Annotated in this window: 45 protein-coding genes and 1 pseudogene; 12 read left to right on the top strand and 34 right to left on the bottom strand. The window is 41.6% G+C overall.

The genetic code is table 11. The features are described from left to right. The 17 genes from B4C48_RS12110 to B4C48_RS12030 form a co-directional block, all read right to left on the bottom strand. Positions 1-486 (bottom strand): PulJ/GspJ family protein (locus tag B4C48_RS12110; protein ID WP_291356842.1); only part of this gene is annotated, 486 nt, incomplete at its 3' end. After that, the gene (gene gspI, locus B4C48_RS12105) at positions 483-914 is read right to left on the bottom strand and encodes a type II secretion system minor pseudopilin GspI (protein WP_414631511.1); all 432 of its coding nucleotides are present in this window, start codon (positions 912-914) and stop codon (positions 483-485) included. The genes gspI and B4C48_RS12110, both read right to left, overlap by 4 nt. A gap of 91 nt (positions 915-1005) precedes the next feature. Continuing rightward, positions 1006-1566, bottom strand: coding sequence for a prepilin-type N-terminal cleavage/methylation domain-containing protein (locus B4C48_RS12100; protein ID WP_291356838.1), 561 nt, complete (start codon positions 1564-1566; stop codon positions 1006-1008). 9 nt (positions 1567-1575) lie between these two features. After that, on the bottom strand, positions 1576-2190 hold the full coding sequence (locus tag B4C48_RS12095; RefSeq protein WP_291356945.1) for a TetR/AcrR family transcriptional regulator: 615 nt from the start codon (positions 2188-2190) through the stop codon (positions 1576-1578). A gap of 45 nt (positions 2191-2235) precedes the next feature. Beyond that, positions 2236-3009 (bottom strand): TatD family hydrolase, encoded by a 774-nt coding sequence (locus B4C48_RS12090; protein WP_291356836.1) that lies wholly within the window; start codon positions 3007-3009, stop codon positions 2236-2238. A 26-nt stretch (positions 3010-3035) separates the two neighbouring features. Continuing rightward, the gene (locus B4C48_RS12085; RefSeq protein ID WP_291356834.1) at positions 3036-3377 is read right to left on the bottom strand and encodes a PilZ domain-containing protein; all 342 of its coding nucleotides are present in this window, start codon (positions 3375-3377) and stop codon (positions 3036-3038) included. A gap of 22 nt (positions 3378-3399) precedes the next feature. Next, positions 3400-4383: a DNA polymerase III subunit delta' gene (locus B4C48_RS12080; RefSeq protein ID WP_291356832.1), complete on the bottom strand. Its 984-nt coding sequence runs from the start codon at positions 4381-4383 to the stop codon at positions 3400-3402. Positions 4384-4396: 13 nt separating this feature from the next. Beyond that, positions 4397-5158, bottom strand: coding sequence for a 3-deoxy-manno-octulosonate cytidylyltransferase (gene kdsB / locus B4C48_RS12075; protein ID WP_291356830.1), 762 nt, complete (start codon positions 5156-5158; stop codon positions 4397-4399). A 12-nt stretch (positions 5159-5170) separates the two neighbouring features. Continuing rightward, positions 5171-6175: a tetraacyldisaccharide 4'-kinase gene (gene lpxK / locus B4C48_RS12070; RefSeq protein ID WP_291356828.1), complete on the bottom strand. Its 1005-nt coding sequence runs from the start codon at positions 6173-6175 to the stop codon at positions 5171-5173. A 3-nt stretch (positions 6176-6178) separates the two neighbouring features. Then, a complete protein-coding gene (gene msbA / locus B4C48_RS12065; protein WP_291356826.1) occupies positions 6179-7906 on the bottom strand; it encodes a lipid A export permease/ATP-binding protein MsbA in 1728 nt (575 codons plus the stop codon). After that, positions 7903-8328: an ExbD/TolR family protein gene (locus B4C48_RS12060; RefSeq protein ID WP_291356824.1), complete on the bottom strand. Its 426-nt coding sequence runs from the start codon at positions 8326-8328 to the stop codon at positions 7903-7905. Before B4C48_RS12060 ends, msbA begins: the two co-directional genes overlap by 4 nt. An 11-nt stretch (positions 8329-8339) precedes the next feature. Further along, positions 8340-8978, bottom strand: a complete 639-nt coding sequence (locus B4C48_RS12055) for a MotA/TolQ/ExbB proton channel family protein (protein ID WP_291356822.1) — start codon at positions 8976-8978, stop codon at positions 8340-8342. A 26-nt stretch (positions 8979-9004) separates the two neighbouring features. Then, positions 9005-9892 carry a ParB/RepB/Spo0J family partition protein gene (locus tag B4C48_RS12050; protein WP_291356819.1) on the bottom strand — a complete coding sequence of 296 codons (888 nt, stop codon included), beginning with the start codon at positions 9890-9892 and terminating at the stop codon, positions 9005-9007. After that, entirely contained in the window at positions 9889-10671 is a 783-nt protein-coding gene (locus B4C48_RS12045; RefSeq protein ID WP_291356817.1) for a ParA family protein, read from the bottom strand. Before B4C48_RS12045 ends, B4C48_RS12050 begins: the two co-directional genes overlap by 4 nt. Positions 10672-10694: 23 nt before the next feature. Then, positions 10695-11327: a 16S rRNA (guanine(527)-N(7))-methyltransferase RsmG gene (rsmG, locus tag B4C48_RS12040; protein WP_291356816.1), complete on the bottom strand. Its 633-nt coding sequence runs from the start codon at positions 11325-11327 to the stop codon at positions 10695-10697. Positions 11328-11410: 83 nt separating this feature from the next. Next, on the bottom strand, positions 11411-12100 hold the full coding sequence (gene murU / locus B4C48_RS12035; RefSeq protein WP_291356814.1) for an N-acetylmuramate alpha-1-phosphate uridylyltransferase MurU: 690 nt from the start codon (positions 12098-12100) through the stop codon (positions 11411-11413). After that, the gene (locus B4C48_RS12030; protein WP_291356812.1) at positions 12101-13114 is read right to left on the bottom strand and encodes an aminoglycoside phosphotransferase family protein; all 1014 of its coding nucleotides are present in this window, start codon (positions 13112-13114) and stop codon (positions 12101-12103) included. Between the two features lie 120 nt (positions 13115-13234). Here B4C48_RS12030 and B4C48_RS12025 point away from each other — a divergent pair, with 120 nt between their 5' ends. Both B4C48_RS12025 and B4C48_RS12020 read left to right on the top strand, forming a co-directional pair. Next, positions 13235-15703: an LPS-assembly protein LptD gene (locus B4C48_RS12025; protein ID WP_291356810.1), complete on the top strand. Its 2469-nt coding sequence runs from the start codon at positions 13235-13237 to the stop codon at positions 15701-15703. Next, the gene (locus B4C48_RS12020; RefSeq protein ID WP_291356808.1) at positions 15703-17013 is read left to right on the top strand and encodes a peptidylprolyl isomerase; all 1311 of its coding nucleotides are present in this window, start codon (positions 15703-15705) and stop codon (positions 17011-17013) included. Before B4C48_RS12025 ends, B4C48_RS12020 begins: the two co-directional genes overlap by 1 nt. 141 nt (positions 17014-17154) lie before the next feature. Here the strand turns inward: B4C48_RS12020 and hfq are convergent, their stop codons facing one another. From hfq to tsaE, 4 genes are all read right to left on the bottom strand, one after another. Beyond that, positions 17155-17670 (bottom strand): RNA chaperone Hfq, encoded by a 516-nt coding sequence (gene hfq, locus B4C48_RS12015; protein WP_291356806.1) that lies wholly within the window; start codon positions 17668-17670, stop codon positions 17155-17157. A 91-nt stretch (positions 17671-17761) separates the two neighbouring features. Next, positions 17762-18706, bottom strand: coding sequence for a tRNA (adenosine(37)-N6)-dimethylallyltransferase MiaA (gene miaA / locus B4C48_RS12010; RefSeq protein WP_291356804.1), 945 nt, complete (start codon positions 18704-18706; stop codon positions 17762-17764). A gap of 6 nt (positions 18707-18712) precedes the next feature. Further along, entirely contained in the window at positions 18713-20674 is a 1962-nt protein-coding gene (gene mutL / locus B4C48_RS12005; protein WP_291356802.1) for a DNA mismatch repair endonuclease MutL, read from the bottom strand. Then, on the bottom strand, positions 20667-21143 hold the full coding sequence (tsaE, locus tag B4C48_RS12000) for a tRNA (adenosine(37)-N6)-threonylcarbamoyltransferase complex ATPase subunit type 1 TsaE (RefSeq protein ID WP_291356942.1): 477 nt from the start codon (positions 21141-21143) through the stop codon (positions 20667-20669). The genes mutL and tsaE overlap by 8 nt, the downstream gene beginning before the upstream one ends. Before the next feature lie 151 nt (positions 21144-21294). Here tsaE and B4C48_RS11995 point away from each other — a divergent pair, with 151 nt between their 5' ends. The 3 genes from B4C48_RS11995 to B4C48_RS11985 all read left to right on the top strand — a co-directional run bounded on the left by B4C48_RS11995 (position 21295) and on the right by B4C48_RS11985 (position 23187). Beyond that, complete coding sequence (locus B4C48_RS11995; RefSeq protein ID WP_291356800.1) at positions 21295-22200, top strand: pseudouridine synthase; 906 nt, start codon at positions 21295-21297, stop codon at positions 22198-22200. 115 nt (positions 22201-22315) lie between these two features. Continuing rightward, positions 22316-22651 carry a type II toxin-antitoxin system RelB/DinJ family antitoxin gene (locus B4C48_RS11990; protein WP_291356798.1) on the top strand — a complete coding sequence of 112 codons (336 nt, stop codon included), beginning with the start codon at positions 22316-22318 and terminating at the stop codon, positions 22649-22651. 92 nt (positions 22652-22743) lie between these two features. Next, on the top strand, positions 22744-23187 hold the full coding sequence (locus B4C48_RS11985; protein ID WP_291356797.1) for a GNAT family N-acetyltransferase: 444 nt from the start codon (positions 22744-22746) through the stop codon (positions 23185-23187). A 3-nt stretch (positions 23188-23190) separates the two neighbouring features. Here the strand turns inward: B4C48_RS11985 and B4C48_RS11980 are convergent, their stop codons facing one another. Beyond that, positions 23191-23901: a pseudouridine synthase gene (locus B4C48_RS11980; RefSeq protein ID WP_291356795.1), complete on the bottom strand. Its 711-nt coding sequence runs from the start codon at positions 23899-23901 to the stop codon at positions 23191-23193. 140 nt (positions 23902-24041) lie between these two features. Between B4C48_RS11980 and B4C48_RS11975 the strand changes: the two genes are divergently transcribed. After that, positions 24042-24494, top strand: coding sequence for a DUF441 domain-containing protein (locus tag B4C48_RS11975; protein WP_414631510.1), 453 nt, complete (start codon positions 24042-24044; stop codon positions 24492-24494). A 53-nt stretch (positions 24495-24547) separates the two neighbouring features. Here B4C48_RS11975 and B4C48_RS11970 read toward each other — a convergent pair whose 3' ends face one another. The 8 genes from B4C48_RS11970 to hrpA form a co-directional block, all read right to left on the bottom strand. Then, on the bottom strand, positions 24548-25723 hold the full coding sequence (locus B4C48_RS11970) for a CynX/NimT family MFS transporter (RefSeq protein ID WP_291356793.1): 1176 nt from the start codon (positions 25721-25723) through the stop codon (positions 24548-24550). Between the two features lie 168 nt (positions 25724-25891). Beyond that, on the bottom strand, positions 25892-26812 hold the full coding sequence (locus tag B4C48_RS11965) for a LysR family transcriptional regulator (protein WP_291356791.1): 921 nt from the start codon (positions 26810-26812) through the stop codon (positions 25892-25894). A gap of 620 nt (positions 26813-27432) precedes the next feature. Further along, entirely contained in the window at positions 27433-27795 is a 363-nt protein-coding gene (locus B4C48_RS11960) for a hypothetical protein (RefSeq protein WP_291356789.1), read from the bottom strand. A gap of 398 nt (positions 27796-28193) precedes the next feature. After that, entirely contained in the window at positions 28194-29909 is a 1716-nt protein-coding gene (locus tag B4C48_RS11955; protein WP_291356787.1) for an AAA family ATPase, read from the bottom strand. An 88-nt stretch (positions 29910-29997) separates the two neighbouring features. Then, positions 29998-32004: a hypothetical protein gene (locus B4C48_RS11950; RefSeq protein WP_291356785.1), complete on the bottom strand. Its 2007-nt coding sequence runs from the start codon at positions 32002-32004 to the stop codon at positions 29998-30000. A gap of 164 nt (positions 32005-32168) precedes the next feature. Further along, positions 32169-32927 carry a lysophospholipid acyltransferase family protein gene (locus tag B4C48_RS11945; protein WP_291356783.1) on the bottom strand — a complete coding sequence of 253 codons (759 nt, stop codon included), beginning with the start codon at positions 32925-32927 and terminating at the stop codon, positions 32169-32171. A gap of 11 nt (positions 32928-32938) precedes the next feature. Further along, the gene (locus B4C48_RS11940; protein ID WP_291356781.1) at positions 32939-34048 is read right to left on the bottom strand and encodes a beta-ketoacyl-ACP synthase III; all 1110 of its coding nucleotides are present in this window, start codon (positions 34046-34048) and stop codon (positions 32939-32941) included. Between the two features lie 28 nt (positions 34049-34076). Continuing rightward, positions 34077-37964, bottom strand: coding sequence for an ATP-dependent RNA helicase HrpA (gene hrpA / locus B4C48_RS11935; RefSeq protein ID WP_414631513.1), 3888 nt, complete (start codon positions 37962-37964; stop codon positions 34077-34079). A 554-nt stretch (positions 37965-38518) separates the two neighbouring features. On the opposite strand from hrpA, the gene ahpC reads away from it, so the two are divergent. Then, complete coding sequence (ahpC, locus tag B4C48_RS11930; RefSeq protein WP_291356777.1) at positions 38519-39082, top strand: alkyl hydroperoxide reductase subunit C; 564 nt, start codon at positions 38519-38521, stop codon at positions 39080-39082. Positions 39083-39168: 86 nt separating this feature from the next. Here the strand turns inward: ahpC and B4C48_RS11925 are convergent, their stop codons facing one another. Beyond that, complete coding sequence (locus B4C48_RS11925; RefSeq protein WP_291356775.1) at positions 39169-40371, bottom strand: low temperature requirement protein A; 1203 nt, start codon at positions 40369-40371, stop codon at positions 39169-39171. Between the two features lie 228 nt (positions 40372-40599). Here B4C48_RS11925 and B4C48_RS11920 point away from each other — a divergent pair, with 228 nt between their 5' ends. After that, positions 40600-40806: a KTSC domain-containing protein gene (locus B4C48_RS11920; RefSeq protein ID WP_291356774.1), complete on the top strand. Its 207-nt coding sequence runs from the start codon at positions 40600-40602 to the stop codon at positions 40804-40806. Positions 40807-40882: 76 nt separating this feature from the next. Here the strand turns inward: B4C48_RS11920 and B4C48_RS11915 are convergent, their stop codons facing one another. Together B4C48_RS11915 and B4C48_RS11910 are read right to left on the bottom strand one after the other, a co-directional pair. Then, on the bottom strand, positions 40883-41473 hold the full coding sequence (locus B4C48_RS11915) for an O-methyltransferase (protein ID WP_291356772.1): 591 nt from the start codon (positions 41471-41473) through the stop codon (positions 40883-40885). Between the two features lie 63 nt (positions 41474-41536). Continuing rightward, a complete protein-coding gene (locus B4C48_RS11910; RefSeq protein ID WP_291356770.1) occupies positions 41537-41758 on the bottom strand; it encodes a DUF1653 domain-containing protein in 222 nt (73 codons plus the stop codon). Positions 41759-42036: 278 nt separating this feature from the next. Here B4C48_RS11910 and ahpF point away from each other — a divergent pair, with 278 nt between their 5' ends. From ahpF to B4C48_RS11890, 4 genes and pseudogenes are all read left to right on the top strand, one after another. Further along, on the top strand, positions 42037-43599 hold the full coding sequence (gene ahpF / locus B4C48_RS11905; RefSeq protein ID WP_291356768.1) for an alkyl hydroperoxide reductase subunit F: 1563 nt from the start codon (positions 42037-42039) through the stop codon (positions 43597-43599). Positions 43600-43795: 196 nt separating this feature from the next. Continuing rightward, on the top strand, positions 43796-44140 hold the full coding sequence (locus B4C48_RS11900) for a hypothetical protein (RefSeq protein WP_291356766.1): 345 nt from the start codon (positions 43796-43798) through the stop codon (positions 44138-44140). Positions 44141-44337: 197 nt separating this feature from the next. Continuing rightward, positions 44338-44798 (top strand): annotated as a pseudogene (locus B4C48_RS11895) (VIT1/CCC1 transporter family protein). Between the two features lie 195 nt (positions 44799-44993). Beyond that, on the top strand, positions 44994-46205 hold the full coding sequence (locus B4C48_RS11890; protein WP_291356764.1) for a YeeE/YedE family protein: 1212 nt from the start codon (positions 44994-44996) through the stop codon (positions 46203-46205). 385 nt (positions 46206-46590) lie between these two features. Here B4C48_RS11890 and B4C48_RS11885 read toward each other — a convergent pair. Next, a partial coding sequence (locus B4C48_RS11885; RefSeq protein ID WP_291356763.1) for a hypothetical protein occupies positions 46591-46935 on the bottom strand: 345 nt, incomplete at its 5' end.

The raw sequence follows: 46935 nt of genomic DNA, 5'->3' as shown, positions 1-46935 counted from the left end.
GTTGATTTCATTCGGATTTAATCCCACAATTTCAAACTGGTCAACATCATTTAACAGTACACTGGATTCAGGCTGATCTCGCCCTGTACTATTTAAATTGCGATACTTTAATCGGTAGAGTTTCTTTTCATCGGCACGATATTGGTATTCCACTCTCTCATCTGGAGAAATGCCCTGATTCAAGGGATCAGTCACACCGGTTTTACTAAAATTAAAACGACCATTTTGTAGCACCAAAGCGGGCTGAATATCCCCATTGATATTCGCATTGAGCGGCACAGCCTGTACGGTATCACGCAGAATTTGCTGATAGGCTTCTTGTAATTGTCCTAAATTCACTTCATGTTGAGTATTACGATCTTTCACTTTGATTAAGTAATCAAATACTTTCCAGCCCAATGCAGACAGTACCGCAAATATGGCAATCGCGACCAAAAGTTCAACCAAAGTGAAACCTTTTTTATTTTTCTTAGTCTGCTTTTTCATGCTTTGGCCTTCGGGTTGAAGAAAACCAAATGCGTCACTCCTGATTCAACCTTACCAGTTTCCACATTAAACAAACTGATTTGCACTTCAACACGCTGTACATTCGGGCTAATGGTGGATTGTGCAGATTTATCAATTTGCCAGGTTTCACCCTGCTGTGTGACCTGTTTGGATTGAGTCCCTTGCAACCACTCCTGATTAATTTCCATTACAGCAACTTCATTCAATGCCACAAATTGTGCTTTGGTTCTTAAAATTGCGTTCGAGGTGGCTTGGGTATATTGCATTGCCACTTTGGTGAATGCGATAGCTGCGGTCGCAAAAATAGCTAAAGCCACCATGACTTCCAATAGCGTAAAACCTGAGCGAGGATAAACGAAACACCGTTTCGTCCGAGCGCAAGATGACGAATTATGTTTGGCGTGCACATAATTAAGTCGAGTAATTCTCGACCTGAGCGGCATTGTCGCGTAAGAAAACCCGAAGGTTGTATCTGAATTGCAGTGATGCTTTGAGTATTTAGCTTGCATTGATTTTACCCAAATGATCAATCTCGATTTCTTCACCAATTGGGCGCTGCTCGAAATAAAATTGAATACGTACAGGTTTGGCTTCACCATTACCCAGCCATACCAATTTAGGGGCATTCGAATTCAGCAAATCGTCATTATTGGCATTTTCCTGGCGATGATCGAGCGCAGTAATACTGAATGAAACCTGCTCAGGTAAAGCACGCTCAGAAAACTCTGAATACTCCTGCCATTTTTTATTTTCAGTCAGAGTGGAATTTTGTTTATTTTGCAGGGATGGCACTAAATACTCCATCACCCCATAATGAAACGGCGATACATCCGTGGCCGCTTGCACATTCAGGGCAAAAATCCGTGCCTGATCATTGGCTTCACGGTTAATCCTGTGTAAATCCATAATAAACACTTCCCGTGCCTGCATGGCTTTACGCTGGTCTACCCCGTTAATATTGGTCAGGATTAAAGATGCCATGATTGCCATAATCACGATGACCACCATCAACTCGATCAAGGTAAAACCACGAATTGAAAATGATCGGATTGGCTTCATGGCATACCTTTAAGCAAACTGTTCCGCAGAACCGACCTGTTTTGGCATGGCCAAGGCCTGATCGATATAAGCCACGCGTAATGTGTCACGTGAACCCAAATAGCGCTGGTAAAAACTGGAATTCAGAATAGCTGCCGCACCATGCGTCAAGGCCCAGATCGATGCCAGATAATCTCGTGTAGACATGCCACTTTGAATACTTTCCAGATAGCTTTCAGTCATACGGATAATAATGCGCAAACGCTGTTTTCTGACCTGATACAGTTCGCTAAATAAAAGATTGATTCCTATACCGGTGGTAGAAAGACGTTCTTCAATTTGGTGGAACAGTACTGTGCGCTCAGGATGATGTAGATGGTGCAGCATAAAGAATGCCAGATGCTCCGGGAAGGCTTTCTGGGCATCTTTGATCATCTCGAGTAACATGTTCTCATTACGAATAATGAGCAACATGTAAAGCTCATCCTTACTTTGGAAATGTTTATATAGAGTTCCCTTCGCCAGATCGAGTTCTGCTGCCAACGCATCTAGTGTCATCCCTGATTCGCCATTTTCTAACAGCAGCTGCTCTGCAACCTGAAAAATTAACGCTTCTCTTGCTCGAAACTGAGCCTGACGGTCCATCTTCACTCTGTAATTCTCTTCTGCGCTTATATCAATTTAAATTATTTACTTTAAATTGAGGAGGTTTTCAAAGTTCTGCATTGTAATGAAAGCGATTTCCTCAACGGACTTATCATATACATCACTTAAGGCTTTGGCTACATAGGGAACGTATTTTGGTTCATTAGACTTTCCTCTATACGGAACTGGAGCCAGATAAGGACTGTCAGTTTCAATCAACACCCGGTCCAGTGGCACCTGTTTTACCACATCACGTAAATCCTGGGCATTTTTAAACGAAACGATTCCGGAAAATGACACATAATAACCACAATCCAGCACAGCTTTAGCGGTTTCCCAATCTTCAGTAAAACAGTGCAAAATACCATGCGTCGATTTTTCAGCCCGAATGATATCTACCGTATCCTGCTTGGCTGCGCGGGTATGTACCACCACCGGCTTTTTTACTGCCTGAGAGGCATGGATATGCCGTGCAAAACATTGTTTCTGCTCAGCAATAAAATCGGTACTGTGAAAATAATCCAGACCGGTTTCTCCAATTGCCCACACTTTTTCAGGCTGTGCCAGCTCAATTAAATAATCCGTAGTGGCACGTGCCATGGTCACAGGATCTTCACAGGGATGAACACCGACACTGTATCCGACATCAGTATGACGTGCTGCAATTTTCGCAAGCTCGATATGATCGTCCAGATCAACTGAGATGGTCATGAATTTGGATACCCCAGCTTCACGCGCCTGAGCTAATGCCAGATCCAGATTACCATCGTAAGGGGTTAAATCCAGCATGGTTAAATGGCAGTGAGTATCTACAAACACGGTGATATCCTAAATTATTAAAACACCTACATAGTGTAACTAGTTCGGCCCTCAGACTTAATACCGGCAAGTATCTTTTCAGCCTCTGATTTGTAATAAACCCCTTTTTCTCCGGTCAATTGCATACCAAAGCCTTGCAATTTGACGCCATTTTGCTTTTGAGAGATCCACACCACCTTACCGGTTAAAGGAATTTTTTGTGATTGTTCCGGTAATGTTGCCAGTACAAATACTTCTTCACCCAGCTTCACCGGCTGCTTGGTCGGAATAAATAATCCACCACCGACGACATACGGCATATAACTGGCATACAAAGTTTCTTTATCCGGGATATTGGCATGAATAATACCGCCCATACGTGGTTGCATTTTTATTCCCCCTTAAAATTTTTTAAACGTTCATTAGTTTTATACACAATTGATCAAGCACTAAATTGCTTTGTACGTTTTGCTCAATATATTGTTTAGTTTGCTGCAAATCAGAATAAACCGTAAATAGAAATTCCAAAGTATATTGTTCTGATAATCCGCTCAAGTCCAAATCCGAGTTTTTAACTCGCTGATTGAGCTTGACACAAATTAAATCTGACAACAAGTATTCAAACATTTGCGTAAAATCACTAAAACTCAGGGCTTTATTCCACTTCGTCGCAATGCTCATGGGCATATTTTTTTGCGTGACCAGTTTTTGCCAGTCAGATAAAAATTCCTGGCGTTTACTCAACCATTCAGCTTCCGCCAATTGCATGGCTTGTAAAGGCATCTGGTTAGACAGGCTCATTAATAACTGTTTTTGTGTTTGATCCAGGTCAGGTAACTGTTGAGATAAGTACTCACCTGCTTGAGCTTCAGATATCCGATCCAAAGCAAAATGTTGCAAACGACTGCGAATAGTCGCAGGAAGTTTTAGATAATGATCGGCCAATAAAATAATCACCACACGATCACCGGGTTCTTCGAGGGTTTTCAGTAATGCATTGGCTGAAGCAATATTTAAGGCTTCAGCCGGCTCAATCACGATGACACGCCAGCCATCTACCGTTTGCTGAACAAAAGGCAATAAATCACGAATTTTTTCAACCTTGATTTTGGCATTTTGCTTTTTGTTGTCTTCATCCGTGCTGATATAGACATAATTGGGATGGGTATCAGACTTTAACCACAAACAACTGCCGCATTCACCACAGGGTGCATTTTTTTCATGACGATTGTTGCATAACACCCAGGCCAAAAAATATTGTGCAAAAGCTTCCTTACCACAGCCTTTTTTACCATAAAAAAGCAGGCCATGACCGAGTTTGGGAAAGCGGCCGGTCAAGGTATCCCAAACCGTTTGCTGCCATGGGTAAACTTGTGCAACAACATTATTTTGCATTGGAGAATTCACCTTATTCGAAGCAAGAAACGTCCATTTGATTCAGACGATCCAGATCTGCCTGCGTATCTACACCCGGCGGCAAGTTCGCTTCTGCAATAGCAATTGCAATACGATGACCATTTTCCAGCACCCGTAATTGCTCCAAACTTTCTAGTTTTTCCAATACGCCCATATCCCAAGATACATATTCTTGCAGCAAATTCACACGGTAAGCGTACAAACCTAAATGGCGATATGCCTGCTCATACAATTGCTGAACCGCTTGCTTGGCACCATCACGGTCATAAGGAATGGTGGCACGGCTAAAGTACAGCGCCTGGTTATATTTGGACATCACCACTTTTACAATACTGTCGCGCTGAAACTCTTCCAGACTATGAATCGGCTCACATAAGGTCGACATGGAGGATTGTGGATGGGATTCCAGTAATTGCGCCACCTGCTGCACCAATTGAGCTGGAAGCAAGGGTTCATCCCCTTGTACATTGACGATAATGTCTTCACTCGCCCAACCTTTAATGCGGGCAACTTCACTTAAACGGTCTGTGCCAGAAGGATGATCTGCACTTGTAATGACAACATCCACACCTTCTGCACGGCAAACTTCTGCAATACGCTCATCATCGGTTGCAACACATAGATCATCAAACCCAGCCACTTTTTTTGCCTGATCTACTACACGCAAAATCATCGGACGGCCATGAATTTCCAATAGCGGTTTGCCCGGCAAACGTGAACTGGCAAAACGTGCTGGAATAACAATATGTTTCATAAACAATGAACCTTAAGAAATTTGAATACAAAGTTGCTGTAACTGTTGATGCAAAACATCATAGCATTGTGGTGAAAGTACCGCTTCAACAGGAACCACCCAGATTTCCCGTTTAAAATCTGCATTTTGCTTTAATAAGGGCAGCAATTTTACCGCATCTTTTTCTGTGGTAATGATGGGATTATTATCTTCAAACTGTAGATCCGTAATTTCATAATCATAATGATCAGGAAATTCATGGCACTGAAATTGATGAATACCCATAGAGTCTAAAGTGCTATAAAAACGCTGTGGAAAACCAATACCGACCACGGCATAAAAATTATCCGTCGGATTAAAAGATCTTTCATCCATTGCATTGAGCAAATAAGGCGCAGCAACTTCTAAATGCATATGCAGTGCAGAGTTTGGCTGACTGGCATGCTCAATGACAGTAGCTGTGGTTAAGCGGCTCGGCGGTTCGCGTAAATATCCTTCAGGCAATAACTTTTGATTACCTAAACCACGATTCTGATCCAGCACAATCCACTCAATCTGGCGTTCTAAGGCCCAGTGCTGCAAACCATCATCACTGATAATTAAATCTAGCTCATGCTTAGACAACAAATATTCAATACTACGCTGACGGTTGGAACCCACCACCATGGGCACACCCGTAGACTGAACAATCAGGCAGGGTTCATCCCCCACAGTCTCCGGCATCGACTCCAAATCAACATAAGCAGGAAAAGGTCCTTTCCCCCCATAGCCGCGACTAATCACGCCGACACGAACATTTTGACTTTGTAGATAATTGACCAACTGAATCAGCAGCGGTGTTTTACCACTGCCACCGACCGTAATATTACCAATCACCATCACCGGAACTGGAGATTGATAACTGGTTTTTAGGCCCAATTGGTAGAGTTTTTTATTCAGTAAAAAACCACCACGATAAATCCATGACAAAGGTCTAAGCACAATCAACCACTTGGCCTGTTTATTCCAAGCATCCTGAATCAATTGTGCGAATGACATAGATCAATGTTCCTCGAAATTACGCTGATGTAATTGATAGTAAGCACCATGTTTGGCAATCAACTCTGCATGCGTACCTTGCTCGACAATACTACCGTGATCCATCACCACAATACGATCCGCATTTTCAATGGTAGATAAACGATGCGCAATGACAATGGTGGTTCGGTCTTGCATAGCTGCATCAAATGCTTTCTGGATAAAATATTCTGATTCATTATCCAGCGCACTGGTCGCTTCGTCCAGAATCAGGATCGGTGCATTTTTCAAAATGGCACGTGCAATGGCAATACGCTGGCGCTGTCCGCCCGAAAGATTTAACCCTTGTGCACCTAATGGAGTATCGTAACCTTGTGGCAAAGCCATAATAAAATCATGTGCATAAGCTGCTTTCGCTGCTGCAATGATGTCTGCATCAGTCGCACTTTCAAGCTGCCCATAGGCGATATTTTCGCGCACAGTACGATTAAATAGCACCACTTGCTGATTCACCATGGCAATCTGAGTTCGCAAAGTATTCATATCCAGATCTCGAATATTGTGCTGATCCAAATACATATGACCTGAACTCGCTTCCTGAAAACGCACCAACAGATTCACTAAAGATGTTTTGCCTGCCCCGGAACGACCCACCAATGCAATTGTTTCGCCAGCCTTGACATTCAAGTTAAAATCATGAATTGCTTGATGACCATCGGAATAAATTAGATTCACATCTTGGAATTGAATATTACCTTTAAGTACTGGAGTTAAAGTTCCTGTATTTTGCTCTTCAGGTAAATCGAGCAATTCAAAAACTGAATGTGCTGCCGCCATACCACGTTGCAATTTTTCATTGATATCGGTTAATGCCTTAATCGGCTTACTTAACATACCCGCGGCTGTAATGTATGCAACAAACTCACCTGCACTGGTATCACGTAAAATTTCTGGTCGTAACGCAATCCAGATAATGATACCCATTGCAATCGACATAATGAATTGTACAACAGGGCTATTCAGTTGCTGCACCACCACCATTTTCAAACCACGTTTTAAGTTTTCAAGCGAGTGATCTTTGAAACGGGTTTGCTCATACTCTTGCCCACCAAAACCCTTGACCACTAAATTGCCATTTACCGTTTCTTGCACCACATGATTAACATCTCCCATGGTATCCTGAACTTGCAAAGATAATTTACGCATACGTTTTGATGCTTGACGAACCAGAAAGCCCATCAGCGGAGCAAAAATCAGAATAATCAGAGTCAGTCGCCAATTGCTATATAACAAGTAGCCGAACAATCCAAGGGTAATCAAACCTTGTTGCACAATAGTTTTCAGTGATTCTGATGAAGCTGCTGTTAATTGCTCCACGTTATACATGATTTTGGCAGTGATATGACCACTGGTATTGTCCAGATAATATTGCGATGGAAGCTTAAGCAGTTTCGCAAAAACTTCCTGACGAATATTAAAGACCAGATTACGGGAAATGACTGCCGTATAATATCCGCCGATAAAAGAACCCAATCCACGGAAAAACATCAGTAAAATAACCAGAATAGGAAATATAGAAGTAAAGCCCTGATCTCTATGCTGGATGGCAGTGATGATTTTTTCTAATAATTTTGCAATAGATACTTCCGTTGCCGCACTGATTGCAAAACCAATAAAAACCAATATCGCTACACCCCAAAAAGGTTTCAGATACCCTAAAAGACGCAGGTAGACTTTAAAATCTTGCTTCACTCATAACCTCTAGACGGAACTTTGGTACTAATATTGACGTTAACAAAACCTAACTGCCCTGCTACATCCATCACGCGAATCACATCCTGATGTGTTGCTTTAGCATCAGCAGCAATAACAAACATTAAATCACGTCGATCACTGGAAATCTGTTTAATTGCGGTACTTAAATCTACAAGATCCTTGCTCGCAATCGATTGCCCATTAATAGAGTAATGCCCAGATGAATCAACCACTACTTCAATTTTACGATCATATTGTTTAGGTGGCACGCCTTGCGCATCCGGCAAGGTTAAATTCATGCGGCTAAACTGGTTGAATGTGGTGGATAACAGCAAAAAAACCAAGATAAACAATAAACAGTCAATCATGGGTGTTAAATTAATATGGATATCTTCAACTTGTGTGCGTTTGAATTTCATTTTCCACCACCTTAACCTGCTTTTCTAACTTCTTGTTCTTCGGCAGTAGAATTTTGATAGAAAAGTGCTGCATGGAATAAGGTCGATTGCTGTTCAAGCTCTGCAATATACTCTTGCACCAGACGCTGAAAGTAGCGATAGGCAAACAGTGCCGGAATGGCAATAAACATCCCTGCTGCTGTTGTGATCAACGCTTTTGAAATACCGGGAATCATTAAAGTAGGATTGCTATTGGTGCCTAAATCAATCACCAGGAAAGATTCAATAATTCCTAGAACCGTACCCAACAAACCCAAAAGTGGTGCAACTGCACTTAAGGTTCCCAAGAAGTTGATATTTTTTTCCAGATAGCCAATTTCTTGTGATGCAGTCGCTTCCATTTGCGCACGGGCAAATTGCTCATTTTGATTTTTACTTTGGTAACCCGCCATAAAAATGCGTCCCAAAGTACTGCTTTGCAATGCTTGATTCTGCTGTAACTTCTGGATCACCACATCGGTATTTTGTACTGGATTTAGCAGCAATGCCTTAGGCAAAATCATGGTTCTTTTTAACCGAATAAAGCGTTCAATCGTTATTGCTACGGTAAAAATTGAACACAACACCAGGGGCAGCATAAGCCACCCACCCGCTTTGACTAATTCCCACATCTGTTTTCCCCAATAAAAACAAAAAATTATTCTGCGAAACAAATATTTAATATACCGTCTAATTCGTCAAGGGAATGATATTGAATAACGAGTTTTCCCTTGCCTTGTTTATTATGATCAATTTTTACATCTGCACTAAAACGCTCTGCCAAACGCTGCGTCAATTGCTGAATATCTGGCGCAACTTCAGCTTTTGGTTTTTCTTGTTTTGGCGTATTTAAATCGCGCACCAGCTGTTCGGTTTGACGTACAGATAAACTTTTTTCAATCACATGCTCTGCAACTTTAAGCTGATCTTTGGCTTTTAAGGTCAGAATTGCACGTGCATGCCCCATATCCAGCAAACCTTGCTGCATGAAGTCTTTTACCGATTCAGCCAGTGTCAACAAACGCAATAAATTGCTGACTGTGGTGCGAGCCTTACCGACAGTATCTGCAATTTCCTGATGACTTAAACCAAATTCTTCATGAAAACGCTGTAATGCCATAGCCTGATCAATCGGGTTTAAATCCTGACGCTGTATGTTTTCAATTAAAGCCAGCGCAATCGCCACCTGATCATTCAAGTCACGAACAATTGCAGGAACTTCAGTTAAACCCGCCAGTTGAGCTGCACGCCAGCGACGCTCACCAGCAATAATTTCATAGGGAAATTTCTCATCATCGATCGGACGAATCACAATCGGCTGCATCACCCCATGCTTTTCAATCGACGCGGCAAGTTCTTGAAGATCGTGTTCATGAATAAAACGGCGCGGTTGATATTCACCGCGTTTTAATAAATGAACATCAATCTGTTTCAGCTGACCATGATCTAAAGCTTGAGCTTCCATTTGTAATTTTTCTTTCTGGATCGACCCAAGCAAGGCATCCAGACCACGACCCTTAGCTAGTCCGCGTTTTTTTGTGGTCATGCGTTACTTCCTTTTTTCACTTTGCTTTTCTTTAACATTTCAGCCGCCAGATTCAGGTAAGCAACTGCGCCTTTCGAGCTTTTCTCAAAATAAATAATCGGCAAACCATGTGCAGGTGCTTCAGCCAAACGCACGTTACGCGGAATCACCGTATCGTAGAGTTTTTTACCAAAATACTGTTCCAGCTCTTCCGACACATCACGGGTTAAAGCATTACGCGCATCGTACATGGTGCGCAGCACACCCACAATTTGCAGATCTGGGTTTAGCGCCTGCTGAATACGGTCAATCGTTTGAGTTAAATCAGCCAGACCTTCCAGCGCATAGTATTCACATTGCATTGGAATAAGTACACCGTGTACCGCCGCCAGAGCATTCACCGTAATCAGACTCAAGCTGGGTGCACAATCCACAATAATATAATCATAAGAAGATTCTATTTCTTGCAATGCTTCACGTAAAATATATTCGCGACCGTCCTGTTCGGCAATCGCAAGTTCTACACCGGCCAAATCGCGGTTCGCCCCGAGAACCTTATAACCCACTTCTGCTTTGGTAATTGCGGTTTCAATGGGAACCTCACCCAATAACACATCAGTGACCGAATACAGAAGATCGTTTTTCTGGATACCAGACCCCATCGTGGCGTTGCCTTGTGAATCCATATCCACAAGTAAAACGCGCTTTTTCAAAACAGCTAACGATGCTGCCAAATTTACTGCGGTTGTGGTTTTACCTACGCCACCTTTTTGGTTCGCAATCGCAATAATTTGTGCCATGGTGACCCCAATCCTTCAAAAATTTAAATATGTTTCAATAAAAGCAAGTGACGTTGTTCGTCTAAACGCGGAACTTTAAGTTCAATAATCTCACAACTGAATTCATTTTTTAAAGTCTCAATTTCATCCGCTGGAATTAATCCTTTCATTGAAGCAATAATACTGTGCTCATGCATAAAAGGTTTAGAAGCGGCAACAAAATCGGTTAAAGAGGCAAATGCACGACTGGTAATGACATCGAACTGACCCAATTCCTGAATGCTTTCTTCATTTTCAACACGCGTTTGAACAGCAATCGCATTTGGTAATTTTAGATCGGCAATAAACTGTTTCAGGAAGCGAATCTTTTTGCCATTGGAATCCAGCAATACACACTGACGCTCAGGCTGACATAATGCAATGATCATGCCCGGCATACCTCCGCCTGTCCCGATGTCCAGCAAACGGCCTTGAGGTAAATCTTTCAAAATACTCAAGCTATCCAGCAAATGCTTCACCAGCATTTCTTTTGGATCACGAATGGCGGTTAAGTTATATGCTTTATTCCACAGCACCAAAGCATCCTGGTATTGGAGTAATAAATTTAAAGCTTCATCGCTTAGCTCCAAACCCAAAGCTTGACTACCTTGCTTAAGTTCTTTGAAAAACTGGTGCATATTCAAAAATGTCTCGAAAAGTTAATGGAAGTATACCGATTTATACAATAAGTCACAGTAGCTTGTGCTTAGTGAATATTCACTTAGTTGTACAAGCCTTGCTTAATTTGTTGATCCAGTACATTTAATCGCTCAGGAGTGCCAACATCCACCCAAACGCCCTGCATTTTAGAAGCAGAAATTTGCTGCTCAAGCATCGCTTGTTTTAATAAAGGTGCCAGTGGTCGTTTGCCGTTTTCCAAGCCTTTAAACATTTGAGGATGCATCACTGCAACTCCACTATAAGTGAGAGCTTCACCTTGCTGCGCTTGATCAAAGGTATAAGCTCGACCATTCGCCAGAATAAAGTCACCCTCCGGATGCTGCGCTGGGTTATCCACCAGAACCAGATGAGCAAGTTCATCCTGTAATTTCACCTTTAATAAAGGGGCAAAATCCATGGTGGTCCAGACATCACCATTCACCAGAATAAATGGCTGCTCCCCTAAAAGCGGTAAGGCATTAATAATACCACCTGCAGTTTCCAACCCTTCACCTTCATGTGACCACAAGATTTTGACGCCAAACGCTGAACCATCACCCAAAGCCTGGGCCAGCTTTTCACCTAACCAGGCCGTATTGATCACAATCTCAGTAACACCAATCTTTTGCAATTTTTCAATATGCCAGACAATCAGTGGTTTTCCACCCACTTCCAGCAAGGGTTTTGGCGTATGCAGAGTCAGTGGACGCATGCGGTTACCGAGTCCCGCAGCAAGAATCATGGCTTTCATTTATGCAGCAACCTCATAACGTCCGTATTTGGCTTCAAATTTCGGCATGACTTTAGCCTGAATAAACTGCATAAACGGTTGTAGTTCTGCATAAGGCTTGCTTTCTTCTAGTAAATACCACATCACACGTGGTAAATCCTTGAGATAACCTGATTTGCCATCACGCTCAAACAGACGCACAAAAATGCCCAAAATTTTAATATGACGCTGAATCGCCATCATGTCGGCATCTTTTTTAAACTGTTCAAAATCGCGATCCTGCTTTGCAGATTCAGGCAACAGGTCATAGAAGGTTTTAAACCATGTATAAACGCGATCTGCATTCCACTGCACATAGGCATCACGGGTAATTGAAATCAGGTCATAGGTATCGGCGCCAATCACAGCATCCTGAAAATCAATCACGCCCAGATCAGTTTCACCTTCAATTTTCATCAGGTTACGACTATGAAAATCACGATGCACAATGACTTGCGGCTGTGCCAGTGCAGCGTTGGCTAAAATGGCAAAACTGCGCTTGATTAAGGCACTTTCCTCTGCTGTCGGTTGAATGTGCAGCGAAGGCAGCATCCAGCCAGTCAGCAGCTCCATTTCAGAAATCAGCTTTTCATAGGAATAATTCGGAAAATGATTTGTTCCATCAATCGCTTGTAATTGAATCAGCTGTTTGAAACTTTGCTCATAATAACTGTCTACCGTTTGCTCATTTAGCAATGTCGAGAGTAGAACATCGCCAAAATCTTCCAACAACAGGAAGCCGAGTTCCAGGTCTTTGGCAACAATATGCGGTACCCGCACACCATTCTTATCAAAAAATTCATCGATCGTCACAAAAGGCCCACAATCTTCTTTTTCTGGTGGTGCATCCATAAGCATAAATGTTTTATTATTCAATTTGATTCGTGCATAACGACGGAAGCTTGCATCGCCTGCCAAAAAATGAGTCTCAAATTGATCTGAACCAAGTACAGATGTAATCCATGTTTGTATCAATTGTTCACGTTGTGTATTCATTTGCGATAAATTCTAATACAGGCTGAGTTTTTAAAGTGCTAAGTGTAGCCACTTATCAACTTTTTCTCTATGATGCGAGGATAATTAATTGCGATTAAGCATACTTGGTTAATGATACAAATGAAGCATCAGTTTAAATTTAATCCTTTAGCGACTGCTATTTTGACCCTTTTATGTGGCAGCTCGATCTCAAGCTATGCTGAATCCACAATTCCAGCTTCGACTGTCGACAACCAAAAAATGAAAGACAGTATCCAGGAGTCGTATCCTGGACAACAATTTTTTGAACAATACTATGTTGATAAATCAGCACCGGAAGCTCAACAACGCCAAGGACAGTATTTAAGCTCTGCTTACTGTCAAGGTGCCTGGATTACCCCGATTAGCCCAGAGACTAAAGCTGTAGATCCAGAAAATGCCACCTCTACAGTAACTGCGGATTATGGTCATTATGATCCGAGTGGTGATTCAGTTCTTGAAGGCAATGTATTGATTGACCAACAAGGTCGACAAATTCGCGCTGATAAAATTACCATCGACCAAACTCAGACCTATGCCAATGCACAAGGTCGTGTGCAAATGGCACAAGCGGGCTTGCTGTCACAAAGTGACCAGATCAATTACAACTTAAAGACCCAGCAAGGCGATTTAAATAACAGCTTCTATATTTCTGAAGAGCAGCATGCGCATGGCCGTGCAGAAAAAATAGCACGTACTGCTGAAAATATTGTGGTGATGAACAATGCCACCTACACCACCTGTCCACCCGATGAAAAGCCAGGCTGGAAAATTCAGGCAGATAAAATTACCTTAAACAAGGAAAGCGGACGCGGTGAAACACGCGGCACCAAACTCTATGTCAAAGAAGTTCCAGTCCTTGCCGTGCCTTATTTCAACTTCCCGATTGATGACCGCCGTACCACAGGTATTTTAACCCCAAGTTTCGGCTTTTCGAATGATGGTGGTTTAGAGCTTGCTGTCCCTGTTTATTTAAACCTGGCACCTAATTACGATGCGACCGTCACGCCACGGTATATAGCCAGCCGCGGTGCAATGCTTGAAGGCGAATTCCGCTATTTAACGGAAAATTTCGGCTCTGGTATGTTTTGGGGCGGTTATTTAGCTTCAGATGGCGAATATAACGACCAAGACCGTAAAGCTTTACAATTTTTACATAACTGGCAAATTAACAATCAGTTTTCAACCAATCTTGAATACAACTACGTTTCAGATAAAGACTATTTTTCCGATTTAAATAACAACCCAAATTCTAAAACCACGCTAAACTTGCGCCGTGCCTGGGAACTTAATTACGGCAACGGCATTCCCGGTCTTAGAGCCCAGTTAAAAGTAGAAGATTTCCAGACTGTCGACAAATCCGTTTCCGATCAGGATCGTCCTTACGCACGTTTGCCACAATTTTTACTCAACTATACCGCTGGTGACCCGCAAGGCTTACAGTTCGAATTTGACCATGATACGGCTTATTTCAAAAAAGATATTAATGTTGCCAATTTAACGAACAATACCTCTTACGAACCAAGCGGCACCCGAATTTATAATGATTTTTCGGTACGTTATAATTATCGCAATCCGTGGTCATTTGTCATTCCGGAAGTATCACTACGTAATGTAAATACTTTCTATGACAAAGCTACTCAACAAGTGATTAATCAACAAAGTCAGACCAATTCTTCAAGTGAAAATCAATCCGTTACCATTCCTGAATTCACTTTAGATACAGGTTTAATCTTTGAAAAAGAAGGCAAGTATCTACAAACACTTACTCCTCGCGCCTTCTATGCATATGCGCCCTATGAAAATCAGGATGGGCATCCAAACTTTGACTCGGCTCCTGCCTCCATCAATTACGATCAGTTATTTAACTCTCGCCGCTTCTATGGACATGACCGTTTAGAAGATAATAATTTCTTATCTTTAGGTCTAAGTTATAGTTTATTTGATGAAATTGGTCTGGAACGCTTAAAAACCAGCGTGGGTCAAAGCTTCTTTTTTGAAGACCGCCGGGTAACGCTAGAAAATGAAACTGACCAGTTTGATACTGAACGCCGTACCGGTCCTATTTTAAGCGTATCGAGTCAGCTATCACAGAACTTTACCATTGGCGCAAATTCTGCCTGGATGTCAAATGGTGACAATGCGCAGCGCGATCTGCAACTGTATTACACTGGGAATGAAGGTAACCTTTATAATCTGGGTTATTTCTATCGCAAAGACATTCCGAACCGTCAAGACCAGTATGACCAGGTTGTCGCCTCATTCATTCAGCCTGTAGCAAATAACTGGCGTATTTTAGGTCATGCTCAGTATGATCTGGACAATAACGTCGCTCGCGAGTATTTGCTCGGTGTAAATTATGAGTCATGTTGCTGGGGCATTTCGGTCTATGGCCGTTCTTACTATAATGACCTGGACAATGTGAATGATGAAGGTGTTTCACCAAAACGTGCCATTATGGCTGAAATTAGTCTGAAAGGTTTAGGCGGCTTCAACAACAAGCTTTCATCTTTACTAGAAAACCGTATTCTAGGTTTCAATAATATTAATCAATCTTGGACACAACGTTAATGAAGACAAAACAGTTAAAACATTTTTTTAAAGCGACTGCTCTTGCTTTAGTCCTATCTTCATCAATGACTACATTTGCGCAACCCTCAGACGAAGTGGTGGCCTTGGTTGATAACAGTGTCATTTTAAAAAGTGATTTAGAACAAAGTATTGCCGAACTCAAACATCAGCTGGAAGCACAAAAAAAACCAGTTCCACCCGAACAGTACTTACAGCAACAGGCCCTTGACCAGCTAATTATCCGTCAGGCGCAGCTTGAACAAGTTAAACGCTACAACATCAAACCCAATGAAAAAGAACTGAATGAAGCTGTGCTCAAGGTCGCCGGCCAATCTGGCAGCAAGAGTTTAGAAGCATTTCAGCAAAAGCTAGATGCTATTGCACCAGGAACCTATGAATCCTTGCGTAACCGCATTGCAGAAGATTTAGCGATTAATCGCTTGCGTCAACAAATTGTGATGTCCCGCATTAAAATTAGTGATCAGGATGTGGAAAATTTCCTGAAAACTCCGCAAGGTCAAGCCGCTTTAGGCAGCCAGGCGCATGTTATTCATGTTCGTGTATCGGGTAATGATCAAGCAGCCTTAGAAAAAACAGCAAAACTGGTCAAAGCTGAACTGAATAGCAGTAATGATGTTAAAGCAATTGACCAAAAATTTACCACCAAGGCTGTAAAGGTAGAAAGCGCAGATATGGGCTTTAGAAGCCTGTCTGATATTCCTGCTGAACTGGCTGCCCGGGTAAGCACACTGCAAGCAGGTCAGACTACAGACTTGATTCCGGTTCGTGATGGCATTCATGTTTTAAAATTGATTGAACGCAAAGGTGGTGACCAAAAAGCGATTGTCTCGCAATATCAGGTACGTCACATTCTGATTCAACCTTCTGAAGTTGTTAGTCCGGAAAATGCCAAACAACAAATCGACAGCATCTACAGCCGCTTAAAAGCGGGTGAAGATTTTGCCGTATTGGCCTCAACTTTTTCCAATGATCCCGGTTCTGCTCGTGATGGCGGCAGTTTAGGCTGGGTGAGTCCGGGTGTCATGGTGCCTGAGTTCGAGGCACAAATGAAGAATACCCCTACAGGTCAAATCAGTGCGCCTTTCCAGACTCAATTTGGCTGGCATATTCTTCAAGTGACTGATACACGCCAGCAAGATATGACACGTGAATATCAGCAACGTATGGCTCGTCAGATTCTAGGTGAACGCCAGTTTGACGCTGAACTTGATAGCTGGTTACGTGAAATTCGCAGCAATGCTTTTGTTGAAATCAAAGACCCTAGTCTGGACCGTAAAAAAAACAAATAATCCTCAAATGATTTGAGCCAAAAAAAACCAGTTGTTTAAGCAACTGGTTTTTTATTAGCTCTAAGAAAGCTCATGTTATTAATTTACTTTTTATAAAATAAAAAAAGCCTCTCATTAAGAGAGACTTTTAAGAATCAACAATTAACGATTATTTTCGTCATCTTGAGAATCTTCAAATTTTGTTTCGCCTTCAAAGCCTGGGTTTGATTGACCACCGAAGCCACCTTGAGCACCGAAGCCACCTTGACCACCGAAACCACCAGCTTGACCACCGAAGCCACCAGCTTGACCGCCGAAACCACCTTGGCTACCGAAGCCACCTTGACCACCGAAGCCGCCTTGACCGCCGAAGCCGCCTTGACCGCCGAAGCCACCTTGACCACCGAAGCCACCTTGAGGTTGACCACCAAAGCCACCAGCGCCTTGAGCACCAGCCGGAGCACCAGCAGGACGTGGGTTACGTGCAGGAACAACTGTAGAAATTGCGTGTTTGTAAACCATTTGGCTTACAGTGTTTTTTAATAAAACAACATATTGGTCAAATGATTCAATATGACCTTGTAATTTAATACCATTCACAAGGAAGATAGAAACAGGAATACGTTCCTTACGGAGAGAATTTAAGAACGGATCTTGTAAAGTTTGACCTTTAGACATGTTATAACTCCAAAAAAATTAAAATCAGCGCAAAAAAACTATCTTTATTTCTCAATAAAAATTATAAAAAAGATAGTTACTAAATTTTGCTTTATCCGTAACACTTTCGCAAGTCTTCTTGGGCCTGCTTGACCGTCAAATATGTTTTAAATTTATGCGATTCTTGCAAAGATCTTAACCAAGTATATTGACGTTTTGCCAGTTGTCGTGTTGCAAATAAAGACTTATCCTCCATTTCTCGTTGTTTTTCGACACTTTGGTCACTTTTTTGTATAAATTCTAGAGCTTGTCGATAGCCAACTGAGCGCATGGACGGTAAATTATCATTTAAATCGTATTTTTCAATCAGCCCTTCTACTTCATGTAAAAATCCGATATCCCACATAGTTTTTAGACGCAATTCGATACGCTTATGTAATTCTACACGATCAGGCAATAAAGCATGATTATGAAATGTGTAACGGTATGGTACATTTTTTGGTTGTTCAGCTTGTAGTTTTGTAATTGGCTGTCCAGTCAGCTTAAATACTTCTAAGGCACGGATAATACGTTGTTTATCGCTGACTTTAAATTTCTGCCCTGCTAAGGGATCTACCGCACATAATTCTTCATAAACGGCCTGCCAACCCTGTTGCTCGGCTTTCGCTTCAATTTCAGCACGTACCGCATAGTCTGCACTCGGTAAATTACTCGACAATCCTTCCAATAAAGCCTTGAAATACAGCATGGTACCACCTACCAGAATAGGGGTTTTACCACGTGCATGAATATCATCAATCAGCACACAGGCATCTTCTACAAACTGCGCTGCCGAATACACTTCCAGAGGTGTGATAATGTCGATCAGATGATGCGGATAGCGCGCCTGTTCGTCTTTGGTCGGTTTAGCGGTACCAATGTCCATATCTTGATAAACCAGCGCGGAATCGACAGAGATCAGCTCAAAATGGCCTTGCTCATAAAGTTCACATGCCAAAGCGGTTTTACCACTTGCAGTTGGTCCCATTAAATTGATGACCGGCAATTGATTTGACATGTACAACTACTCTCCTCGAGCAAAAAGTTTATCTAATTGTGAAAGTGGAAATGCACGCCAGGTTGGGCGGCCATGATTACACTGACTGGCAAATTCTGTCTGTTCCATTTGGCGCAGCAAGGCATTCATTTCCGAAAGGCTAAGAATTCGATGCGCACGTACAGCACCATGACAAGCCATGCCTGCTAAAATCTGGTCACGCTTTTGCAGCAATCCCCGCGCTTCATCACTCGGATCTAAATCATTCAGCAATTCAGGCACCAAAGCTGCAAAATCTGCCTTGTGCAAAATGGCGGGTACACCTCGCACAATCACCTGTTCATCGCCATACTGGTCAATTTCAAGTCCTAAACGCGCCAACTGGTCTTTCAGCTCATCCACCCGCATGGCCTGCATACGGCTAATACTAATTACTTTAGGAATCAGTAGTTGCTGTGATGTCCAGAACTCAGGCTTGTCCCATGCAGCTTTCATTTGCTGCAACACAATGCGTTCATGCGCGGCATGCATATCGACAATAATCAGGCCTTCAGTGTTTTGCGCCAGAATATAAATGCCATGCAGTTGCGCAATCGCAATACCGAGTGGATGTTCATCGACGTGAGTAACTGTACTTTGTTCAAGTTGATTTATCTCTGTATCTGAACCCGCTAAGGTTGAGTCACGCAATGGCGCCAGATAGCTTTGCAAGGCATTATTGAGCTGCTGTGAACCGTTATAGCGACTTTGCGACGGCGATGAAGCATAGTGCACCGTTTGCGGACTGCTGGCATTAAAATCACTGAGTAAATCTGTGGAAATTTGTGCTTCCGGTTGTGGCGTATATGCATCTACCGCTTTATGCAGTTGAAATTGTTCCTGATAACGAGGTTGCGACTGGGCAGGTACAATCTGGTCTGCCGCCTCATCTGTTTTCATTGCCGAAGCCAGTTCAGCGGTAGCCGTTTGAAATTGAGATAGCTTTTCTTTGGCAAAATGACGTACAAACTCGTGTACTTCACGCTGATTTAAAAAACGGATTTCGTGTTTGGTCGGATGTACATTGACATCAATATTTTCAGGATCGACCTCTAAAAACAGCAAATAAGCCGGATGCTGATGACCGTGCAGAATACCATCATAAGCCATACGCAAGGCATGAGAGATGGTCTTGTCCTTTACAATCCGCCCATTCACATAGACATATTGCAAATCGGCTTGTGCGCGTGCATCTGAAGGGTGCCCTAACCATCCCGACAAGCGCATGTTGATACTGTCGGCATCGATCCAGTACGCATTTTCAGTAAACTGTCGACCCAACAGTTGCTGTACACGCTGAAAACGCAGTTCACCACTATCAGCAACCGGCAAATTCAAGCGAATATTATCGTTATGTTCTAAAACGAAACGGATATCAAAATGGGTTAAGGCCAGACGGCGAACGACTTCTTCAATATGACCAAATTCAGTGCCCTGTTTTTTTAAGAACTTGCGACGTGCCGGCACATTAAAGAATAAATCCTGCACCCGAATATGAGTGCCTTTTTGCGCTGCAACCGCTTGAATTTCCTGATGATCAAAAGCGGTTCCGTTGACTTCAACCTGATAGCCAACCCCTTCATCGTTTTGACTGCTGCATAAAGTTAAACGTGAAACCGCAGCAATCGAGGCCAAGGCTTCACCACGAAAACCCAAGCTAACAATGGCGTGTAAATCATCTGCCGTCTGGATTTTACTGGTGGCGTGCCGCATGACGGCCAACGCTAAATCATCAGGATGAACCCCATGACCATTGTCAATGATTTCAATTAGGGTACTGCCACCCTGTTCAACACGAATAATAAGTTCAGTCGCACCTGCATCAATTGAATTTTCTAATAATTCTTTGACTACTGATGCTGGACGTTCAATCACTTCACCTGCGGCAATCTGGTTCGCCAGTGCAGGATTCAGGGTATGAATACGACGTTCGCTTAAATCATCACGCATTGTTAAAATGACTCTCTAATGCTTGGTTTAATGCGGCTGACGAGAAACTTAAACTTGCTGTACGCGTCAGCTCATCTTCAGACTTTTCAATGTTGATAATCAGGTCAGGCTGGGGAATTTCATCACCACCTTTGGAAGGCCATTCAAACAAAAATAGTGCATTCGGGGTTTCCAGATAATCACGGATACCCATCAGTTCAAGTTCATAAGGGTCATTTAAGCGGTATAAATCAAAATGAAAGATATCTTTACCTTGAATATTATACGGTTCAACCAAAGTATAAGTCGGGCTTTTAACCGCCCCTTGATGACCTAAACTTTGCAAAAAATAGCGTGTTAGTGTGGTTTTACCTGCCCCTAAATCGCCAATTAGATACATTACACCTGTAGTAAAATGCTGCGCCAAAACCTGTGCTAAATTTTGGGTATCCTCTTCATTGTTTAAAGCCAAATTAAATGAATACTGCATATTACTCACGACATGATTCCAAAGAACAATTATGATAGCATCGCACCGCTTTATTGCCCATGCTCACCCTTCTAAATGTGTAACTTTTACTACATTTCATTTTAAATCGCATTGATTTCCATGCACAACAGATTGATCGACGACAAAGCACATGACCAGCACTGAATTTATTCCGCCCATGATTGATGGCGTAAGCGCAAGTAAAGTTTTTTTGCCCAAAACCGCGCCTACATCGAACAGTGTCTATCAATATCTGTGTCAGCAATTTCCGCATATTGAAGCTGCTGAATGGCAACAACGTTTTGCGGATGGTTTAATTTATGATGCATCGGGCAATGTCTTAACGGCTGATGCGGCCTATATTGAAAATAGTCATGTGTTCTATTACCGATTTTTGGCCCATGAAATACCGGTTCCTTTTGAACATGAAGTTTTGTTTGAAAATGAACATTTGCTGGTCATCGACAAACCACATTTTTTAACCATCAGCCCGACCGGTCAATATGTGCAAGAAACACTGCTGGTGCGATTAAAAAAACAGACCGGAAATGAAAGTTTAACACCAATTCATCGACTCGACCGCGAAACTGCTGGCGTGGTTCTATTTTCTAAACAGGTTTGTACACGGGCAGTTTATCAGGAGATGTTTGCCAAACGTGAGGTCAAAAAAACCTATCACGCTATTGCGCCATTTCATGCCGATTTAACATTTCCTTGCTATACACGTTGTCGAATGGAAAAAGGACATCCGTTCTATACCATGCAAGTGGTTGATGGAGAGGTAAATAGTGAAACAGAAATTGATTTACTTGAACATGATGCCGTATGGGCAAAATATGAGCTGAGACCAACCACCGGCAAGCAGCATCAACTGCGAGTGCATTTAAACAGTCTGGGCATTGCCATTAAAAATGATCCCTTTTACCCCGTGGTACAACATAAAAGGGAAGATGATTTTTCTGCACCACTACAACTATTAGCCAAGCATATTGCATTTACTGATCCGGTTAGCAGACACCCGATGAGATTTTCATCTCATTTCGACCTGACATTGTAATATGCTTGTCATTACAAAATATTTTGGTAAATAGAGTGTATGAATATTGAAATTACACTCAATTTGATTAAAATAAATGCTGAAAAGTTAAGTAATTAGACGTATTTAAAAAATCATGAGAAAAACCGAAGTTTATCAAATACGACTTGATTCCCAAGAAAAGAAACATGCTTTTGCAGTGTTTAAACAATTGGGCATTACCCCAGCACAAGCAGTTCGACTGTTTTTCAAACAAGTTGTTTTAACAAAATCTATTCCATTTTCTATTGAAAATCAAAATATTAACCTTGACCAACTGAATAAAATCCGTAAATTAAAACAACAGCAAACAGATTTGAATTTGCCAGTAGATCAAGCCATGAATTTTGATCAGGAATTTGCTCTAGACGATGATCATTTGGACTTGTTTGAAGAGCTGAATGCCATTTTGGGCGAAAGTGACAAAACTTAACAGTGTTGCATTTACAAACAAAATTTTGAAAAAATCTTAAATAAACTTAGGTATGCTTCATGCAAAGACAATAAAAAGGCATGGAGTATCGTATGATCGTAAGACGCGCAACTTTAGAAGATTTACATCCCCTTGCCGTTTTATTTGATGAATATCGCCAATTTTATGGTGCTTCTTCTAATCTGGATTTATCTTATCAATTCTTAAAACAACGTTTTGAAAATCAGGAAAGCGTTATTTTTATTCATGTGAAAGATGATGTTTTCACCGGTTTTATTTTGCTGTATTTAGGTTTTTCTTCAGTGGCCTGTTCTATCTATTATATTCTGGATGACGTGTACGTCACCCCAGCTTATCGTCGCCAGGGTTCTGCCAAACAGCTCATAGATACCGCGATTTTATTTGCACGTCATGAAAATGCGCAACGCATTAGCTTACAGACACAAAAAAATAATTATCACTCCCATCAGCTTTATGAGCAAATGGGCTTTGTCAAAGATACCGAATTCCAAACCTATCATTGCTTCCTCAGATAACGATTAAAGCGTCATTCGAGTCTTAGCTAATTCTACTTCTGCTGCGTTAAGATAAATCCATTGCCCCTGCTGTAAATTGTCCAGCGTCAAAGCCCCAATTTGCTGACGATGCAATCGTTCAACTTTATTGCCCACTGCAGCCAGCATTCGCTTCACCTGATGATAGACACCCTGATGAATAGCAAACTGTAATTCATTTTCTGATAGCAATACGATATCTGTGGCTGCAAAAATACCTGATTCATTACGCAATTCCACACCCTGCTCTAACTGCTGAATTTGCTCTGCTGTCACAGGATCAGCTGTGTGCATGCGATAGACTTTGGCCACATGTTTTTTAGGATGCGTTAGCGCTTGCAGAAACTGTCCGTCATCTGTCAACAATAATAGCCCGCTGGTGTCCTGATCCAGACGGCCAACACATTGTAGGCCCCGGTTCATCAACACATCATCAAATAAATCAAACACACTAAAATGATGAGTGGCCTGATGTGAACACTCATAACCTTGCGGCTTGTTTAAGGCGATATAAACTTTCTCCCGATATTCAAAAGTTTCGCCATAGACGGAAAAATGAAGTCCATTTAAATCCAGTTTATGCTTCGGGTTGGTGATGACCTCATCCTGAATGATTACAGCACCATTTTTAATCAGCTGCTGGCAATGTTTACGCGAACCAAAACCCTGCGATTGCAACATTTTTTCCAACAACATAGATCAACCCTTTTACTATCACGAAATGCGCATTCTATACCGAAATGCAGACTAATTTTATTGTTCACTTTGCTTTTAGATCAATCTGAGCTCAAAACCTTATACAATAGTGATTATTGTTAATCCTCTCCCTGTGAATAATGTCCCATCTAGATTTAAACCTGATTGTCCTGCTGGCGTTATTAGCCTGCGGTATCTTTAGTCATAATAGTGCAGTCACGATTGCCGCTGGAGTTTTAATTGTTTTTCGCATAACTCCGCTGAGTGAATATTTTCCTTACCTACAACAGCATGGTTTAAATATTGGCATTATTATTTTAACTATTGGCGTTCTCACGCCGATTGCTAGTGGCAACATTCCTGGCGATGCCATTTTAAAATCCTTTATGAGCTGGAAATCCTTACTTGCCATTGCGATTGGCATACTGGTCGCATGGCTGGGTGGACGCGGAGTTAAACTGATGAGCAATCAACCGGATGTGGTCGCAGGATTGCTGATTGGAACGGTTGCAGGTGTTGCTGTCTTACGTGGCGTTCCTGTCGGTCCTTTGATCGCTGCTGGAATATTGACTTTGTTTATCGGTCATTCTTGAATTTTTAATCTTAAGCCTGACAACTGGTGCTTGGCAGGCTTGATCTGCACGATTTATTCAGCTTTTTGAAATAAAATTCTGGTTAAAAGCATACCAATCAGCGACAGGCTGGCCATTAAAATTCCTACACAAATCCATCCACCTGTAGCCAGTACAATTGAGGCAATCAAAGGTGGCAATAGAAATTGCGAGGTGGCCGAAAATTGCAGGACTAGCCCGATTGTAGTGGTAATGGCAATGGGCTTTGCGGAAAAATTTAATACCTGAGAAAACACGACCGCTGCGACTAAACCACCAAATAATGAAAAGCTCAAAACCAATATAAATTGCAAAATAAAGGGCAAGAATTCGCGTAACAGATAAAAACTCAGGGCACAGACCATTAAAGTGGTAAAACCGGTTTGGACTAAAGTTTGAGGCCGAAAACCACGATGTAACAGTAAGCCACATACATAGGTGCCAACAGCATTGGCTATCGCTACAATTGCCGTTAAGGCTCCTGCCACGGCTAAAGGAATATGATATTGCTGATAAATGCTGGGCAAAAATCCCACCAGACTCAACCATTGTCCGGCATATACACCAAAAATGGCGGCCAAAATCCAGGCTGGAGGATGTTTCAAAGTCAGTTTAATTAAATCAAAAACTGCAACCGACTGAGTATGGGTCTGCACTGCGGGAATAACCCTGTAAATCACAGCTGCCAAAGCAAGTGATAATCCTCCGAAACACATCCAAACCCCGTGCCAGCCCATACTATTGATCAGGAATGGCGTACACAGCAAGCCTATTCCCATTCCCGCTCCCATGTAGGCGCTCCACAGCCCCATCTTGGCTTGTAACTGCTCGACCGGAACCAATTGGCGGATAAAAGCAGGACCACTTAAGGTAATCAGTAAAAATCCGAAACCTTCAACCACACGCAGTGCCAACAAGCCCGGGAATGCCTGCACAAAACCACCAGTGAAACTGGCGAATGCGAGTAAGCTCAAGCCCAATAGTACACAGCATTTTAAGCCAATTTTAGCGGTATAACTGCCCAGCACGAGTGCCATACACATGCCTGCAACTTGAACCACGGACAATAAAAAACCGGCTTGCACCAGACTGATACCTAACTCGGCTTGCAGGACAGGAACCGCAGGTGGCAACTTGCCGACATGCATGGCAGCGACAAATCCTGCTGCAATAATCCATAAATCTTTGCTAAGCCAATGCGCGGAACTCACAACCCTTCTCCTTCGGCGATTCCAGCGCTAGCCTAGCAAGAATAAAAACGATTATTTATCGTTGATTTAGATAAGATAAGAGCTGAGAACAATCAATCTATATTGACTCAGGTCATGAAAAAATTCCGTCTAAAACTGTGAACTTGTGGAAAATTCAGCACATCCTTTTTAAGCAGAATAATACTGATTACGCTTTTGCGAAAATTTAGCCAATTGCTTTAAGAAACCTTCAAAGTAACTTTTCTCTTTTTCTTCTGTACGATAACCGGCATACAAAGTACGACGTAAACCTGTAACAGAGACACAATCTAAACGGCGTGAAGTGACCCAACCTTTTTGCTCATATTCATTCACCACCCAGTCTGGAAGTGCTGCAATCCCCCGTCCACTGGCCACCAGCTGAATCAACATTTGAGTTAAATCTGTGGTGCGTACGTGCTTCGGTTGAATATTTGCCGGAATAAATAGTTTCGCCATGATGTCCAGACGGTGCTTATCCACCGGATAAGTAATTAAGGTTTCCTCAGCCAACTCTTGTACGGTAATACGTTCTGCACGAACCAGCGGATGGGTATTGGATAACACCAGACGGGATTCATATTCAAAAATCGGGAAATATTCGATGCCTTTTAACGCAATAGGATCCGCGGTAATCAACAGGTCAAATTCCGCATTTTGCAGCAGTTCATGCGGATTGGCTTCAAAACCTGAAGCAAAATCCAGGTCTACATCCGGATACAAATGACGATATTGATTGAGCAGCGGCATTAACCAGTCAAAACAGCTATGACATTCTGACGAGAAAATGATACGCCCCGTCTGGCCATGCACAATACGGGTAATATCGGATTGGGTAATCTGGATCTGTGGGAGTACATCATCAGCCAATTTGAGCAAACGCTGTCCCACGTTAGAAAAAGTCACCGGGCGACTACGACGATTCACCACCTCTACCCCATACCAGTGATCCAGTTCTTTCAGTTGATGAGAAATGGCAGATGGTGTTAAACAAAGATCATTGGCTGCAGCCACCAGTGAACCATGTTCACGTAATGCAGTTAAAGTTTTGAGATGACGAATTTCTAACATGAGCAAAGACCACAAACATCGTTATCCAATCACACAAGCCACCGATCTGTGCCCTAGGTGATGAGAAATAAATAGATTAGTAAATGAATTTATCTCATCTTAACATTAAATTAATTATTTTTTTTCATGTTTTGTTTGATTTGACGATGTTTTCAACCGAAATAATCTTCATTTAGGACAACCTCATGGCTATGACTTCCCATATTTTGGGCCATCCACATATAAGAGGAAAACGTGCATTTAAGTGTGCGTAAGAAAACTACTGAAAAGATGAAATCACGCCAACCAAATTTTTAATAAAAGCTCAAGCGGTTGCAGCTCGCAATTGGCCAGCTCAAATTGATATAGGGCTTTCTTTTAGGTGTAGGCGATTTCTGATTTTATGACAGCATTCTGATGCGTACAATTAGAAATAATTCCAGACTTTGGTTTGAAAATACAAGAATGGACTGAAACTAAAACGGTGACGATAGCTTTGGTTAAAATGGCGAAGGAAGTGGGTAAAGAATTGAAAGCTGAAGCTGCATAATCAATAGAAACATGCTATCGATTTTAAAAATAGCAAAGCAAAGATAGTTGTTTTATAAAGGCTAATTATGTGTCATCAAAGTTATGATCAATCAGGTAAAGTTATAATATTGCTCTGTGCTAAAGTCATACAGGCTTATGGTCGAACCGGAAATGGTGATTTCATAATAACTTGAGTTACCATAATGATAACCTTCGTATTTTTTTATGCCTTTCTTTTTTAAACTGATAAATTCAGCATGACCATAATCATACAGATTAAATTCCCGCCCGGTATGTCGCCCCTCAAAAATTGCTGATCGCTGATAATCATAAAGTTTTGCTTCATGCGTATTTACGTTGCCGCTGATTTGAGGATAGGCACTTTCATGGCAATCATAAATGTTTGATTTATGATTACCAAACTCCAGCTTGGCCACCACCAAAGCAAGAGCTGCTCTCTGATACTGTTTCATATATTTCCTTTTAATTTTTTTTATTTTAAGCTAATGAAAAAATCATCCTATTTTTTCAACTTTAAAACTGATCCAAACTATTGTTATTCCAAAACAACATAACAAATTCTTTTTTCAACGCAAAGTATTAATTTTTATTCTACTTTAAAATTCAATTTAAAGTTCCTTAGATTCTTATTTCTCTAATGACTCACTCATCACATCATCTATTAAACTTATCTTTTTTCTCAAACTTAATACTAGAGAAAGATTTCTTCTTATAATGGGACATATATCAAATTGAAAACATTTTTAAAGTTTAAAACTTTGCTTGTAAAGCTCTAAACATTTATTTATCAGTAAAATTTAAAATAAAAAGGACATCTATTGATGTCCTTTTTTAATTAACTTATTAAGGCTTATTCAACAAAAAGTAGCGCCAAACGCACCTGATCATATCCCATACGTGGACTGGTCGCTTCTACAATCGGTCTCAGCTTGATTGCACCATCTTCACTAAAGTTTTCAGGACTTTTTCGTTTCATCAAGCGTTTATAAATTTTACGTACCTGCTCCACCACTTCATCGCCGGGATGAGCCACTGAAATATCCAGACCCTGCTCTTTATGCAATTTTGCCAAATGATTAATAATAGTTGCAGGCGTTAAACCGCGCTCAACAGCAATATCCTGAATTTCATAACCTTCTTCAAACAGTTCACGGGTTTCATCCAGTGTGGCGGTGGCATAATTGGTTTTGCCAGCACTTTTTGCTATTTTCTTTTCATTACGCTGAATTTCTGTTTCATTCAAGGTACCACCACAATGACGGATAAATGCTTTATGTTGTGGCGTTAAATCAATCAGCTGAAAATGATTTTCCGCTTCTTCTGACAATTCCTGAAAACGTCGATCGGCCTTGATCGCCAGACTATCCAGTTCCAGCGCCTGAGTATTCATGCCTAAAAGTTTCAAGCCACCTAAAGCTTTTAAACGTGATAGCGCCACATAGCCCTGACCTTTTTCAAAAGTATTTGCCAGATTAATTTCAGCCGCTTCCAGTGTCATCCCTTGTGACTTATGAATGGTAATCGCCCAAGCTAAACGTAACGGAATTTGCTGAAAACTGGCAATGGTTTTACCGGCATCATTATCTACCGACCAGGTTTCAGGCTCCACCACCAACACCGTACCATCAGTCAATTTTACTTTCGGTAAAATGCCATGTTCATTATCTTCTTCAAAGCCAATGACCTCGCCCAAACTGCCGTTAATGTAACCCATATCAAAGTTATTTTTGACAAACATGACTTTGGCATTTTTCTTTAAAGTCAGGTTTTCAGGCGCACGCACCGAAGATTTCAAGGTTTCAATCAGCTTGTCATTACCATCACAGATTGCGTCAAACTGTTTGCTTTCAGCATCAATCGCATTCAGATGCTTAAAGTTGATGCTATCCACATCCATATTGTGGGTATATAAACGGGTAAAGGTTTCGCCTACATCTTGCTGGCGGGTTTGTTCCAACGCTTGAAGATGTTGGGCCGTAATACTTTGGCTACGAATGGCATTTAAAATGTCGTTTAAATAATCGTTACCTTGACGATGCTGTTCAGTCAGATAACAGACCCGGAATTTTGCTTCGACCCAGGCATCAGACATAAAGCAGAATTTATCGCGATTGCGTTCGTCGTTTTTACCCACTGGCGGCAACTGGAAAAAATCGCCTGCGACAATGACCTGAATGCCGCCAAAGGCTTCATCACTTTCTTTAAAATATTTTAAAACTTGATTGACCAGATTCAGCTGCTTGGCATGCAGCATGGAAATTTCATCAATAATCAATACCTGGGCATTTTCTAAATGCTCTTTGAGGTATTTGCGCTCTTTCATGTTTTTCAGGTCAGCGTCGCCCAAAAAATCTTTAATTCCAATGCCCGCCCAGGTATGAATGGTCATGCCATTCATATGCGTTGCTGCAATCCCTGTAGATGCAGTAATGGCAACCGGTACTTTACGCGCTTTCAAATAATTGATGTATTGATTAAGAGTATAGGTTTTCCCCGCACCAGCCGAACCTGTTAAAAAGACATTTTCGCCCGCTTTTAAAAGCTTGAGTGCAGTTTCTTGTTTCATAAGACCTATAACCGTAAATTAACGGCTATAGCCTACCGATTTTTTTCCCAAAAGTTAAGCCTAGAAAAAAGTTTAGCGACATCAACCGTCACTTAAATGGCGCAAACTCCGTGTTTAACCAGGAGATAAATTGCAGTGCGATATTTACAAAAAGGTATTCGGTTTTTCTATTGTGCGGATATTCCAGCTGGTCATAGATCAGTTGACCTTCTCGCAGATGACAACCTAAAGTCATATGCAGCTTGCCGGTTTGCGAGGCCATATGGAATGCCACATACTCTCTGTCAATAATCCGCTGTGCATAACTGGCTGCCAGACAATTTTGGCATTTTTGCGATTCTTCAATAATCCGGTCCAGGTCTGCCAGTTCTTCAAAGCTCCAGCAGGAAAAGTGCATAATTTTTTCCGGCATTAAGGGTTGCCATACCGAAGCTGCATAATTTGACCTTAGCTGACTGATAATTTCCTGCTTCTGAATGTGATTATGCCAATCTGCTGCCTGATGATAAAACCCGATCCATGTGGTGCTTTTCGATATCGACTGATTATCCTTAAAAAACTCAACCAGATAATCGCGCACATAGGAATCAAATACCGATACCCGGATATTACGGCCACGCAGATAAAAGATTTGCCGAAACTCGTCCAGCTGCATTTTATAGCGCTGCAATACCGTATAAAATTCGCGATTTTGATGGGTTTCCGGCCGGATATACGCCATTAAATCATCACCAAACTCTTGGGTTATTTTGTGCAGATATAACATATAGGTCTGCATGACCCGGCTTAGGCGCAAATAGATTTTTTTGACTGTTTGCTCGTTGCCCTTGCTGACATTGCGCATCAATTCCATCCATTCATCCAGATATAAAATGGAAGGACTAATGGCAATACGGTGGTCATCCAGCGCCTGGCGCTGACCTTTAAGTATCACCGTATGATTATGTTCATGCTCAAACCAGGCTTCCTGCATGGCAAAATAGTGACAGCTATGAATAAACATACGTGCAGAACAATGCTGAAAGTATTGTAAAGTGGCCAAAATAACCTGAGGGTGAACCTGACTGCTATCAATAAAACTTAGCGCCGTGACTGCAATCCGCACGCTGCTCTGCTGGATATTGCGACTCAGCCAATCCAATACCTCGGCAGATTGTTTAAACAGCCAGTTTGCGGCACGCGGATAATCAAACAAGGGCAATTTTGCAACTTTCTTTTGCCAGACTACCGACCGCGGGTCTAGAAAATTCTGTTTTGAAAGTAAATCATCACGCTGCCACAATTCACGCCGCATTAAACGTATAAAGCCAAGTAAGGCTGGTTGTTCTTGGGCATGCCGATAAAGCAAATGGATATCATCCTGATGCTCCATTAACGCATGCAAGTTAAAACGTTCTTCAAATGAAAGTGCCATAATGCGGTACATGGCTGCAGGCAAATACTGTGCTGCACTAAAACAAAATTCATCCAGTGCTTCTATTAAAGGCTGCAAGGGTAAAAATTCATCTCCCAAGACCCTTTGAATGGAACAAATTTCTTGCAACAGGTGAATAATCGCTTCAGGCAATGCCTTTTTATTCACCACATAATCTGTCAAAACAGCACAGGAATAAATATTAGCCTTGATCATCAGCTGATCAATAATTTCAGCTTCAGGTAAGGAAAGATTGTTCAAATAATCTCTTACCCGCTCGGCGCCATGTACCCATAAATAGACCTGATCAAGCAAGAGCTGTCGCAACTGCTGGGCTTTCTGACGCAAATACAGAGAGTGTTGCGGCTTTAAATCATTGGTGAGAAAGTACAGGTCATGCAGGATAAATTCTTCTAGTAATTCTGCTTTTTGACCCTGATAAGTAAAATCACAGTGCAAAATATGTTTTACTGCTGACTCAGGTGCATAAAATTGCAACTGAAACATTCCATTAGCGACTTGTACAGTATGCTGCTCCTGATCAATACGAAACATATTTTGCGCATTCAAATCTCCAATAATATTGAGCTGATCTTGCAAAATATCATTGAGATTTTCAGAAATTCTGAGTAACTGCTTCGCAATCAATGCATACTGCGGTATTAAACGATCCTGTTCCATACTCGCCTCAAATTAAACGACCATCCTAAGATGAATTTAATAATATAGTGAAGATACTGTATGCCGAGTTGAGAATTTAATCAAACCTAGTTGATCAATCATGCAAACTTAATGATTTGATAATCAATTATAAAAAAAGATAAATAAAAATTAACTCAGCCGGCTCAAACTTTTTCAACTTCACGTTGTTGTTTTAAATATTCTAATCCCGCATAAATTTGCTGCTGAATCTGATCGCGAAAATCGCTTAATTGTTCAGCACTTTCAATATTCATTAGATTTTGCCGCGGCATAAATTGAAAATAAAAAGGTATACGTTTCGGAATGATATTTTTAGGTAAGGATGGAATAACATCGCCATGTCGGAGTAATTTATCCAGCTGCGGTACTTTTAACAGCTTTTGAAACCATTTGCTTTTGATAATCTGATTTGCATCGAATCCAATTTCAAAGACTTCATCCCCACCCAGAGCGGCAAATGGAACGATGTCGTAATTAAATTCCTGTGCCAGTTTCAAAAATCCATAACGCTGTTTCCAGATGAGCTGATAAGCCTCGCCTTTTCTTTTCAAGACCTCACGGCCACCGCCTGGAAAGACCAGGATCGAATAACCTTGCTGCATCGCGGCACGGATATATTCTTTTTCACCGTCAAGCGCACCGAACTTTTTAAATAGCGTTCGCCAAACCGGCAAATAAAAATGGCCATGATCAGCAACACTGACCACAGCCACTTTATGGTAGTTGTAGAGGTAATCAATCAAGATGGGTGAGTCAAACACACCGTACAGGGTATGATTACCGACATACATTGCAGGTTTGGATGCATCAATATGTTCAGCCCCTAAAAAAGTTGGGGTGAAATACAGTTTGGATAACACACTGAGGTGTTTGATCCATCTGGCATCATGCTCAACCTGCAATAGATGATTCCTTATGCTACCACGTGTTTTTGTACCAGAATCGAACCGACCGAATAACCCGCACCGAATGAGCAAAGTACACCGTACTCGCCATCATTCACTTCATGTGCCGTGCGGTGCAATGCAATGATCACACCTGCAGAAGAGGTATTGGCAAATTCATCTAAAATAATAGGTACAAGTGCACGGTCAGCATCTTTACCTACCACGAATTTTAAAATCAGGTCATTCATGCTGGCATTGGCTTGGTGCAACCAGAAACGTTTTACATTCGTCGGTGCAATTTCATTTTTCTCAAGTTGCTTGGTAATGATTTTCGCAACCAGCGGGCAAACTTCTTTAAACACTTTACGGCCGTCTTGACGGAACAGTTTGTCATCTACAACCGCATCTTCACTACGGTTGAGGTAACCGAAGTTGTTGCGGATGTTATTTGAGAACTGGGTAAACAAATGCGTATCTACAATTTCAAAACCGGTTTTAGTGGTTGTGTCTTCAATAATGGATGCTGTAGCAACATCACCAAAGATAAAGTGACAATCACGTGAACGGAAATCGGTATGACCCGAAGTAATCTCGACATTCACTAATAATACACGGCGTGCGCCACATTTAATCGCATCAGCCGCCTGTTTTAAGCCAAAGGTTGCAGCAGAACATGCCACATTCATGTCATAAGCATAACCTTCAATACCCAAAGCAGTTTGAATTTCAATGGCTACAGCAGGATAAGCACGCTGGATGTTTGAACATGAAAGAATCACTACATCGATATCTTCAGCTGTAACACCGGCATTTTCCATCGCTTGTTTAGCCGCAATTACACCCCATTCTGCCTGAATAGAAAGTTCATCATTGCTGCGTTCACGTAAACGTGGATATAAACGTTTTGGATCTAGGATGCCCGATTTTTCAGCAACATAGCGACTTTTAACACCAGATGCTTTTTCAATAAATTCTGCATTGGAACCGCGACGTGCTTCAACTTCACCTGCGGCGATTTTGTCAGCATTGTCGTGGTTAAACTGTTCCACATAAGCATTTAAACTTGCCACTAATTCTTCATTGCTAATGGCTTCTTCTGGGTGATAAAGACCAGTACCGGTAATACGAATGCCCATGTAAAACTCCTGCTAATTTCGCGCTATGTTAACTGACCCCTACTTGATTCCATACTTTTTGCAATCTGGTTGGAGAAACCGGCATTTTTGTTTTCATCGGCTGTGAGAACAGGGAAATACGGAATTCTTCCACCATGAAGTACAGATCTTTCAGGCGAGCGTCATTTTTAAACTTAAACAATTTTTCCATCCATGGGTCAACTTGATCAATGGCAGAATTGTCCCTTTGTAGGTTATTTGGCAAGCGTTCCAAACGCAAGACCAATGCCTTTAAATAGCGTGGAAATTCCTGCCATATATCGGAAGATTTGACATACACACAGTTGGAAAGACTCATCAAATCAAGCTGATCTTCAATGTCATCAATATTTTTCCCAAAGATAGAATCGTCTAAAACCAACAATTTCCGACGAATATCCTGCCATTGGATATAAATATCACTGAGTACAGATAATGCCACTTGACCATGCGTTAGGAAAGATTTTTTTACATTTAAAATCAAGTTTTGAAACTCTTCAGCATTGACAGGTAGCTCATTTATTGTCATCTGAAGTGTGGCATAAACTAACATTTGCTCCAGTTGAGCCTTATCACCCAGCGGTGAATAGGCCAGAGCCAAGGGTTTGGAAATCTGTTTTTTCAGCTGACGGATCAGATCGCCCAACTGCATATACACCAGATGAATCACCCCTTCCCGATGCTGCTTAATGGCTTCTGCCTGATCATTAAAGGTTTGAATCACCACACCTGATTCATCTTTAGTATCGAGCTTTGCAAAAGGTTTTCCTGGAACCAAAGCCTGATATTGCTTAACCACAACCCCTGTCACTTTTTGCGAGGCTTCAAAAGTAAAGTTTTCCGGGAAAGTTTTAAATTCACCTTTAAGCTGTTTCACCGGACTATGGGTTTCAGTTCGGCAACGGGCTTTCAGTTCGGCCAAATCACGGCCTTTTTCAATTACCCGACCCTTTTCATCAATCACTTTAATGAACGGCAGCAAATACTGATCTACACGCGCTAAAGAAAAGTCTTTCTCGGTAATTTGTTCACCACGCAACTGGAAAGCCAAATAACTAAAAATGTGCTCACGTAAATTCACTGCATCAATACGGGAAATTAATTTACGTGCTGTGTCAGGAATCGGCACCAGATTGCGACGTTTATCTTTAGGCAAGGATTTCAATAAGGCTTCAATCAAATCCTGACGCCAGCCTGGTATGCCCCATGACCAGATCTTTTCATCCACCTGTGGCAAGGCCTGTACCGGAATTTTAACCGTTGCGCCATCTTCATCATGACTAGGGTCAAAACGGTAGCTTGCAGCCAAACGTAATGCACCATTGTGTAAATAGTCCGGGAATTGCTGCGTAGTGGGACGGTCATTCATCCACAGCGCATCATCATCAACGAACAAATAACGCGGATTTTGCGGCTCAACTGTGGCACGCCAATCTTCAAAACTTCGACGACTCGCCACTTCTTCAGGAACTTTTGCGGCATAGAACTGATAAATGGTTTCTTCATCCACCACCAGATCGCGACGACGCAGCTTATCTTCTACCCTTTCTACTTCTTCAAGCTTAAGCAGGTTATGCTTCAAGAATGGCGGTATAATACCGAGATTGCCTGTAGTTAGGGCATCGCGCAGAAAAATTTCATGTGCCGCAGTCTGATCGACTTTTTCATAGTTCATCAAACGTTTCGGCTCAATAATCAAGCCAAACAGAGAAATCTGGTCATAGGCATTCACCACCCCGGCTTTCTTCGACCAGTGTGGTTCAAAATAGTGATGCTTGAGCAAATCACGCGCCGCCAGCAGAATCCATTCCGGTTCAATCTTGGCTAGCGTACGTAAATATACCTGAGAGGTTTCCACCATCTCAAACGCCATCACCCACGGCGTATTGGTCTTATGCAAGGTCGAAGCCGGAAAAATACGTGCTTTTTGCTGGCGTACTGCCATAAATACATTACGTTCATCAGTCTTGTTGGCAATAAACGAAAGTAAACCGGTCAGTAAAGCACGGTGCAGGTTTTCATAACTGGCTTTTTTATCATTAAAAGAAAGCTTTAAGCCTTGTGCCAGCTCAAACAATTGTTCGTGAGTTTTTTTCCACTCACGTAAACGTAACCAGCTTAAAAAATGCTGACGGGCAAAATTACGCCGTTTATTTTCGTTCATCGACGCACGATTATTTTGCAAGGTTTCCCATAACTTGATATAGAACAGAAAGTCAGATTCCCCTTCCTTAAACAAGGCATGCTTCTGATCCGCTTGCATCTGTTTATCAGCCGGACGTTCACGTGGGTCTTGCACTGCCAGCGCAGCCACAATAATCAGCACTTCATTCAGTACACCAAAATGTGCTCCACCCAAAATCATACGGGCCAAACGTGGGTCAATCGGCATCTTCGCCATTTGCTGACCGATTTTGGTTAATCCCCCTTGTGTTCCCCCTTTTCCAAAGGGGGAAGAAGTTACAGATTGCTTTTCATCTGTAACTTTAGGGGGATTTTTCTCGTTTAAAGCACCTAGTTCAATCAGTAGTTTGCGGCCATCATTCACCAAACGATGATCTGGCGGTTCGATAAAGTCGAAACTTTCCAGCTCGCCCAGATTCAGGCTTTGCATCTGCAAAATGACCGAGGCCAAGTTGGTACGCTTGATTTCAGGCTCGGTAAATTCAGGACGGCTCTGAAAATCTTCTTCACTATACAGACGAATACAGACACCCGGCGCAATACGGCCACAACGCCCTTTACGCTGATTGGCGGCTGCTTGTGACACGGCTTCAATTGGCAAACGCTGTACCCGCGAGCGATAGCTATAACGTGAAATACGTGCAAAACCGCTGTCGATTACATAGCGAATGTTAGGTACAGTTAAGGCCGTTTCGGCGACGTTGGTGGCAATAATAATGCGTCGACCACTACCCCCAGGACTGAAAATCTTTTGCTGTTCTGCTATTGCTAAACGGGCATATAAAGGCAAAATTTCGGTATGTCTTGGACCATGCTTTTGCAGGGTTTCCTGCAGTTCACGAATTTCCTGTTCGGTACTGGCAAAAATCAGGATATCGGCATGTTCGGGATGGCCTTTTTGCTGTGCATCGGCAAAGCATTCTTCTACCGCCTGAACCACTGCACGCGGCAGGTTTTCTTCAAAGTCATCAAATTCGTCATCATCACTACCGCCAATACTCATTTCTGAAATAGGGCGATAACGCACTTCTACAGGAAAACTGCGCCCTTCGACTTCAAAAATAGGCGCATCAAAAAAGTAGTTGCTAAAACGGTTTACATCTAAGGTTGCTGAAGTAATGATGACTTTTAAATCTTTACGACGTGGCAAGAGCTGTTTTAAATAGCCCATGATAAAGTCGATATTGAGTGAACGCTCATGTGCTTCATCAATAATAATGGTGTCGTATTTGGTTAAGTAACGGTCATTCGCCAGTTCAGCCAGCAAAATACCATCCGTCATTAAACGAACAATCGAGTCTTGGGAACCCTGTTCATTAAAACGGATTTTAAAACCAATCGATTCACCCAGTTTTTCACCCACTTCTTCGGCAATTCGCTGCGACACGCTACGCGCAGCCAAACGTCGCGGTTGAGTATGACCAATCATGCCGGTTAAACCGCGTCCGGCCAGCATGGCAATTTGCGGTAACTGGGTGGTTTTACCGGAACCTGTTTCACCGGCCACAATAATCACTTGATGCTGTTGAATCGCATCAATCAATTTATCGGCATACTGGGTAACGGGAAGGTCTTGATTGAGCTTGATGTTCGGAATACGGGATAGACGCTCACGAACTTTATGATTCGATTTTTCTAACAATTCCTGATACTGTTTTTCGTTCGCATCTTTACCTTTGCGTAGTCGATTTAAACGATGACGGTCACGTGCCATGACCCATTGATCTACATTTAAATGACTTAACACAGATAACTTATCCCAAAACAAAAAATTGAACTGGGTATTTTACGCTGTAACGCTCTCAAGAGAAAGATGAGCAAATGTTTATTCATAGCCTTTGATGTAAACAATCCCTTTAAAGCAGCAAAAAAAAAGTCATCCTATTTGTTAAAATTGACTTATATAACAATAGTTAGCCAGTCGCTTATCTTCAAAGATACCCAGATGATTCATTTATTAACGCTAACTGAATACAACAATAGTCGGGTTTCAGAAAAAGAAATTTACTTTAAAAGATACTTTGCCCTTGAATTTTAAACGCTGAACCTTCATGTTCTTAGGCAAGCTGAAAAACTGATATTTTGTCATTCAATAATGATTTTTAAATGATTGAATAGATAAAGAAGCAGATTTGGTGGAATTGTAGGCTTTATATTAGTAAATTCGGTTTTTCCGATTTCAATAATGTAAAAATACTGTTTCAGCAATAACAAAAAATTCGCTATCCTTTTGGAAATCAAATACAAACCTCAATCATGGAGACAATGATGAGCTTAATTAATACAGAAGTTAAACCATTCAAAGCAACTGCATTCCAAAACGGTCAATTTATTGAAGTGACTGAAGCTGATCTTAAAGGTAAATGGTCTGTAGTATTCTTCTACCCAGCTGACTTCACTTTCGTTTGCCCAACTGAACTAGGTGACCTTGCAGACAACTACGCTGAATTCCAAAAATTAGGTGTTGAAATCTACTCAGTTTCTACTGATACGCATTTCACTCACAAAGCTTGGCACGATTCTTCTGAAGAAATCAAAAAAATCCAATACGTAATGGTTGGTGATGCAAACTGGACACTTGCTAAAAACTTTGATGTATTAATCGAAGCTGATGGTCTTGCTGACCGTGGTACTTTCGTTATCGATCCTGAAGGTAAAATCCAGATCGTTGAAATCAACGCTGGTGGTGTTGGCCGTGATGCTCAAGAACTTCTTCGTAAAGTTAAAGCAGCTCAATACGTTCACGCTCACCCAGGTGAAGTTTGCCCAGCTAAATGGAAAGAAGGCGATGCTACTTTAGCTCCTTCAATCGACCTAGTGGGTAAAATCTAATCTCGTTTAGATTGCCCTGATATAAAAAACCGCGCTTTTGGCGCGGTTTTGTTTTAGTTTTTATCTTTTGCTTTTATATTTTTAAATTAATGCATGTCCTGAACTGCAGAATTTTCAATTTCAGACTGTTCCGATTTAAATAACCATTTTGAAAAAACCAGGCGTAAACCATACACCAAAGCCATCATAAAAACACAATAGCCAATCGGCTGAATCAAAAACGGAATCACAAAAATGACCAATGCCGTTAATGGATAAAACCATTTCCCCAAACCGGTTAAAAATGGCAAATCATGTAATAACCACAGACTAAAACTGTAAACGATTAAAGTCATGGCAACAATAAAGCCCGCATATTGATGACTAATTTCAGTATGAGAAGCTGCCACATCCACCGCTGCTGCCAAAGCTGCACCTACCGAAGCAATCGCAATAAAAATAAAGAAATGTCCATATCCCCAAAAAAACACCCGTCTATGATTATTCAAACGACCATGAATAGCCCGATCAAAATACATCCACCACATGGTAAACATCATCATGACACCACCCACTGTCATAAAAATCAGTTCGGTATTAATGACCTGATGTTTAAAGGCATCAGATACCGCTTTAAAACTTGCAACAATTGACTCACCCAGCACGATAATCGTGAGCAAGGAATAACGCTCCGCTATATGATGCGGATGCCAAGGGGTTTTGCCATATTTTTCTGCAGTAAAGGGTATAGACATTTCTGCCAAAGCTAAGGCCACAAAAAAATGCACAGTAAAATCAATCGGTGAAAAATGAAAAAATAACCATCCCACTTGAATAATGGCAATTCCAATGACATAACGATAAATTGTACTGCGTCGTTCCGGGTCATGTTTGGCAGCGCGTAGCCACTGTAAAATCAGTACCGTCCGCATAATGACATAACCCAAAATAATGATGTCAAAATCAGCTTTTTGAAATGCCAGCGGAATACCAGCTGCAATGACCAATGCTCCAAGCATTTGTACCATCGTCATTAAACGATATAGCGTATCGTCATTATCATAGGCAGAGGCAAACCAGGTAAAGTTCATCCAGGACCACCACAAAGCAAAAAACACCATACAATACAAGGGCAAGCTCTGTATGAGATGATTTTCAATAATCGCGTGATGCAACTGTTGACCTGCTGATGCAATAGCCACTACAAAAATCAGGTCGAATAAAAGCTCCAGTGATGTTGCCACCCGATGCTGCTCCGTGACATCACGTGGTTGCATCGGTTTGAGACTTTTCAGAAAAAATGTCGACATAAAAACCCCTATTATTTTAATAAAGCGACATCATGCTGTTTTTAAGGAATGCTCTGCGCATAATCGTTTTAATCAGTCTAATTTATGCTGTTAAAAAAACAGAATACTAAATCTCAAAATTAGACTACCTTCCACTTTTTATTTCTGCTATACATCAGTTATGACCTTTTTAAGGTCATGCTCAGTAAGACATCAACAGACTTTGGTCATACAAAAAATGAGGTGCTTATGGGAACACTGAATGCAGTAACATCTTGGAAATACAGTGCATCATCACGCTATTTAAAAATTTTTTACGATAATGGCTCTGGCGATTTATATTACCCTGTACCGCCTTTTATTTACGATAATTTGCTGCGATGTCATGACAAAGCTGCTTTTGTGCATAAATATCTAGAATACGACTTACATTTTTCTCGGGTGTCGATTGATTAAATACATCAGTCATTAAAAAATCAGGGCCTTGCCCTGATTTTGATATATGCGTTCATAAAATTCGCAGCATGCGCGCTTATTTATAACAGATCATAAATAACCCCGCTCCTTTCGACAGAGTCAGGGTGAGAAAACGTCCATCATTTTTGACTAATTCGATAAATTCTTTCACTTCTGCCGCATGAGAAATCACATTGTCGACAATCAAAACCCCGCCTTGCGGATCAATCATATGTTGCAGATAGGCCCAATAATCGACATACGCATCGCGCTCGGCATCTAACAAAATAAAATCATACTGACTGGTACTGTTTTCCAAAAACTCTTGAGCATCTCCCACCCAAAAATCAATATATTCATCCAGTGCCAATTCTTGAGCATATTGCTGTGCTTGAGCGGTTCGTGAAGGATCAATTTCGAGTGTGGTCACATGACCTTGGGTCTGCTGTGCAGCATTGGCAAGCCATAACGTCGAATAACCGGTAGAAGTTCCCACTTCTAAAATTTTTTTCGACTGTTGAATACGAATTTGCATCGCCAAAAATAATGCAGAATCCGGCTCAATATTACGGTAGCGCTGAATACGATCGGTTTGTAAAGCATCAAATTTGATAAAACCTTGATACAACTCCTGCATCCGTGTTTGAAAAGCCAAATTCATGCTCATATCAGAGGTCCCTATACATTGCAATTATTTTGAGTCTAACCGATCCATGACGAAAATCTATATCTATGCCGTTTCTTGAATCAATTTAAATCTGGGAAAAATTTCACCGTTCGCGAGAGTGACGGTTTCCTGAAACATCTCTAAAGGACGCACCCACATCGAATAATCACCATATAGGCATTGATACACTACAAGCTTTTCACGCGTTTCACTATGCGTTGCCACATGAAAAACCTGATATAAATTGCCTTTATAATGTTGATAAATTCCAGATTTAAGATCCATTTATTATTGCCCATAAAAAACTGGCTTTTATCATAATCAAAAAATTTCCTGATCATGAGTTAAATTTAATTATTTTCCTAAAAATCAAGAATAATTACTTGAAGATTCACATTAAACCTTCATGTAATAAAAAGATCTTTTTGGTAAAAGTTACTTATAACAATCTCATAATCTATTAAACCGATCGTTTTTATAAAAATGAAAAGTTTTACCTATTCAATTATTTCCCCTATTATAGCTTTATTAAATAAGCATTTACTCCCTTGGAGACGTTAGCCATGTTAGACCAAAATACTTCAGCGCAACTGAAAACCTTATTAGAACGTCTGGAAAGCCCGATTGAACTGGTCGCGACTTTAGATGCTTCAGACAAGTCGGACAAAATCAGGGAACTGGTGACTGAAATTGCCGCGCTGTCGGATCAGGTGACTGCCCGTTTTGATGGCAACAACAAACGTGCACCGAGCTTTGGGGTGGCGAAAGTCGGTGAACAGCCACGAGTCAACTTTGCCGGCCTGCCGATGGGACACGAATTTACCTCTTTAATTTTAGCCTTGTTGCAAGTGTCGGGTTATGCAGCCAAAGTATCGGATGAGATGTTGGCGCAGATCAAAGGCCTGAATCTGACTGATGATTTCGAGGTGTTTGTCTCGTTAAGCTGCCATAACTGTCCGGACGTGGTACAGGCGCTCAACCTGATTGCCATTCACAATCCGGGTGCAACAGCGACCATGATTGACGGGGCTTTCTTCCAGGAGGAAGTGGAACAGCGCAAAATCATGGCGGTACCGATGCTGTTCCAGAATGGTGAACATATCGGTCAGGGCCGCATGACGTTGGAAGAAATCGTATCCAAACTGGATACCGGTTCATCGGCCAAAGAGGCAGAGAAACTGAATGCCAAAGACGCTTTTGATGTGCTGGTGATTGGCGGCGGACCTGCAGGCAACACTGCTGCAATCTATGCCGCGCGTAAAGGCATTCAGACCGGGATTGTGGCAGAACGCTTTGGCGGTCAGGTCATGGATACCATGGACATTGAAAACTACACTTCAGTGCAGAAAACCCAAGGGCCGAAATTTGCCGCTGAAATGGAAGCGCATGTGCGTGCTTATGATGTCGACATCATGAACCTGCAAAAAGTCGCGGCGATTAAAGGTGCCGATGAAACCGCGAATGGTCTGGTGGAAGTAACGCTGGAAAATGGCGCGAAGCTGGAATCGAAAACCATCATCCTGTCGACCGGTGCCCGCTGGAGAGAGATGAATGTTCCAGGTGAGCAGGAATACAAAACCCGTGGTGTGGCCTACTGCCCGCACTGTGACGGTCCATTGTTCAAAGGCAAACGTGTGGCGGTGATTGGCGGCGGGAACTCGGGTGTCGAAGCCGCGATTGATCTGGCCGGGATTGTCGAGCATGTGACTTTAGTTGAATTTGATACCAAACTGCGTGCCGATCAGGTCTTGCAGGACAAGCTCAACAGCTTGCCGAACACCACCGTGATCATGAATGCACTTTCAACTGAAGTGATCGGTGACGGTTCACAGGTGACGGCGCTGAAATATAAAGACCGTGCCACTGATGAAGAGCACACGGTGGAACTGGCGGGAATCTTTGTGCAGATCGGTTTGTTACCAAACACCGACTTCTTGAAAGCATCCAAAGTGGAACTTTCCAACCGCGGCGAGATTGTGATTAATGACCGCAACGAAACCAGTGTCAAAGGGGTGTTTGCTGCGGGTGACTGTACCACCGTGCCGTACAAGCAGATCATCATCGCCACCGGCGAAGGTGCCAAAGCTTCACTGTCTGCTTTTGATTACATTATCCGTAACGCGTAATTAAAAAGTCAAAACGCAGAATTTGTTTTATCTGGTTTATATCTCTGCTCTAGAGATATAAGCCTTTTTTTTCACTCATTTTTTTATAAAAAATAATTACATTTAATTAACAATTTTCGCTCATTATTTATGCTTTTTTTTAGTTATATTCGAAATACCCTATTTAGGTGGGTGCCACAATTAGAAGGAAATGAAAATGAATAAATTGCTTATTGCTTTAGGTCTTGCTGCTACCGTTGCCCTAGTGGGCTGTAATAAACAAGAAGCACCAGAAACCGGTGCAACCACAGGTGAGCATCTTGAAAATGCAGCCAATCAAGCAAGTCATGATATTTCTGATGCGACAAAGGAAGCAGAAGCTAAAACTCAGGCTGCTGCTGAGGAAGCAACCTCTAAAATTGAGGCAGCTGGTGATGAAGCTGCAGCTAAAACTGAGGCCGCAGCTGAAAATGTTAAAGAAGCAGCGAAAGACGGCACTGCTAAGGCTGCCGGTGCTGTAGAAGAAGGTGCTTCTAATGTTCGAGAAAGAGCTCAACAATAATGTGAATCATTAAAATAAAAAAGCTCCTTTTTTAAGGAGCTTTTTTATTGATGAATCTTACTTTTTTTATTTAGCTTTTTTATTCAGCTTTTTTTTTATGACAGTTTTAATAAATAATGATTAAGTACAAGCATATGTCACGTTCTTATCATCTAAAAAAACACTATATTCAAAGAACAGGCTGATTACATGCTGCTGTGCTCGACGCCAATGATGCAATTATTTGGTTACCAGCCTTATTATAGGGATGGCTGCCAGTGGTACATCTTCACATATTTTACTCATTACCTACCCTCATCCTGAACATGAACTGAAAGAACTGACCCAAATTTATATTCAACGTGGTTTAAATGCTGAATTGGCAAACGAAGTTGCAGTTCAACTTACGGCTAACCATGCCCGGGAAGCACATGCACGGGATGAAATTGGTATTCATGAAAATACTCCAGCGAATCCATTACAAGCGACAGGTTCCTCTACTCTTGCATTTTCCGTGGGTGCATTATTTCTGATATTCTCAATTCTAATTATCCCCGAGCATTATGTGTCTAGCGTAGTGATGATTGTAGGTATTTCTTCATTAGCATTATGAGGTGCTTTGTGCGGTCATTTTGCAGGTACATCTAAATTGAAGGGAAGTATGCGTATCACCATCTAGAGGATTATTGCAATGCTCTTTGCTGCCTGGATTGGATTACTATTTAATGTGCAGCCCATTTAATTGATTTATTTTACTGATATGGCAAATCAATTATTTTCAATTAAATATCTTATAATCTATCAGTTTTAATAATATTAAACGTGAAGAATCAATTAAAATATACAGATTAATTTAATTAGTTTCTATACTCCCATGTCTGTTATTGCTGCAAAATCCAATCGATCGAATCTGTCGATTTGGGTTGCTCTTTTTTTATTACTGATAGGTACGCTAGGTGCCTATCAAGTTGTTGGTCTTAATCAAGCCTTATTATTCCTGGTGGGTGGAGCTTTAGGCATGACGCTATATCATGCCTCATTTGGTTTCACTTCTAGCTGGCGGGTTTTTATTAAAGAACGTCGTGGTCGTGGTTTACGTGCCCAGATGATCATGCTAGGCCTTGCAGTATTGCTGTTCTTCCCGGCTTTAGGGGTAGGCGAATTGTTCGGCAATCCGGTTAAAGGTAATGTCAGCCCTGTTTCCATGTCTGTGATGATTGGTGCTTTTATCTTTGGTATAGGCATGCAATTGGGTGGCGGCTGTGCTTCGGGTACGCTTTACACCGTGGGTGGCGGTAGCGCGCGCATGATTGTGACCCTGATTTTCTTCTGCCTAGGCTCTTTAATTGCTACCACGCATTTAGACTGGTGGTTTAATCTGCCGCATCTTGAACCGATTTCGATTGTGTCGAGTTTAGGTGTAATCCCTGCACTCATTGTCAGTTTTGTCCTGTTCGCTGCGATTGCACTTGCAACCATCTTTTTTGAGAAAAAACGTCATGGTTCACTTGAAGTGGAGCCTGTTGCCGAGACTCAAGGTTTTAAACGTTTCTTACGTGGTCCATGGCCGCTGATTTGGGGAGGGATTATTCTTACCCTGCTCAACTTTGCTACTTTAGCTTTAGCTGGTCGTCCTTGGGGTGTAACTTCTGCACTTGCAGTTTGGGCAGCCAAATCAGCCAGTTTTATCGGCGTAGATGTGGCTTCTTGGGCTTATTGGCAACAACCTGGTAATGCCAAAGCTTTGTCTGAATCATTATGGTTCGATATTACTTCAATGATGAACTTCGGCATTATGCTGGGTGCCTTATTGGCGGCAAGCCTTGCCGGTAAATTTGCACCGAATTTGAATATTCCAAAACGTTCACTGATAGCTGCTGTGCTAGGCGGCTTATTACTCGGCTATGGTGCACGTCTCGCATATGGCTGTAATATTGGCGCTTACTTTAGCGGTATTGCCTCTGGGAGTGTGCATGGCTGGATATGGCTGATTTTTGCCTTTATTGGTAACGGTATTGGCGTGAAGCTTCGTCCAATCTTCTTCCCGCGCGAACGACCACAACCTGAAAAACTAACCGGTTGTTAAGTCCAATTTCAGCATATAAAAAGCCCGTCCAGTGATGTAATGCCAGTCAGTTAAGAAATTGACTGGCATTTTCTTTTTTTAAATTCATGACTGTAGTTGATATGTAGAAAAGTCATTCGCAACTGTTTTGAGGCAGGACTACATTTAAAAATGATTGTTTCTGCGACAAATTTACTAATTGATAGTAGCTGACGAGTTTTGCGGATGACAAATGCCTTTGGTTACTTTGGGCGAAACCAAAGTAACAAATGAGCTGCAAAGTTTTGATTTAAAAAGGTAAGACTCCGCCATGAATTACCAAAAATTAAAGAGTTTATTTCTAAACTCCTTAACAGATCAGCATTACATACAACGATGGGCTTTTTTTGATTTATGCTATTTTTAATTAATGCAGCGCCGCTTTTAAATTGCAGCCAAAGCCCATAATTTCCTGAGCCTGACGGTATGAAGTATAACGATTTAAAATAAAGTCATAAAACTGATCAGCATCGACAAAACTTTTGCTGAGATTTTCATCCTGCGCATGAGGTAATTTCACCTGTCCGACGAACTGCAGGTTTTGATGGCCTAGATGATACATCTCGGCAAAATAGCCATTCATCATTTGACAATAAGCCTGTTTGACCGGTTTTAAAGAGGTACTGCTCACCGCATGCAGGTTTAAAGTCTGCAACTGATTGACATCAAGGAGCGACTGGTCTGAAAAGGCAATATTGTTGCTTTTTTTAAA

Source organism: Acinetobacter sp. UBA3106, from assembly GCA_002365595.1.
Lineage (GTDB): Bacteria > Pseudomonadota > Gammaproteobacteria > Pseudomonadales > Moraxellaceae > Acinetobacter.
Note: the sequence above shows the minus strand (reverse complement) of the source record. Positions and strands in the feature narration are given on the sequence as shown.

What these genes read in the sequence shown, in the direction of transcription:
- B4C48_RS12045 (WP_291356817.1), bottom strand. Translation starts at nt 10,671, where the DNA reads ATGGCACAAATTATTGCGATTGCGAACCAAAAAGGTGGCGTAGGTAAA.
- hrpA (WP_414631513.1), bottom strand. Translation starts at nt 37,964, where the DNA reads ATGGCACGTGACCGTCATCGTTTAAATCGACTACGCAAAGGTAAAGAT.
- lpxK (WP_291356828.1), bottom strand. Translation starts at nt 6,175, where the DNA reads ATGTCATTCGCACAATTGATTCAGGATGCTTGGAATAAACAGGCCAAG.
- B4C48_RS12030 (WP_291356812.1), bottom strand. Translation starts at nt 13,114, where the DNA reads ATGAATACACAACGTGAACAATTGATACAAACATGGATTACATCTGTA.
- mutL (WP_291356802.1), bottom strand. Translation starts at nt 20,674, where the DNA reads ATGCGTGATGATTTAAGCGAACGTCGTATTCATACCCTGAATCCTGCA.
- B4C48_RS11960 (WP_291356789.1), bottom strand. Translation starts at nt 27,795, where the DNA reads ATGAAACAGTATCAGAGAGCAGCTCTTGCTTTGGTGGTGGCCAAGCTG.
- B4C48_RS12050 (WP_291356819.1), bottom strand. Translation starts at nt 9,892, where the DNA reads ATGACCACAAAAAAACGCGGACTAGCTAAGGGTCGTGGTCTGGATGCC.
- B4C48_RS11985 (WP_291356797.1), top strand. Translation starts at nt 22,744, where the DNA reads ATGATCGTAAGACGCGCAACTTTAGAAGATTTACATCCCCTTGCCGTT.
- B4C48_RS11980 (WP_291356795.1), bottom strand. Translation starts at nt 23,901, where the DNA reads ATGTTGTTGGAAAAAATGTTGCAATCGCAGGGTTTTGGTTCGCGTAAA.
- tsaE (WP_291356942.1), bottom strand. Translation starts at nt 21,143, where the DNA reads ATGCAGTATTCATTTAATTTGGCTTTAAACAATGAAGAGGATACCCAA.
- B4C48_RS12060 (WP_291356824.1), bottom strand. Translation starts at nt 8,328, where the DNA reads ATGAAATTCAAACGCACACAAGTTGAAGATATCCATATTAATTTAACA.
- B4C48_RS11915 (WP_291356772.1), bottom strand. Translation starts at nt 41,473, where the DNA reads ATGAGCATGAATTTGGCTTTTCAAACACGGATGCAGGAGTTGTATCAA.
- B4C48_RS11995 (WP_291356800.1), top strand. Translation starts at nt 21,295, where the DNA reads ATGACCAGCACTGAATTTATTCCGCCCATGATTGATGGCGTAAGCGCA.
- B4C48_RS11950 (WP_291356785.1), bottom strand. Translation starts at nt 32,004, where the DNA reads ATGGAACAGGATCGTTTAATACCGCAGTATGCATTGATTGCGAAGCAG.
- B4C48_RS11920 (WP_291356774.1), top strand. Translation starts at nt 40,600, where the DNA reads ATGGGAACACTGAATGCAGTAACATCTTGGAAATACAGTGCATCATCA.
- B4C48_RS11900 (WP_291356766.1), top strand. Translation starts at nt 43,796, where the DNA reads ATGAATAAATTGCTTATTGCTTTAGGTCTTGCTGCTACCGTTGCCCTA.
- B4C48_RS11965 (WP_291356791.1), bottom strand. Translation starts at nt 26,812, where the DNA reads ATGTTAGAAATTCGTCATCTCAAAACTTTAACTGCATTACGTGAACAT.
- B4C48_RS11975 (WP_414631510.1), top strand. Translation starts at nt 24,042, where the DNA reads ATGTCCCATCTAGATTTAAACCTGATTGTCCTGCTGGCGTTATTAGCC.
- B4C48_RS12020 (WP_291356808.1), top strand. Translation starts at nt 15,703, where the DNA reads ATGAAGACAAAACAGTTAAAACATTTTTTTAAAGCGACTGCTCTTGCT.
- B4C48_RS11990 (WP_291356798.1), top strand. Translation starts at nt 22,316, where the DNA reads ATGAGAAAAACCGAAGTTTATCAAATACGACTTGATTCCCAAGAAAAG.
- ahpF (WP_291356768.1), top strand. Translation starts at nt 42,037, where the DNA reads ATGTTAGACCAAAATACTTCAGCGCAACTGAAAACCTTATTAGAACGT.
- B4C48_RS11925 (WP_291356775.1), bottom strand. Translation starts at nt 40,371, where the DNA reads ATGTCGACATTTTTTCTGAAAAGTCTCAAACCGATGCAACCACGTGAT.
- miaA (WP_291356804.1), bottom strand. Translation starts at nt 18,706, where the DNA reads ATGTCAAATCAATTGCCGGTCATCAATTTAATGGGACCAACTGCAAGT.
- B4C48_RS11955 (WP_291356787.1), bottom strand. Translation starts at nt 29,909, where the DNA reads ATGAAACAAGAAACTGCACTCAAGCTTTTAAAAGCGGGCGAAAATGTC.
- hfq (WP_291356806.1), bottom strand. Translation starts at nt 17,670, where the DNA reads ATGTCTAAAGGTCAAACTTTACAAGATCCGTTCTTAAATTCTCTCCGT.
- B4C48_RS11890 (WP_291356764.1), top strand. Translation starts at nt 44,994, where the DNA reads ATGTCTGTTATTGCTGCAAAATCCAATCGATCGAATCTGTCGATTTGG.
- murU (WP_291356814.1), bottom strand. Translation starts at nt 12,100, where the DNA reads ATGAAAGCCATGATTCTTGCTGCGGGACTCGGTAACCGCATGCGTCCA.
- B4C48_RS11910 (WP_291356770.1), bottom strand. Translation starts at nt 41,758, where the DNA reads ATGGATCTTAAATCTGGAATTTATCAACATTATAAAGGCAATTTATAT.
- B4C48_RS12085 (WP_291356834.1), bottom strand. Translation starts at nt 3,377, where the DNA reads ATGCAACCACGTATGGGCGGTATTATTCATGCCAATATCCCGGATAAA.
- kdsB (WP_291356830.1), bottom strand. Translation starts at nt 5,158, where the DNA reads ATGAAACATATTGTTATTCCAGCACGTTTTGCCAGTTCACGTTTGCCG.
- B4C48_RS12055 (WP_291356822.1), bottom strand. Translation starts at nt 8,978, where the DNA reads ATGTGGGAATTAGTCAAAGCGGGTGGGTGGCTTATGCTGCCCCTGGTG.
- B4C48_RS12095 (WP_291356945.1), bottom strand. Translation starts at nt 2,190, where the DNA reads ATGGACCGTCAGGCTCAGTTTCGAGCAAGAGAAGCGTTAATTTTTCAG.
- rsmG (WP_291356816.1), bottom strand. Translation starts at nt 11,327, where the DNA reads ATGCACCAGTTTTTCAAAGAACTTAAGCAAGGTAGTCAAGCTTTGGGT.
- B4C48_RS12080 (WP_291356832.1), bottom strand. Translation starts at nt 4,383, where the DNA reads ATGCAAAATAATGTTGTTGCACAAGTTTACCCATGGCAGCAAACGGTT.
- ahpC (WP_291356777.1), top strand. Translation starts at nt 38,519, where the DNA reads ATGAGCTTAATTAATACAGAAGTTAAACCATTCAAAGCAACTGCATTC.
- B4C48_RS11940 (WP_291356781.1), bottom strand. Translation starts at nt 34,048, where the DNA reads ATGGGCATTCGTATTACCGGTACTGGTCTTTATCACCCAGAAGAAGCC.
- B4C48_RS12100 (WP_291356838.1), bottom strand. Translation starts at nt 1,566, where the DNA reads ATGAAGCCAATCCGATCATTTTCAATTCGTGGTTTTACCTTGATCGAG.
- B4C48_RS12025 (WP_291356810.1), top strand. Translation starts at nt 13,235, where the DNA reads ATGAAGCATCAGTTTAAATTTAATCCTTTAGCGACTGCTATTTTGACC.